Annotated in this window: 57 protein-coding genes, 13 tRNA genes and 7 pseudogenes (1 of these 77 running past the window's edge); 36 read left to right on the top strand and 41 right to left on the bottom strand. The window is 56.6% G+C overall.

What is annotated here, in order from left to right; all coding sequences use genetic code 11:
* A protein-coding gene (locus EXE47_RS13560) for an orc1/cdc6 family replication initiation protein (protein ID WP_137708427.1) crosses the window boundary here: on the top strand, window positions 1-545 show its end. The gene continues 667 nt to the left of window position 1, outside the view; the window shows 545 of its 1,212 coding nt (coding positions 668-1,212); its start codon lies beyond the left edge, outside the window; it ends in the stop codon at window positions 543-545.
* Between the two features lie 247 nt (window positions 546-792).
* On the opposite strand, the gene EXE47_RS13555 is transcribed toward EXE47_RS13560, so the two are convergent.
* Window positions 793-2,034: an RNA-guided endonuclease TnpB family protein gene (locus EXE47_RS13555; protein ID WP_137708426.1), complete on the bottom strand. Its 1,242-nt coding sequence runs from the start codon at window positions 2,032-2,034 to the stop codon at window positions 793-795.
* 345 nt (window positions 2,035-2,379) lie between these two features.
* Between EXE47_RS13555 and EXE47_RS18860 the strand changes: the two genes are divergently transcribed.
* From EXE47_RS18860 to EXE47_RS13535, 5 genes and pseudogenes are all read left to right on the top strand, one after another.
* Window positions 2,380-2,523, top strand: a complete 144-nt coding sequence (locus EXE47_RS18860) for a hypothetical protein (RefSeq protein WP_206750874.1) — start codon at window positions 2,380-2,382, stop codon at window positions 2,521-2,523.
* 270 nt (window positions 2,524-2,793) lie between these two features.
* Entirely contained in the window at window positions 2,794-3,132 is a 339-nt protein-coding gene (locus tag EXE47_RS13550) for a hypothetical protein (RefSeq protein WP_199237902.1), read from the top strand.
* Between the two features lie 51 nt (window positions 3,133-3,183).
* Window positions 3,184-4,068 (top strand): annotated as a pseudogene (locus EXE47_RS13545) (cell division control protein Cdc6); the annotation flags it as partial.
* Between the two features lie 228 nt (window positions 4,069-4,296).
* A complete protein-coding gene (locus tag EXE47_RS13540; protein ID WP_137708425.1) occupies window positions 4,297-6,105 on the top strand; it encodes an ABC transporter ATP-binding protein in 1,809 nt (602 codons plus the stop codon).
* Window positions 6,106-6,154: 49 nt separating this feature from the next.
* Window positions 6,155-7,327: a DUF563 domain-containing protein gene (locus EXE47_RS13535; RefSeq protein ID WP_137708424.1), complete on the top strand. Its 1,173-nt coding sequence runs from the start codon at window positions 6,155-6,157 to the stop codon at window positions 7,325-7,327.
* Window positions 7,328-7,372: 45 nt separating this feature from the next.
* Here EXE47_RS13535 and EXE47_RS13530 read toward each other — a convergent pair whose 3' ends face one another.
* Window positions 7,373-8,416, bottom strand: coding sequence for a polysaccharide pyruvyl transferase family protein (locus EXE47_RS13530; RefSeq protein WP_137708423.1), 1,044 nt, complete (start codon window positions 8,414-8,416; stop codon window positions 7,373-7,375).
* 196 nt (window positions 8,417-8,612) lie between these two features.
* Here EXE47_RS13530 and EXE47_RS13525 point away from each other — a divergent pair, with 196 nt between their 5' ends.
* Window positions 8,613-9,725, top strand: a complete 1,113-nt coding sequence (locus EXE47_RS13525; protein WP_137708422.1) for a polysaccharide pyruvyl transferase family protein — start codon at window positions 8,613-8,615, stop codon at window positions 9,723-9,725.
* Between the two features lie 177 nt (window positions 9,726-9,902).
* On the top strand, window positions 9,903-10,901 hold the full coding sequence (locus tag EXE47_RS13520) for a hypothetical protein (protein ID WP_137708421.1): 999 nt from the start codon (window positions 9,903-9,905) through the stop codon (window positions 10,899-10,901).
* A 92-nt stretch (window positions 10,902-10,993) separates the two neighbouring features.
* On the opposite strand, the gene EXE47_RS13515 is transcribed toward EXE47_RS13520, so the two are convergent.
* Together EXE47_RS13515 and EXE47_RS13510 are read right to left on the bottom strand one after the other, a co-directional pair.
* The gene (locus EXE47_RS13515) at window positions 10,994-11,818 is read right to left on the bottom strand and encodes a transposase (protein WP_137708420.1); all 825 of its coding nucleotides are present in this window, start codon (window positions 11,816-11,818) and stop codon (window positions 10,994-10,996) included.
* Between the two features lie 190 nt (window positions 11,819-12,008).
* Window positions 12,009-13,223 (bottom strand): glycosyltransferase family 4 protein, encoded by a 1,215-nt coding sequence (locus EXE47_RS13510; protein WP_137708419.1) that lies wholly within the window; start codon window positions 13,221-13,223, stop codon window positions 12,009-12,011.
* Window positions 13,224-13,317: 94 nt separating this feature from the next.
* Between EXE47_RS13510 and EXE47_RS13505 the strand changes: the two genes are divergently transcribed.
* Window positions 13,318-14,259: a hypothetical protein gene (locus EXE47_RS13505; RefSeq protein WP_137708418.1), complete on the top strand. Its 942-nt coding sequence runs from the start codon at window positions 13,318-13,320 to the stop codon at window positions 14,257-14,259.
* A 60-nt stretch (window positions 14,260-14,319) separates the two neighbouring features.
* Here EXE47_RS13505 and EXE47_RS13500 read toward each other — a convergent pair whose 3' ends face one another.
* Complete coding sequence (locus EXE47_RS13500; RefSeq protein ID WP_137708417.1) at window positions 14,320-15,495, bottom strand: O-antigen ligase; 1,176 nt, start codon at window positions 15,493-15,495, stop codon at window positions 14,320-14,322.
* A gap of 122 nt (window positions 15,496-15,617) precedes the next feature.
* Between EXE47_RS13500 and EXE47_RS13495 the strand changes: the two genes are divergently transcribed.
* From EXE47_RS13495 to EXE47_RS13485, 3 genes are all read left to right on the top strand, one after another.
* Window positions 15,618-16,721: a glycosyltransferase family 4 protein gene (locus tag EXE47_RS13495; RefSeq protein WP_137708416.1), complete on the top strand. Its 1,104-nt coding sequence runs from the start codon at window positions 15,618-15,620 to the stop codon at window positions 16,719-16,721.
* A 73-nt stretch (window positions 16,722-16,794) separates the two neighbouring features.
* Complete coding sequence (locus EXE47_RS13490; RefSeq protein ID WP_137708415.1) at window positions 16,795-18,396, top strand: alkaline phosphatase family protein; 1,602 nt, start codon at window positions 16,795-16,797, stop codon at window positions 18,394-18,396.
* 39 nt (window positions 18,397-18,435) lie between these two features.
* The gene (locus EXE47_RS13485) at window positions 18,436-19,893 is read left to right on the top strand and encodes a sulfatase (protein WP_199237900.1); all 1,458 of its coding nucleotides are present in this window, start codon (window positions 18,436-18,438) and stop codon (window positions 19,891-19,893) included.
* Here the strand turns inward: EXE47_RS13485 and EXE47_RS13480 are convergent.
* The gene (locus EXE47_RS13480; RefSeq protein WP_137708413.1) at window positions 19,887-20,987 is read right to left on the bottom strand and encodes a glycosyltransferase family 4 protein; all 1,101 of its coding nucleotides are present in this window, start codon (window positions 20,985-20,987) and stop codon (window positions 19,887-19,889) included. The two genes, EXE47_RS13485 and EXE47_RS13480, sit on opposite strands and share 7 nt — an antisense overlap.
* Window positions 20,988-21,139: 152 nt before the next feature.
* Window positions 21,140-21,457: a MarR family transcriptional regulator gene (locus EXE47_RS13475; protein ID WP_137708432.1), complete on the bottom strand. Its 318-nt coding sequence runs from the start codon at window positions 21,455-21,457 to the stop codon at window positions 21,140-21,142.
* 406 nt (window positions 21,458-21,863) lie between these two features.
* Here EXE47_RS13475 and EXE47_RS13470 point away from each other — a divergent pair, with 406 nt between their 5' ends.
* The 12 genes from EXE47_RS13470 to EXE47_RS13420 all read left to right on the top strand — a co-directional run bounded on the left by EXE47_RS13470 (window position 21,864) and on the right by EXE47_RS13420 (window position 30,040).
* Window positions 21,864-22,184: a PadR family transcriptional regulator gene (locus tag EXE47_RS13470; RefSeq protein WP_137708412.1), complete on the top strand. Its 321-nt coding sequence runs from the start codon at window positions 21,864-21,866 to the stop codon at window positions 22,182-22,184.
* Window positions 22,181-22,657 (top strand): hypothetical protein, encoded by a 477-nt coding sequence (locus EXE47_RS13465; RefSeq protein ID WP_137708411.1) that lies wholly within the window; start codon window positions 22,181-22,183, stop codon window positions 22,655-22,657. The genes EXE47_RS13470 and EXE47_RS13465 overlap by 4 nt, the downstream gene beginning before the upstream one ends.
* Window positions 22,658-22,704: 47 nt before the next feature.
* A complete protein-coding gene (locus tag EXE47_RS13460) occupies window positions 22,705-25,557 on the top strand; it encodes a plasmid replication protein RepH (RefSeq protein WP_137708410.1) in 2,853 nt (950 codons plus the stop codon).
* On the top strand, window positions 25,557-25,814 hold the full coding sequence (locus EXE47_RS13455; RefSeq protein WP_137708409.1) for a hypothetical protein: 258 nt from the start codon (window positions 25,557-25,559) through the stop codon (window positions 25,812-25,814). The genes EXE47_RS13460 and EXE47_RS13455 overlap by 1 nt, the downstream gene beginning before the upstream one ends.
* On the top strand, window positions 25,807-26,457 hold the full coding sequence (locus tag EXE47_RS18510; RefSeq protein WP_158293616.1) for a restriction endonuclease: 651 nt from the start codon (window positions 25,807-25,809) through the stop codon (window positions 26,455-26,457). The genes EXE47_RS13455 and EXE47_RS18510 overlap by 8 nt, the downstream gene beginning before the upstream one ends.
* A gap of 128 nt (window positions 26,458-26,585) precedes the next feature.
* On the top strand, window positions 26,586-27,086 hold the full coding sequence (locus tag EXE47_RS13445; RefSeq protein ID WP_137703450.1) for a BlaI/MecI/CopY family transcriptional regulator: 501 nt from the start codon (window positions 26,586-26,588) through the stop codon (window positions 27,084-27,086).
* A 30-nt stretch (window positions 27,087-27,116) separates the two neighbouring features.
* A complete protein-coding gene (locus EXE47_RS19370; RefSeq protein ID WP_158293615.1) occupies window positions 27,117-27,464 on the top strand; it encodes a type II toxin-antitoxin system PemK/MazF family toxin in 348 nt (115 codons plus the stop codon).
* Window positions 27,465-27,502: 38 nt separating this feature from the next.
* Window positions 27,503-28,111: a restriction endonuclease gene (locus tag EXE47_RS18500; RefSeq protein WP_158293614.1), complete on the top strand. Its 609-nt coding sequence runs from the start codon at window positions 27,503-27,505 to the stop codon at window positions 28,109-28,111.
* 71 nt (window positions 28,112-28,182) lie between these two features.
* Window positions 28,183-28,515, top strand: coding sequence for a ribbon-helix-helix domain-containing protein (locus EXE47_RS13430; protein ID WP_089309126.1), 333 nt, complete (start codon window positions 28,183-28,185; stop codon window positions 28,513-28,515).
* Window positions 28,512-28,979, top strand: coding sequence for a hypothetical protein (locus EXE47_RS13425; RefSeq protein ID WP_089309125.1), 468 nt, complete (start codon window positions 28,512-28,514; stop codon window positions 28,977-28,979). The genes EXE47_RS13430 and EXE47_RS13425 overlap by 4 nt, the downstream gene beginning before the upstream one ends.
* A 137-nt stretch (window positions 28,980-29,116) precedes the next feature.
* A complete protein-coding gene (locus EXE47_RS18495) occupies window positions 29,117-29,284 on the top strand; it encodes a hypothetical protein (RefSeq protein WP_158228702.1) in 168 nt (55 codons plus the stop codon).
* 324 nt (window positions 29,285-29,608) lie between these two features.
* Complete coding sequence (locus EXE47_RS13420; protein WP_158228701.1) at window positions 29,609-30,040, top strand: nucleotidyltransferase domain-containing protein; 432 nt, start codon at window positions 29,609-29,611, stop codon at window positions 30,038-30,040.
* Between the two features lie 143 nt (window positions 30,041-30,183).
* On the opposite strand, the gene EXE47_RS13415 is transcribed toward EXE47_RS13420, so the two are convergent.
* A complete protein-coding gene (locus EXE47_RS13415) occupies window positions 30,184-30,597 on the bottom strand; it encodes a PadR family transcriptional regulator (RefSeq protein WP_089309124.1) in 414 nt (137 codons plus the stop codon).
* 127 nt (window positions 30,598-30,724) lie between these two features.
* Here EXE47_RS13415 and EXE47_RS19255 point away from each other — a divergent pair.
* Window positions 30,725-30,970 (top strand): annotated as a pseudogene (locus tag EXE47_RS19255) (hypothetical protein); the annotation flags it as partial.
* Here EXE47_RS19255 and EXE47_RS13405 read toward each other — a convergent pair.
* Window positions 30,969-32,261: an RNA-guided endonuclease TnpB family protein gene (locus EXE47_RS13405; RefSeq protein WP_089309123.1), complete on the bottom strand. Its 1,293-nt coding sequence runs from the start codon at window positions 32,259-32,261 to the stop codon at window positions 30,969-30,971. The pseudogene EXE47_RS19255 and the gene EXE47_RS13405 overlap by 2 nt on opposite strands.
* A 112-nt stretch (window positions 32,262-32,373) precedes the next feature.
* On the opposite strand from EXE47_RS13405, the pseudogene EXE47_RS13400 reads away from it, so the two are divergent.
* A pseudogene (locus EXE47_RS13400) lies at window positions 32,374-32,721 on the top strand (hypothetical protein); the annotation flags it as partial.
* 48 nt (window positions 32,722-32,769) lie between these two features.
* Here the strand turns inward: EXE47_RS13400 and EXE47_RS13395 are convergent.
* The 3 genes from EXE47_RS13395 to EXE47_RS13385 all read right to left on the bottom strand — a co-directional run bounded on the left by EXE47_RS13395 (window position 32,770) and on the right by EXE47_RS13385 (window position 35,484).
* Window positions 32,770-33,033 carry a nucleotidyltransferase family protein gene (locus EXE47_RS13395; protein WP_089309122.1) on the bottom strand — a complete coding sequence of 88 codons (264 nt, stop codon included), beginning with the start codon at window positions 33,031-33,033 and terminating at the stop codon, window positions 32,770-32,772.
* 92 nt (window positions 33,034-33,125) lie between these two features.
* Window positions 33,126-34,319, bottom strand: a complete 1,194-nt coding sequence (locus tag EXE47_RS13390) for an RNA-guided endonuclease TnpB family protein (RefSeq protein WP_089309121.1) — start codon at window positions 34,317-34,319, stop codon at window positions 33,126-33,128.
* A gap of 220 nt (window positions 34,320-34,539) precedes the next feature.
* Entirely contained in the window at window positions 34,540-35,484 is a 945-nt protein-coding gene (locus tag EXE47_RS13385; protein ID WP_089309120.1) for a hypothetical protein, read from the bottom strand.
* A gap of 1,031 nt (window positions 35,485-36,515) precedes the next feature.
* Here EXE47_RS13385 and EXE47_RS13375 point away from each other — a divergent pair.
* From EXE47_RS13375 to EXE47_RS13365, 3 genes are read left to right on the top strand one after another with little or no spacing between them, the layout of a single operon-like run.
* A complete protein-coding gene (locus EXE47_RS13375; RefSeq protein WP_089309118.1) occupies window positions 36,516-36,914 on the top strand; it encodes a hypothetical protein in 399 nt (132 codons plus the stop codon).
* 22 nt (window positions 36,915-36,936) lie between these two features.
* Window positions 36,937-37,539, top strand: a complete 603-nt coding sequence (locus EXE47_RS13370; RefSeq protein ID WP_089309117.1) for a hypothetical protein — start codon at window positions 36,937-36,939, stop codon at window positions 37,537-37,539.
* Complete coding sequence (locus EXE47_RS13365; protein ID WP_089309116.1) at window positions 37,517-37,798, top strand: hypothetical protein; 282 nt, start codon at window positions 37,517-37,519, stop codon at window positions 37,796-37,798. The genes EXE47_RS13370 and EXE47_RS13365 overlap by 23 nt, the downstream gene beginning before the upstream one ends.
* A 101-nt stretch (window positions 37,799-37,899) precedes the next feature.
* Here the strand turns inward: EXE47_RS13365 and EXE47_RS13360 are convergent, their stop codons facing one another.
* From EXE47_RS13360 to EXE47_RS13265, 21 genes and pseudogenes are all read right to left on the bottom strand, one after another.
* On the bottom strand, window positions 37,900-38,211 hold the full coding sequence (locus EXE47_RS13360; RefSeq protein WP_137708407.1) for a hypothetical protein: 312 nt from the start codon (window positions 38,209-38,211) through the stop codon (window positions 37,900-37,902).
* Window positions 38,212-38,270: 59 nt separating this feature from the next.
* Window positions 38,271-38,343 (bottom strand) — tRNA-Gly (locus EXE47_RS13355).
* 24 nt (window positions 38,344-38,367) lie between these two features.
* The gene (locus EXE47_RS13350; protein WP_137703449.1) at window positions 38,368-39,897 is read right to left on the bottom strand and encodes a TROVE domain-containing protein; all 1,530 of its coding nucleotides are present in this window, start codon (window positions 39,895-39,897) and stop codon (window positions 38,368-38,370) included.
* Between the two features lie 68 nt (window positions 39,898-39,965).
* A tRNA-Arg gene (locus EXE47_RS13345) sits at window positions 39,966-40,040 on the bottom strand.
* Between the two features lie 480 nt (window positions 40,041-40,520).
* A tRNA-Glu gene (locus EXE47_RS13340) sits at window positions 40,521-40,596 on the bottom strand.
* Between the two features lie 47 nt (window positions 40,597-40,643).
* The gene (locus tag EXE47_RS13335; RefSeq protein ID WP_137703448.1) at window positions 40,644-41,048 is read right to left on the bottom strand and encodes a hypothetical protein; all 405 of its coding nucleotides are present in this window, start codon (window positions 41,046-41,048) and stop codon (window positions 40,644-40,646) included.
* A gap of 12 nt (window positions 41,049-41,060) precedes the next feature.
* Window positions 41,061-41,131, bottom strand: a tRNA-Met gene (locus EXE47_RS13330).
* Window positions 41,132-41,235: 104 nt separating this feature from the next.
* Window positions 41,236-41,308: transfer RNA gene (locus tag EXE47_RS13325), tRNA-Glu, on the bottom strand.
* Window positions 41,309-41,342: 34 nt separating this feature from the next.
* Window positions 41,343-41,469: transfer RNA gene (locus EXE47_RS18490), tRNA-Thr, on the bottom strand.
* Window positions 41,470-41,549: 80 nt separating this feature from the next.
* Window positions 41,550-41,632: transfer RNA gene (locus EXE47_RS13315), tRNA-Leu, on the bottom strand.
* Between the two features lie 42 nt (window positions 41,633-41,674).
* A tRNA-Leu gene (locus EXE47_RS13310) sits at window positions 41,675-41,756 on the bottom strand.
* Window positions 41,757-41,803: 47 nt separating this feature from the next.
* A tRNA-Ser gene (locus EXE47_RS13305) sits at window positions 41,804-41,889 on the bottom strand.
* Window positions 41,890-42,258: 369 nt separating this feature from the next.
* Window positions 42,259-42,341, bottom strand: a tRNA-Ser gene (locus EXE47_RS18485).
* Between the two features lie 4 nt (window positions 42,342-42,345).
* Window positions 42,346-42,418 (bottom strand) — tRNA-Pro (locus EXE47_RS13300).
* Between the two features lie 252 nt (window positions 42,419-42,670).
* Window positions 42,671-42,744: transfer RNA gene (locus EXE47_RS13295), tRNA-Asp, on the bottom strand.
* A gap of 3 nt (window positions 42,745-42,747) precedes the next feature.
* A tRNA-Gln gene (locus EXE47_RS13290) sits at window positions 42,748-42,823 on the bottom strand.
* 627 nt (window positions 42,824-43,450) lie between these two features.
* A pseudogene (locus EXE47_RS13285) lies at window positions 43,451-43,894 on the bottom strand (zinc ribbon domain-containing protein); the annotation flags it as partial.
* A gap of 64 nt (window positions 43,895-43,958) precedes the next feature.
* A complete protein-coding gene (locus EXE47_RS13280) occupies window positions 43,959-44,519 on the bottom strand; it encodes a hypothetical protein (protein WP_137703447.1) in 561 nt (186 codons plus the stop codon).
* 2 nt (window positions 44,520-44,521) lie between these two features.
* A complete protein-coding gene (locus EXE47_RS13275) occupies window positions 44,522-44,914 on the bottom strand; it encodes a hypothetical protein (RefSeq protein WP_089309112.1) in 393 nt (130 codons plus the stop codon).
* Window positions 44,915-44,957: 43 nt separating this feature from the next.
* Window positions 44,958-45,230, bottom strand: a complete 273-nt coding sequence (locus EXE47_RS13270) for a hypothetical protein (protein ID WP_129452297.1) — start codon at window positions 45,228-45,230, stop codon at window positions 44,958-44,960.
* A gap of 15 nt (window positions 45,231-45,245) precedes the next feature.
* Window positions 45,246-45,497 carry a hypothetical protein gene (locus EXE47_RS13265; RefSeq protein ID WP_137703446.1) on the bottom strand — a complete coding sequence of 84 codons (252 nt, stop codon included), beginning with the start codon at window positions 45,495-45,497 and terminating at the stop codon, window positions 45,246-45,248.
* Between the two features lie 273 nt (window positions 45,498-45,770).
* Here EXE47_RS13265 and aglF point away from each other — a divergent pair, with 273 nt between their 5' ends.
* Complete coding sequence (gene aglF / locus EXE47_RS13260) at window positions 45,771-46,541, top strand: UTP--glucose-1-phosphate uridylyltransferase AglF (protein ID WP_049931913.1); 771 nt, start codon at window positions 45,771-45,773, stop codon at window positions 46,539-46,541.
* Window positions 46,542-46,645: 104 nt separating this feature from the next.
* Here aglF and EXE47_RS13255 read toward each other — a convergent pair whose 3' ends face one another.
* Together EXE47_RS13255 and EXE47_RS13250 are read right to left on the bottom strand one after the other, a co-directional pair.
* Window positions 46,646-47,086: a hypothetical protein gene (locus EXE47_RS13255; RefSeq protein ID WP_049931912.1), complete on the bottom strand. Its 441-nt coding sequence runs from the start codon at window positions 47,084-47,086 to the stop codon at window positions 46,646-46,648.
* The gene (locus tag EXE47_RS13250) at window positions 47,083-47,601 is read right to left on the bottom strand and encodes a hypothetical protein (RefSeq protein WP_049931910.1); all 519 of its coding nucleotides are present in this window, start codon (window positions 47,599-47,601) and stop codon (window positions 47,083-47,085) included. The genes EXE47_RS13255 and EXE47_RS13250 overlap by 4 nt, the downstream gene beginning before the upstream one ends.
* Before the next feature lie 90 nt (window positions 47,602-47,691).
* On the opposite strand from EXE47_RS13250, the pseudogene EXE47_RS13245 reads away from it, so the two are divergent.
* Window positions 47,692-47,901, top strand: a pseudogene (locus EXE47_RS13245) (UTP--glucose-1-phosphate uridylyltransferase); the annotation flags it as partial.
* Window positions 47,902-47,949: 48 nt separating this feature from the next.
* Here the strand turns inward: EXE47_RS13245 and EXE47_RS13240 are convergent.
* From EXE47_RS13240 to EXE47_RS19015, 3 genes are all read right to left on the bottom strand, one after another.
* Window positions 47,950-48,354: a hypothetical protein gene (locus tag EXE47_RS13240; RefSeq protein ID WP_049931933.1), complete on the bottom strand. Its 405-nt coding sequence runs from the start codon at window positions 48,352-48,354 to the stop codon at window positions 47,950-47,952.
* Between the two features lie 23 nt (window positions 48,355-48,377).
* Window positions 48,378-48,683 carry a DUF6516 family protein gene (locus tag EXE47_RS13235; protein ID WP_049931908.1) on the bottom strand — a complete coding sequence of 102 codons (306 nt, stop codon included), beginning with the start codon at window positions 48,681-48,683 and terminating at the stop codon, window positions 48,378-48,380.
* 123 nt (window positions 48,684-48,806) lie between these two features.
* Window positions 48,807-49,142, bottom strand: a complete 336-nt coding sequence (locus EXE47_RS19015; protein WP_085682621.1) for a hypothetical protein — start codon at window positions 49,140-49,142, stop codon at window positions 48,807-48,809.
* Between EXE47_RS19015 and EXE47_RS19225 the strand changes: the two are divergent.
* Both EXE47_RS19225 and EXE47_RS19000 read left to right on the top strand, forming a co-directional pair.
* Window positions 49,129-51,342 (top strand): annotated as a pseudogene (locus EXE47_RS19225) (nucleotide sugar dehydrogenase); the annotation flags it as partial. The gene EXE47_RS19015 and the pseudogene EXE47_RS19225 sit on opposite strands and share 14 nt — an antisense overlap.
* Window positions 51,343-51,345: 3 nt before the next feature.
* Window positions 51,346-51,840, top strand: a pseudogene (locus EXE47_RS19000) (UDP binding domain-containing protein); the annotation flags it as partial.
* Window positions 51,841-51,843: 3 nt separating this feature from the next.
* On the opposite strand, the gene EXE47_RS13220 reads toward EXE47_RS19000, so the two are convergent.
* Complete coding sequence (locus tag EXE47_RS13220) at window positions 51,844-52,317, bottom strand: hypothetical protein (RefSeq protein ID WP_199237899.1); 474 nt, start codon at window positions 52,315-52,317, stop codon at window positions 51,844-51,846.
* Entirely contained in the window at window positions 52,314-52,760 is a 447-nt protein-coding gene (locus EXE47_RS13215; RefSeq protein WP_049931902.1) for a VanZ family protein, read from the bottom strand. The genes EXE47_RS13220 and EXE47_RS13215 overlap by 4 nt, the downstream gene beginning before the upstream one ends.
* Before the next feature lie 128 nt (window positions 52,761-52,888).
* Here EXE47_RS13215 and EXE47_RS13210 point away from each other — a divergent pair, with 128 nt between their 5' ends.
* From EXE47_RS13210 to EXE47_RS13200, 3 genes are read left to right on the top strand one after another with little or no spacing between them, the layout of a single operon-like run.
* Entirely contained in the window at window positions 52,889-53,989 is a 1,101-nt protein-coding gene (locus tag EXE47_RS13210; RefSeq protein ID WP_137703444.1) for a DUF4330 family protein, read from the top strand.
* A gap of 60 nt (window positions 53,990-54,049) precedes the next feature.
* The gene (locus EXE47_RS13205; protein ID WP_094520790.1) at window positions 54,050-54,712 is read left to right on the top strand and encodes a hypothetical protein; all 663 of its coding nucleotides are present in this window, start codon (window positions 54,050-54,052) and stop codon (window positions 54,710-54,712) included.
* Window positions 54,713-54,757: 45 nt separating this feature from the next.
* Window positions 54,758-55,585: an undecaprenyl-diphosphate phosphatase gene (locus tag EXE47_RS13200; RefSeq protein WP_049931899.1), complete on the top strand. Its 828-nt coding sequence runs from the start codon at window positions 54,758-54,760 to the stop codon at window positions 55,583-55,585.
* 59 nt (window positions 55,586-55,644) lie between these two features.
* Here EXE47_RS13200 and EXE47_RS18995 read toward each other — a convergent pair.
* The coding region (locus tag EXE47_RS18995; protein ID WP_241997586.1) for a transposase at window positions 55,645-55,859 on the bottom strand (215 nt) is incomplete at its 5' end.

Genomic DNA, 55,859 nt, shown 5'->3' with positions numbered 1-55,859 from the left:
GGGCGATGTACGACGACGCGGTGGACGACGCCGTGATCGCGCTGTGTGCCGCTATCGCGGCGCAGGACACGGGAAGTGCCCGGCAGGCGTTGGATATCTTGTATAAATCCGGTGAGATTGCGCGGACGAACAGCGAGAAGCGACTAACAGAGGAGCATGTCCATCAGGCTCGCGAGAAACTCGAGCAGAGTCAGGTCGAACACGGGATGCGCGAGCTGACGAAACACGGGCATCTCGCGCTCGTGGCCATGCTACAGCTCGCGTTCGAGCAGGAGACTCCAGCACGGATCCGCGACGTGTACCCACTATATCGACGTATTGCGGAGGGCTCCAACGTCGACCCGCTCGTCCGTCGGCGAATGCACGACCACCTCGCGGATCTGGCGATGCTCGGCATCCTCGATCGCCAGATGAAAAACGAGGGACGGGCAGGTGGGCACTACTACCAGTACGAGTTCGATGTCGACCTCAATATCGTCGGCGATGTTGTTCGGGATTTTGACTCTATCGCGCTCCCAAAGGGCGTGACAGCGCGGATCGGGTGAGTTCGATCGGTTTCGTTCGGGTGACCCTGGCTGGAGTCGTACGAACACTGGATGTGAGGGTCTCAGCGGTTCCGTTCCGTCTCAGGAAGAACACTTGAAATGGTGAGGTGGGGATGCCGATGAACTAAGGATGCGGTAAATACTTCGGCTCATGAAATGCCACCGACCTTGTACCGAGTGAGATACGCAACAAATGAATTCTGCCCCTTCTAGACCGGGTTTGGACAGTGAGTGAATCGCCTCGGGGTCAAGCCCCGAGGCTTCCCGTTTCCACGACATGACTTACAGACACGGACTCGAAGTGAGTCGTGTCCGTAGCGGTCACAGTCTCCACGGGCGTGTCTTCGGGCCATCCCAGCCCTAATTCAGCAAAGCCTCTCTGCAAGACGTTCATCGCCGCATTCGCGTCCCTGTCCGTCTCAAATCCACACGACGGACAGGAGTGTTCCCTGACCCAGATGGGTTTCGCTGTCTCCACACCGCACGACGCGCATTCTTTGCTCGTACCTCGGGCTTCGACCTGCACGACGTGACTGCCGTACAATTCTGCTTTGTATTCGAGCAGGGTGATGAACTGTCGCCACGCCGCATCCTGCTTGTTTCGAGTGTTGTGCGACTGTTCAAGCATCCCCTTCACGTTCAGGTCTTCGACGAATACGGCGTCGTACTCCCGGACGAGCCATGTCGTTATCTTGTGCTGGTAGTCCAGAACCTTCCGGCGAATCCGACGCTTGAGTTTGGCAACTTCGACTCGTTGTTTCTCGTAGTTGTTCGACCCCTTCTCCTTCCGAGATAACTTACGCTGTTCGCGTCCGAGTCGCTCGTAGTCGTTTTCGAGGTCGAGCCAATCCACGGTTTTGCCGTCGCTAGTGTGGATGTAGTTGAGTATTCCGAGGTCGATGCCGACGCTGTTGCTTGCGTCCAGCGATTCCACGTCGGGTTTCTCGGGGAGATCGGCGTCGTCGGTTTCGAGGCCGAAGGAGACGAACCACTCGCCAGTCGTCTCCTTCTTGAACGTGACTTCTTTGATCGTGGCGTGGCCAGGAACCGGGCGGTGGTAACGAATCTTCACCCAACCGATTTTGCTGAAGCGGACGTACGCGAACCTGTCTTGGCCCCTCTTTTCATCGAGGTCGAAACCAGACTGGTTGTAGGTGACGCTTCGATAATCGGTGGGTGCTTGCCGTTTGAGCCGACCAACGTTGTATCCCTTCTCTTTCTTCTTGCGAAGATTCGAGAGGTTACGGTGGAAGCGAGCGACGGTGGCTTGGGCGGCCTTCGAGTGTAGTTTACTGAAGACGGGCCACTCTCGCTTCCAGTCGGGAAGTTTGTTGTTCTGGTCGTACTCACTCGGCTTATTGTCTTCCGGGGCTTGTTCGTAGTCCCAGCGGACGTGGTTGTAGAGCTGGCGATGAACATCCAGATGGTGTTCCAGTCCAGCCGCTACCTCTTGTGTCGGGTAAGCGTGGTAGCGGTGACTGTATTCCATCGCTGTCTATTGATTAGTGAGGTGTTCATTTAGTGGTTTGTATCACGAGTTGTCGGCTTCATCCCCGAGGTCAAGCCTCGGGGTATTCGCCTTGTCCGCCGATAAATAAGCCGAGTAATTTGGGCCTTGGTGGTGAGACGATGGCCGTCTGCGGTCTGCTCAGTTTCGTGGGAGCTCACTCGGTCGAAGGTGTGTCTGCGAGCCTGAATTCTGGTTGGGGGCTGGTTCTAACCGGAGCGGGTCATGTTGACTGCGTTTTACTGTTTCGGCAGGTGTCACTCGGCACGACGTGTGTGACGACGATTTTATCGGGGTTTCATCTCTCGGTTTCACTCGGTGTACGGTGTGTCCCTCCTACTGCCCGCCCGGAGGGGCCGACGTTGTCAGTACCAGTTCGACGTCGACCTCGGTATCGTCAGCGACGTGGTTCGGGATTTCGACTCCATCCCGCTCCCGACGGGTGGCGACACGGATCACGTGACCCGGTGAGTTCGGTTGGCGTTCGTTCGGACGGTCCCGGGTGGTTCTGCTCGAACACTCGACACGGTGGGGTCTCAGCGGAAAGCGTCCCACCCTGTCTCGGGAAGAACACTTGACACGGTGGGGTGGGGGTGGCGATGAACGCGACGGGAGCACGGTCAGTGTTCAGTATATGGAGTTACTCCCGATCGTGTTCTTCGGTGCTCTTCTTACAGAGAGACTGTTAGTAGCTGTTAACGCTGGTGAGAACGCTTATACACACAGATAGTGTCTCCCTGTATGAGTAGTATGGAGCACGCGGACGACCGCGGGGCGAAGAAGGAACTTCGGAAGGAGCACCCGAGCGGGTGGCTCTACCTCACGCAGTACGATTCGATCCCGATTCTCGTCGACGCGTTGCTCGATCTCCCGCCGAATCGTGAGTTCAACAAAACCGAACTCGCAGAGCACGCCGGCGTCACGCGCCAGACCGTTGGCAACTACACCGACCTCTTGTGTGAGGTCGAACTCATCGAGGACGTTCCGACCACGTCACCGCGACGGTATCGAGTCGCGGACAGCGATGTCGTCCGCGAGCCCTTCGAGTTGAACAGCGCGCTCAACAGCGTCGGGGAGTAGTCGCTGCCCACGAGGCCTTCTTCGGTACTCCCGTCGGTGTTTGGAACCAGGGTTCGCAGCCTCGTCAACGGGCGGCTTTTCGTGCGCGCCAGCCGGTTCCCCGGGCGGGGACTCGGGACCAGAGACGCGTTCGACGAACTGTACCGACAGTTCGATCGTATCGGCGGGACGCACCTCGGCGTGTTCGACGAGATCGACCATCTGGAGGACGCGAACACGCTGCTGTACGAACTACCACGCGCGCGAGCAAACGGTCACATCACGGGCGCGACGGTCGGCGTGATCGGGATCAGCAACGACTACACGTTCCGACGGACGCTCTCGCCGAAGGTGAAGGATACGCCCATGGAGACCGAGATCTCCGTCAGTCTGTACGACGCCGCGGCACTGCGAACGATTCTGGAACACCGGGCGGACCGCGCCGTCGTCGACGAGGCGTGTGACACGTCGGCGATCGCGAAGGCCGCGGCGTTGGCCGCGCAGGAGGTGGGGAACGCGCGGCAGGCGCTCGATCTGCTCCGCGTTGGCGCGGAGCTGGCCGAGCAGCACGGCGAGGGGCCGGTCACGGACGCGCACATCGAAACCGCACGGGAACGAGTCCAGCGCGGTCGGGTCGCGACGGTGATCCGAGACCAGACCGAACACGCGCAGTACATCCTCGAAGCGATCGCGACCCTCCAGACGGGTGGCGAGGTCCCGGCGCGATCGAAGGCAATCCAGCGAACGTATGAGCGGGTGGCGGAGTCGCACGCCGCCTCGCCACTGTCGACGCTGAAGCGTATCCAAGACCAGCTTTCGGACCTTTACATGCTGGGGTTCCTTCGGCGCCACGAGCAGAACAAGGGACTGAGCGGCGGGCAGTACTACGAGTATGAGTTGGATCTCGATCCGGCGATCGTCTTAGAGACGCGGACGGAGGTCGCCGAGCACGCGTAGTGAAAGCACACGAAATATACTCCCTCTAACTGTGACTCCCGGTGGGACGAGAGCGGGAAAGCATACGAAATGTACTCTCCCTCTCTCGAAGTTGTGATCGGAAGGAGCTGAAGAAGATCCGGACGAGTGTAGCGAACGACTGTCGTGAACGCGGGGCGGACACGGCGCACGGAACGAGACCGACGACATTATTCGGGTCGCCGACGGAAATCGGCGTAACTCACTGCTATGTCATCGTCAGATCCCGAACCGGTCTCCAGACGCGAGAAACTCGACGCCCTCCGCGACGTCGCGCGGTACAATCCGAAGTACACGGCGGCGGTCGTCGTGCTCGGGATCGTCGCCGCGGTGCTGGAGGGCGTGGGACTGAGCTTCATCCTCCCGATCGTCGAACTCGTCCAGCTCCAGGATCCCGCCGCGGAGGCGGACGGACTGCTCGCGGTGTTCGTGACCGCCTATCAGACGCTCGGGATTCCGTTCACGCTGGGCTACGTCGTGGTCGGCGTGTCTAGCGTGATGGTCGCGCGGTACACGACCAGTTTCTCGGTGGCGTGGTTCCGGGAGGCGCTGCGGACCTACTACATTCGAGATCTCCAGACGCGAGCGTTCCGGAACGCGCTGAACGCGCGTGTGGAGTACTTCGATAAGGAGGGATCTGATGATATTCTGAACGCGATTGTGACGCAGACGAATTATGCGGGCCGAGTGATCGCCCAAGGGGTTAATTTTACTCAGCAGGTCTTTCTGGCGGGGGTGTATTTCGTTGTAGCACTGGTGATTGCGCCGGTACTGACAGTTATCACAGGAGTCGTTCTTGGCGGGTTCTCGATCTTCTTCAGACAGGTGCTTGAATCGGGGTACGACGTGGGAGAGAGGGTCGCCGAGGCGAACGAGATGCGGCAGGAGGCCGCACAGGCCGGGACACAGGGAATTCGTGACGTTCGGATCTTCGGACTCGCCGAAGAACTCTTCGAGGATTTTACGGAGGCAATCGAGCAATTCACCAAGTCTCGGATTGTTCTCCGGCGCAACGAGGCTGCGATCAACAACTTCTACAACCTCGTTGTCGCGGTGTCAGTGTTTGTGCTCATCTACCTCGCATTAACGTTCGCGAACCTTTCGGTCGGTGAACTGGGCGTTTTCCTCTTCGCGATGTTCCGGCTTGGTCCCAAGGCTAGCCAAGTGAACACTCTGTACTATAAGATCGAAAACAACCTGCCACATCTAGTCCGCACTATCCAGTTCACCGACGAGTTGGCAACGTACAACGAACCAACCAGTTCGAGCCGGAAGGTCCCCGAAGAGATCCATGAGGTAGAGTTCGACGATGTCCACTTCTCGTATGACAACAAAGAAAAAGTACTTCGCGGGATCGACTTCACCGTCGAGAAAGGCGAGTTCGTTGGGTTCGTCGGACAGTCGGGTGCGGGCAAATCCACGATCGTCTCGCTTCTCGCTCGTCTGTATCCGGTTGATGAAGGTGAAATCAGAGCGAACGGGATCCCGATTGACGAGATGGATATCGCGGAGTGGCGGGATCGGCTTTCGATGGTCAGACAGGACCCGTTTATTTTCAACGACACGCTCCGGTACAACCTGACTTTAGGGAATCGAGAGGTGTCGGACGAAGACCTTGATCGCGTGTGTTCGATCGCAAAAGTCGATGAATTCATCGACGAACTTCCGGACGGGTACGATTCGTTATTGGGAGACGACGGGGTTCGGCTGTCAGGCGGACAGCAACAGCGCGTTGCGTTGGCTCGGGCGTTGTTAGAGGATGCAAATATGCTAATCTTGGACGAGGCAACGAGCGATCTCGACTCGAATCTCGAAAATCAAGTACAACAGGCTATTGAAAAGATGGATCGAGACTACGCGATTGTCACGATCGCTCACCGACTCTCAACAGTAAAAAATGCAGATCGTATCTACACCGTTGAGCAGGGACAAGTTACAGAAATCGGAACACACGACGAACTGGTTAAAGAGGGTGGGAAATACTCAGAGCTGTACGAGATCCAGTCAAGTGGCACATGAGTCATCAAAACATTACGAGGATTGTGGTAGTGTTCAAAGGTTTTGAATTATGAGTAGAATAAAAATGAACCCCCTTAAATCGATCAAAAAAAGAATAACGAGAGCAGCCTGGGAATCTTATATCAATATGTATTCTATAACGATAGGGAAGTGTAATGAAAAAGAGAAGCGTGATATCTGTGAATATACAACGTATGAGAAAGATGAACCGGGATATTATTGTAATATTCCCAATTCAAAATATTTTCCCGAAGATTTCATGCGATTTGCCGGTTATCACAAACCTGAACCAAGATACATGTGTTGTATTTCACCGTGCCAGATAGTAGGGGCTTTGGCAACACCGATAGTTCAAAATAAGATTGTACTGGATTCGTTTGGGGGAACGGCAACCAAATTCACATCTATCAAAACCACTACTCAAAAAAAGGAATATTTTGAAAATAATTACACCGTACTAGACTATATCTTTAACCGTTTAGAAGTAGATCGACCAGTTCATCCCTCCAATCAAATATTTCCCCTAGTACATTATTATAAATCATACTTTCACTGGATAACCGAATATTTGCCTAAATTACGTGTATTAGATAAATATGAAAGACAGACTGGTAACAAGCCAGATATACTGATAAGATCCAATCCTGAGTCATTTCGTCTAGAAACGCTAGAGATGCTCGGGTACAGCAAAGACAGGCTAGTAACGTGGGATAATACCGACTATAATGTTGATAATCTTATTATTACAAACCACCGCGCACAACCGACGAATCAATCCCTCAGAGACTATTTATGGCTACAGAGAGAAGTATCTCAAAGCATTTCAGACCGTCCAAACATAGAAACCCATAATAGAATATTTGTATCGAGGCAGAAAACAAATAGGCGCATAGAAAACTACGGAGAGTTCACGAGTTTATTAGACAGATATGATTTTGAGCCCCATGTATTGGAGGATTTAAAATTCGAAGAGCAAGTACAATTATTTGACAATGTGGATATAGTTCTTGGACCACATGGAGCGGGACTAACAAATCTGATTTTTTCTGACGATCCCTGTGTTATAGAACTGATCCCTGATAATCATGTTGACCCGGGGTTTTACCTGCTAACTGAATGTTTGGATTTAGACTATTATCCATATATGACAAGCACAAACAAGAACGGGAACCTTATAATAGATATAGAAGCACTCAGTGATTACTTAGATAACATCATGTGACACATTATATTCAAAAATTCTTTGCGATACAAGTAGCAAATTCTTTTAATTTACTACGCTTCTCGGAAACATTTTCTTTAATATCTTCAATGAGAGTATCGTCATGTAAGGCTGAATCCACTTTTCAGTGAGATTAGCAGATGTTACTTGATCTGTCCGAATATTGTACTCTTCCATGCCAACAGATCTTGCAAAATCTAGATTTTTCGGCCTGTATTCGAGAGATACAAAAGGCGTGTATGTACAAGCTGCTAAGACATTTGAATGTAACTTGTCTCCGATGACAAGGTCACATTTAGATATTTCATTGATAGCTCCTCTTACATTCATAAATGAGCAGAAATCTATAAACGATGCATTCTCAACCCGTGCCGCTGCTTTTTTATTCAGTGATATATCTGGAGGATAGAATGGCATGAAAATAAATTTATATGTATCTGAATATGAATTACAGAGATCAACAACAGTACTTATATAATTATCATTTTTAGACCACTGATATTTACCGTCTCGAAGCACAATACAAATACGATTCTGTTTATTTGTATAATATTTATCTGGTGTGAGAATTAAAGCTGTGTCGCCCACTATCTTAGAATCAATATTGTATTTTGAAAGAAGGGACTGTGTTTCCGGTCCCCTAACACCTAAATAGTCTAGCTGATATTCTCTTAGACAGCGGAAATCGCTTTCTGACAAGTAGTGATTCGATGATGTGACGGTATTGCTCAATTCTTTAATTGGTCGCAATAAATATTGGACGTATCTACTATCTAATACCGATCCGTGTCCACGTTTTCCCAGATAGTATCCAAGATCTACCTGACTGAATCGCTGATTCCAGAACTCCGGGCTACTCGCTCCCACACCAATGGCTGCTACGAACTCAGCATCTTGCTTTTGAGAGTCAATAGGGTTCGTTTTTGGAAGGACAGTTCCACCACCTATAAGAACATTATCTCTCTCGTTCAAATAGTCAATATTACTAAATTGATAATTCTGAAATAGCTTGGTATTTGCCAGATATATTGCCTCATCGCCGATATTATTTTCTCCAATCCATCCAGAATATGCGATAGTATCTGTCATGATCTGAACAATCCAAATACAAGTATAAAATTCTGACTGTGCTGGCGGCTTAGTTAGATAAGACGATTCTATAAAATATATAAGTTGTCGATTGAATTATTTCAGTAGTTTTTCTAATATATTTATGATAGATTATCTTCAATCTGGGTATCCGCAGAACACAATCTGCTTATGTCACTAAGCAGTACCGCATTCCATGGAAACTCTCGCATACTGTGGATCAATATGGTCAAGAAATGTTGGAGATGAATCCATCTATCTCGCCAATCATAAACTATTCTCAGATTACCAGATCATTCCCAGCCGGCACGACGATCACAGTAATACACTCATACTTGGTGGTGGCACAATTCTTCCCCGAGCACTCAAGTCTGAGTGGGAGATATACGACGCGACACCTCGTGCGCACAATTACTGTGTCGGGATTGGTGTACGGGATCCCGATTACTGGAATCAAGCAAAAGGAGCGTTTGATTTGCGTCAATCACTTGGGAAGCGTGGTATCAATATCAGTAGACGTATCAAAGGTAATAGGCTGCTAAGTTATGTGACCGATCGTTTCACTCCCGACTCACTCATCTTGACTGAAGAATATTGTTTTGAGGAGGATTTCGAGGCAATCTCTCAGTTCGGGTTTGACCGTATCTCTGTTCGCGGCCCACAATCACAGGAGATACTAAGACAATACGATATTGAGTCGACAGTGGTCGGAGATCCCGCACTGTATCTGGAACCCCCAGAATACCACAGCGAACAAACCAACGAGATCGTGGTATGTCTCATGAAGCCATACGTTGGCAAATGGAGCGAGAATACGGATTACATCGATGTTCTCATTTCGAGTCTCAATGAGAAGTATGCCGAAAGTAAAGTCACATATATGCCCTTCAACCACTCGGATATCCCGGTGAACCTCGCCGCAGCCCAGAAGACCAAAAACGCGGATCTATACGTTACTAACCATCTTCAGTTCAACGAGATACTTTCGAAGATCTCACAAGCTGATTTCGTTATCGGGGAACGACTTCACTCGGTCATTCTTTCGGCTGCGTGTCATACACCGTTTGCTGCACTTTCCTATCGTCCGAAGCATCATGACTTTGCGGCCTCAATCGACATGAGTGAGTACGTCCTCAAAACGATTGATGTAACCCCTGATCGTCTACACGCGCTACTTGATACCATTCAGTCAGACTATATTTCAATTCTCAAATCACTTGAGCAAGAAGTATCCATCAAACGTAAGAGGTTAGAAAGCTTTGCGAACGAAGTCACATCCGATCTAATATCATCTTCATATAACAGGTGACTCCGTTTATTATGAATTGATCACAATATGCCGCAAATAAGCTAATTAAGTTCTTTCTTATTAAGACATATGAATATTGTATATTAATTTGTTGTTATAATTTGAATGTAGTGAGGAGGTTGCTCCTCCTTAGTGAATAATACTCAATAGCTCCTGAAAACGTCTGCGATATCCTTGTTGGCAGTCGATATCCGTGTTAACAGCAGCGATTCTATCGGTTATCATAGTCCAGTTGTCACTGACAACTGCCTGGGAAAGGATTCGAGACGTAGATCAAGTTGGCTGGTGATTAATGAGGCACTGATATTTGATGTCGCTCGTTTGATTGAGGAACAATTAATATACGCTATGGAGAGTGTGATGATTATGTCCAAAGGAGTAGTGTATGTTGCCACTGGTGAGCAATTTGTAAAAGAGGCCGAGCTTGCGGTCGATAGTTTATCGAATGAGATGCCAGACCTACCAACAACAATTGTTACTGGTCAAACAACCAGTCCATCTGGATTTGACAACGTTTTACGACTCGCTGAACCATCATATAGTTTCAAAGACAAAATATTGGGACTACAAATGTCTCCCTATGAGAAATGCGTTTTTTTGGATACAGATACATATGTAGCTAAACCATTTCCCGAACTCTTTGAATTACTAAATCAGTTCGATATTGCTGTAACTCACAACCAGAACAGGGACATCCACACCTCTAATCTAGGAGTTCCAAAATCTTTTCCAGAATACAGTACCGGTGTTATTGCGTTTGATAAATCAGAAACGTCAAATTTATTTGAAAGTTGGCTTAAATTATATGAGAATAAACATAACGGAGACCAACCGGCTTTTCGAAAATGTTTGTATGAAAATGACATTCAAGTTACAACTCTTCCAAGAGAATACAATTATTCAGTTAGAATCCCAGCACATCTTGTGAAGACTGTTACTATTTTTCACGGAAGGTTACTTGATATTGATTCTCCAGGTGCACCACTATATTACGATATACCCGACAGTGTTTCTCGGATAAATGGTGAAGAAGGTCACCGATTGTTAACTACAGGCGGTTATTTCCGGAGTACAGACCCACCAATAACTCATCGTATTTGTGATTCTATAAATAACCGGGGTCTAGTTGGTAGTATATCACGAGTGTTTGAAAAGTACACGCCACCGTATAATTGAGTCAATTAGATTGACTTAATTTCCAATCAGCCAGCATACGACAATCAGAGCACTTTCTTGTGCTCTATTGAAAATGCGGTACGGGAGCGGGATCATAGTGTTTTGGTGAGCTTCTTGAGATTGTTGAGGGCGAACGAGAGGATGATCTCACGGAACTGTCGGTACCAGAATTGCGAACGCAGGGCGGAGTCCTGCGTTCGCTTGACCGTTGAGTAGGATGTTTCCGACATCCACCGCTGTGTATAGCCTTTTGCCCGGATCAGCGCGTTGTTTGCTGCTGCCTTCGGGGTCGATCCACGGTACTGAATGAGGTAGTTCACATCTAATGCTGCGATCTCGTATTCGGTGTGCCAATCTTGAAATCCGTTATCGGCAGCGACGGCCCGCAGGTCGTCCGCGTTCCGGCGGACGACCCGCGGGCCAGCCTTCGTATCGTGCTCATGCTTGATACAGCAGTGAACGTCCAACACCGCCAGCGACTCTGTATCGGTCAATGTCGTCGCCTTGACCGTCTTTACTCTCCGTCCTTTCCGCTGACAATAATACTGGGAAGCGTTAGATCGCTCGAAGAACGTGCTGTCGAGGGCAACGTGGCCGGATTGCGGGTGTTGCTGCGCTGAAACGCGCAGCAACGCCCGCCAGACATACATCGCATATCGATCAAACGAGTGGTAGAACGTGGTTGGATCGGGTGGAGCATCCGAGCTGATCCCGAGACGCTCGCACACGTCCGGCATGAGACTGAGCCGATCTACGAGTTCGGCGTAGCTGTGGCCTTCTTCCTTCCGAATACAGTGTGCGACGATGTGAGCCTCGCGGGCAAGCCCGCCCGAGACGGGCTTGCCCGCTCGCTTCCCCAACGCTTGTTTAGCTACACGTAGTGCTGTCTCAACGAGGTCGAGCAAGGCGACTCCCATTACCGCTTTCTCGACCTCGTTTTCCTAAACTCATTACGGCGTGATCCCGTTGCTGTCTTCCACTTTCAATAGAGCAATTCTTACTATTATTGGATCAATAGATAGTTTATACACGCCAATAGGCTAATATATCAAATCCTTTCTGACGATTAATTGAGATAGTAATATAACAGTACGTTAGATAGTGTTACTAACTAAAATCTACAACATCGGTGTAAAGTTTCTCAATGTCTTCAATAACTTGTGAACGGTCAAAATTCGTTACCTGCTCATTCGCAGCTTCAGACTTAGCGTTTAGTGTTTCTGAGTCAGCGATTTCAAGAATCGCATCTCGAAACCCGTCAACAGAACCATCCGTAAGTTGGCCAGCGTCTCCGACGATCTCGCCGATTGTTCCATACTCACTCGTAACGATTGGTGTACCAGCCGCAAGCGACTCAAGATATACGCGCGCGAGTGGTTCTTCCCAAATACCGGGATAAACGAAGCAATCGTGTGAGGCATAGACTTTGGGGAGCGCCTTATTTGGAACAAAACCACGGAAATTGATAAGGTTCGCCACGTTTTCTGCTTGTGCCTGCTTTCGGATTTTTTCCTCCAGTGACCCGGTTCCAACGACAGTAAGAGTGAATTTTACATCAGTGTGAGCTAATGAAGAGAGGATAGGAATTAATTTATCAGCGCCTTTGTGTTTCTCTAGGCCACCAACATAGAGGAGCTTGTACGGTTCAGAGAAATTGCTCTCATGTGGAATGATAAAGTCCTCATCAACAGGGTGTGGAATAACCGCTATTTTGTCTGCGTCATATCCGAATTGGACATAGTTATCACGGACGTGTGCTGATGGAGCTCGAAAACCGTCGATATGCTCTAATCGACGCTCACCAGAGTTTATGAGCCGAAGATTTAACAGTTCACTCGCAGTCTCGTACAGGTAACCACTCTCGCTGTCAAATCCGGTACGGGAGATACAGTTCATACATTTGAGTGTAGACTTGCTCTGACACTGTTTCTGATCCCGGTACAGAAGGTCGTTCTTGGCGCACGTGCCGCCGTAAGCGTTCAGAGTGACGAACGTCTTAACACTTGAACTCTCTCCGATCTGAGCAATAGAGGGAATAAGCGGTGTTAAATAACTATGGACGATATCGAACCCCCGAAGTTCGGCAAGGCGAGAAGAGACTTCTTTGTTGAGTCGTGTATTTGTATGGGGATGGCTACTGTTTCCGGTTAAATGTCGCAGTTGTATGTTAGATCGATCCGACCTCGACTCTGGTGAATCAGGACAGTAGACGCAAATATCATGACCGGCATTGGCCAGCCCATCGACGATCTGAGTCGCAGAGTGAGTTGCACCAGTACCTTCAGCGGAGGGAAAACGTGGGTGAATGAAAGCGATCCGCATTAGCGGACTGTTACAACGAGTTGGCGAATAGTTTTCGATACAGTGTCTGAACGGATCCGAAGACCTATCTCGGTGATTCGATAGAGAACCGCATATGAACACGATTGGTCGATTAAAGCGAGCGATCAAAAGTCCACGGTTATTCCTTCGAGGAGTTAACCGAGCCTATCATCGTCGTGGTGGTCTTCGAACGGAGAACACTACTGGCATAGACGTATTCGACGAGGACTGGGACACACTGGTAGTTCTCGATGCGTGTCGGTACGACATGTTCAAAGAGGTGAATCATATCGAAGGAAGTCTAACTGCGAAGGAATCTAAAGCATCGTCGACACCAGAGTGGCTCCGCGCGAATGTCCACGGTCGCAATCTGCGCGATACAGTATATCTTACGGCGAATCCTCAGCTCGAACGCAACCGTGAGAACTGGGATGTCGATTTTTACGAGGTGATCAACGTCTGGCTCGACGAGGGTTGGGACGAAGAAACTGGAACCGTACTCGCCGATACGATGACTGAGGCCGCGATAACGGCACACAAGCAGTTCCCGCAAAAGCGTATAGTGGTCCACTACATGCAACCACACTATCCGTTCGTTCAGTCCGATACGGCGTTCGATAAGGAGCACTTGGCATCTATCGAAAGCGGTGAGGACGAAGCAACCGGACAAAACGTCTGGGCACAGAAGTTCACAGGTGAGCTCGACCAGACTCGATCAGAGCTGTGGGACGTATACACAGCAAATCTCGAGTACGTATTGAAACACGTTGAGGACCTGCTTACCGAGATACCGGGAAAAACGGTTATTACCTCTGATCACGGGAACTACGTCGGTGAACACGCGTCACCGATACCTATCCGAGAGTACGGTCATCCTAGAGGATTATATGACGAACCAGTTACGCGTATTCCCTGGTTGGAGGTTATTCAGGGGGGACGCCGAGAAATTCAAACAGGAGTGACCAGCGAGATGAATGAAGAAGTTGACACAGACAGAGTTACGGAGAGACTCAAAGACCTCGGATATCGGGATTAACATAACGGATGGGCTAATTTAGTCATATTCAAAAATTAAATGGAATATTATCCTAAGTTATTAATTTAGATAGGTGGCTGTAATGAAGTATCCCATTAGTAAGGCGATGATCGAAGAGCGCATTGCTACTCCTACGAATGAAAGAGAATTAAATATTTGAACAAATACAAATGAAACTAGTAACATCGCAAGTATAACTTGCGAATCGGTGGTAGTCTGTCGAGTAGCACTGATGGGAATTCCGAGTGACAGTATGGAATAAAGGCACCCACCAAAGAGACCAAACGCGGAGAACATCCGTAAATATGAATTGTGGGGATTACCCACGATGTCAACTACTCCTGTGAAATTATATCCGAAGAGTGGCCGCTCCTGTAGTGATAAAATACTTGTTGTCCAAAGTTCCCGACGATTATTAAGAGAAACTTCTGTGAGGAATTCCGGACCAGGGAATACGTTAAACATCATTAAAAAGGCAATGAGTAGACTGGAAAAGCCACTGATTACTGCGAGGGTCATAAACTCTCTACCTAGTTTTGTGTGTACAACATAGATAGCTAGTGCCGCCAATAACGCAATCCATCCTGTCCTATAATTTGAGAACGCTAGTCCCAAAAGATTCAGGACCAATATAACGGTTATGAGCGAACTGCGATCAGTCTTCCATTCGTATAGTGAAGCGATAGTACCAAAGAGGGCAAAAGAACCGAGCTGGTTCGGATTCACAAACACACTCATCATAGGTTGTAAACTCGGATACCAATACAATTGACTGCCCCATAGAGAGATATTCACAAATCCAATACTGACAGTATATCCAAAATACGGAAGGGACCCAATTACAACCAGAAAGGCACCGAGTCGGCTACCAACAAAACAGAATTGGCGGAAAGTGAAGACTTGAGGAAAAATAATCAGGTTCGCAGTCGTAAAAGTGAGCAAAGCTAAAAGGCGAACTACATCACCAAGAACAGGATCAAGTAGTGTCCGGAACAATACGAATGACGAAAATAATAAAAACAAAGCAATATAACTTCTATTTGTTACATCTATCTGAGTAACATATACTAGGAAGTACAACGATATGACGGTATATACGGTTGCTATAACTATGTACGCAGACGCACTGGATATCGTTGTATTTTGTAATATGAGTGAACAAAATAAGAATAATAATAGTACCAGTGGGAAAATTGTTTCAATCTGTTGTCGTCGAGATCGCTCGGTAACTTCCACAGGCCCATCAAGAAAGTGTTAAATTATAAGTACTGTGTTTCAATTTGATCCCTACATGCAGATAGTCATGACCGAACTGCAGAGTGAGAATTTTTATTAACCTACTAGAATACATTAAGTAAATGACTGATGTTCTATATCTAGTCAACTCGATCTCATCAACGTCAATTCCAGTTGAAATTGCCTCTGCGATTAACGAGCATACTTGTTCAAACGTTACAGTCGGCGTCCTTATGGAGGGTTCTGACGATATCCTTGATCCAGATGTCCAGGAGATGGAGCTACCGATAGTATGCTTCGGAGGAACTGGCAATTTCGACCCCGTTCCATACCAACGGTTACGGGATCATATACACGATCAGAAGTATGATATAATACATCCACATCACAATTTTACTGGATCAATTGGAAGAATTATTGGGCGGTCACATCAAATTCCCGTAGTCAATACAGAACACAATGATGTTCAATATTTTTCTCTGGCACAACGCCTTGTGAATGCGGCCACCTTCTGGCTACCACAAGTGAACGTTTACAACTCGGAGAGTACTCTGTCATCACTGGGGCCAGTTGAACGATGGCTCTCAAATCGAAATAAAGTCATTTACAATGGAATAAATATCGAACGTATTAGCGAAAGTAGATATCATGAGCTTCCAGTTGATCTCCCAGACAAACTCTTAATCACGAACGTAGGGGTGATGACTGAGCAAAAGAACCAGAGAAACATCTTGAGAGCTGCTCGACAAATGAAACAACGGTCAGCAGTGGATAACGTTCATTTCGTCATCTCAAGTAGCGGGCCACTTGAAAAGGAATTAAGAGATCTTGCTTCTCAACTCAAAATATCAGATATTATAACATTTACGGGCTATCTTCCAGAACGGGAGCAAATATACAGTCTACTTCACCAGTCAGATATATTTCTCACACCTTCAGTATATGAAGGATTCTGTGTAGCGGCTGTGGAAGCGATGGGTTGTGGTTTGCCTGTAATTGCGAGTGACATAGATGTCTTCCACGAAGTTATTGGGGAACATGGGATTTTTGTTCCACATGATGACCCGGACGCGATCGCGACTCAACTAATTGAGACCAGTTCTGAGATCGATAGTAAACAGATTCAGACAAAGCGAGAGAAGTTACGCCAAAGGGCTGTATCAAAGTATTCTTTAACACAAACGGCAATCAAGTATCACGAACTCTATCAAGAAGTGAGTACCTGACAGATGGTTCAGTTCAATTCGACAGAGCCAACGTGCTAGGCACAAAAATAACTAAGGACCAAGATACTTACTCATGACAGATACGATCGTTCTCGGCCTCGACGGAGCTACATGGGACATATTAGATCCCTTGATTAACCAAGGGAGACTCCCGAATATAGAGCAACTGATCTCTTCTGGTTATTCAGGCACATTAGAAAGCACGTTCCCCCCGATTACTGCCCCGGCATGGCTCTCGATGGCGACGGGACAGAATCCAGGGAAAACGGGCGTGTTCTATTTCTTAAACCGTGAATCTCCGGATTCTTTCGAGTTCAAAACGCTCGGCTCAGAGAAGTTCGAACAGAGCAGCTACTGGGATGTGCTCTCGGCCTCGAACCGGTCCGTCGGCGTGTTCAACTTCCCGATGCTCTACCCGCCGTACGAGGTCGACGGCTTCATGGTTAGCGGGTTAGGATCGCCTGAGGACGACACGATAACCTACCCGAACGATCTCGCTAGAGAACTGAACGACGTGACGGATGGATACCAAATCAAAGTTCCGTATGCCGACCCAAAATACGACGATCGGCCCGCTGCTCTCGAAGCCGATCTTCTCAAAATCGCTGGCAAACGCGAGACGGCGATGACATATCTCCTTGATGAGAAGGGTCCCGACGCGTTCTTCGGCGTCATCAGCGCGACCGACTGGGCACAACACTACTTCTGGCGGTACCACGATGAGGACCACGTACTTCACGAGCCCGGAACGGAGTTCGAAGAGACACTCACCCGAGTGTGGAAGCGCGTCGACGAGACAGTCGGAAAGATCGTCGAGAGAGCGGAGGCGGAAGACGCCCAACTGTTCCTCGTTTCCGACCACGGGTTCGGACCCGTGAACCGGACGTTCCACTCGAACAACTGGCTGAGACGCGAGGAGTTCACTCAAGAGTCGGACGAATCGTGGCTAACGAAGGCCCGAACCGAGTACTTCCCGTATCTCCGACAGATCGGAGAAGGGGTCGTCAGCGTCGTCCCACAACTCAACGACTTTGCGAAATCGGTCGGAAAGTCGATACGGAAGGACCCCGGAGAAAACGTTGACTTCGATACGAGCATCGCGTTCGCCCCGCGACAGAACCTCACGTGCGGTATGATCTACATGCTCTCGGATCGGGAAGAGGACAAACAGGAGGTAATCTCGAAACTCGAGGAGGCTGTCGAAACGGATCCCATAGCAAAAGAGGTCGAGATCTACGAGCCCGAGGACCTCTATGAGGGTCCAAAGACTGATCTCGCCCCGGACCTGTTGTTCGAGATCGACGACTTCGAGTGTGCGATCGACCCGCGCTCGACGACCGGAGACGACCTGTTCTCCACGGGACCGCCATCGAAGGCGCGAAACGGCGGGCACAACCGAGACGGGATCTTCATCGCGTCCGGACCCGGGATCGATTCGGGGTCAGGTCTCGACGCGAGGATCTACGACATCGCACCGACGCTGCTCTACATTCACGACCAGCCGATCCCTGAGGAGATGGACGGAAACGTGTTGTTCGACGTATTCGGATCCAGAGATCCCGACGAGGAACCAGAAAGAGCCCCGATCGAGACCCTGGTCGAGCAAGGGGAGAACGTCGAACGAAGCGACGATGAAGAGGTACAACAGCGACTCGAAGACCTCGGGTATATCTAATCACACTATGAACCCGAGACAGAGAGAATCATCCGATCCATGACTAACGTCGTCCTCCTCGTGATGGATACCGCCCGATACGATTCGGTACTCGGTACTCAAACCAATCTCCCGACTTTCGATACCCTCCAAAATCAAGGGGTCACGTACACGTCCGCCTTCGCAAACGCTCCCTGGACCCTCCCGTCACACGGCGGGCTCTTTTCTGGACAGTACTCCTCAAAACACGGTGCAAGTGCGGCCGCTAAGCGGTTCCCAGAGCACACGCCCACTATCGTCGAGGCGTTCAAAAACGCGTCCTACGAGACGGTCGCCATCTCGAATAACACCTGGATCAGCGACGAGTTCGGGTTCGCTCGCGGGTTTGACACCTTCCGGAAGAACTGGCAGTACATCCAGTCGGACGTCGACCTCGGAAAGATCGCTCGAGAAGAGGAAGGATTCGATAAGATCCGAGGCGTCGCAAAACAGCTGTTCGACGGAAACCCGATCGTCAACGCCGCCAACGCGGTGTACGGACAGTTCGTCAGGAAGCGCGCCGACGATGACGGAGCAAAGAGTACCAACCGATGGATTTCCGACTGGCTCGACGATCGAGACGACTCGGACCCGTTCTTCCTGTTCATTAACTACCTCGAACCACATCTCGAATATCGACCACCTCGGGAGTTCGCCGAAGAGTACCTTCCCGAAGGCGTGAGCTACGCAGAGGCGATGGAGGTTAATCAGGACGCCTGGAGCTACATCGCGAACGACGTCGAGATGACCGATCGGGACTTCGAGATCCTCGAAGCGCTCTACCACGCGGAGATCGCCTACCTCGACGAGCGGATCGGCGAACTCCGCCGCCTCTTAGAAGAGGCCGGCGAGTGGGAGGACACGATCTTCGTCGTCACGGGAGACCACGGCGAGAACATCGGCGATCACGGACTGATGGACCACCAGTACAGCCTCCACGACACGCTGATCCACGTTCCATTGGTGATCCATGGTGGTGCGTTCACTGGTGGAAAAACGGTGGACGACATCGTTCAACTGACCGACATCGCACCAACGCTTCTCGACGCGGCTGGAATCGATACGGACGAGTTCGTGGAGGAGTCACAGGGTCGATCGTTCCATCCCGACGCCGAGACCGAACCGCGAGAGTACGCATTCGCTGAGTATCTGGCACCGCAACCCTCGATGGAAGCACTTGCGAAACGTGTCAGCGATCTGCCCGAGGAGGTGTACGAATACGACCGATCCCTTCGAGCGATCCGAAGCAAAAACTGGAAGCTTATCCGCGGTTCCGATGGCTCCATCGAACTCTACCACGTCGCCGACGATCCCGGCGAACTCGAGAATCTCGCATCGGAGCGTTCGGAGAAGGTCTCGGAACTCGAAAGCGAACTCGACGCGTGGCTCGGCTCCTTCGAACACGCTGACGCCACGGGAGACGCGGACATGAGCGACTCGACGAAGGATCGATTAGAAGATCTCGGCTATCTTCAGTGACTGATCGATTCCAAGTGCGCCGTTGTGTTTTCGACCGTCGATCGCCACTGGTGGTTCGCGACCGCTTGTTCCTCGCTCTCGCCGTCCGCCCCAAGTAGGTCCAAAAGCGAGTTGGAAAGGGATTCTGCCGACATGTCCTCAACAGTCCGACCGGCGGAATTCACGATGTCCTCTATCTGTTCGAGCTGACTCGTGATGGTAGCAGTCCCGCTCGCCATCGCTTCCAACACCGTCCGTGGAACCCCCTCCGCTCGACTCGGCAACACCAAGACGTCCCCGCTGCGGTACACCTTCGGCATCTCATCGTAGGGCACGTGCCCGAGGAACGTCACCGCCTCCCCGATCCCCAGCTCCGCCACCTGCGCCTCCAAGTCCTCGCGTAACGCGCCGTCGCCACACAGATACAGCTCCGCGTCCGGATACTCCTCTAACACTTCTGCGAACGCCTCGACCGCCAGCCACGGCCGCTTTCCCTCCGCGAACCGCCCGACGAACAACACCACCGGCCCCTCCGCGTCGATCAGGTCACTCTCCGGCCCCTCGGGCGTGAACCGCTCCGTGTCGATGCCGTTCGAGACCACCTCGATCCGCGAGGTTACACCCAACTCCCGCACGCGCTCCTTGTCCACGTCGGTGTAACAGAACACCACGTCCGCCTGATTGAACGTCCACCGCCCGAGCGTCTTCAGGTACAGCGAGAACAGTCGCTCCGGCGCGTTCTGACTGTACAGCCCGTGGTTCGTGATCGCCAGCGGAACCTCGCCGAGCCGCCGCTTCAGCGCCGCGAGGTTCGTCACGAAGTAGCAGTGCGAGTGCGCGTGTATCACGTCGAAGCTGTCGCCGTCCGCATGCCAGAGGTACCGCGCTACCGGGGGCGAAACGTCGTTCCCGAGCAGCGTCACGCCCGGAGAGACGCGCAGGATGGTGTACCCGTGCGTCTCCTCAACGCGCGGCAGCGACCCGTCCTCTCGCGTCGTGAGAACCGTCACGTCGTGGCCCATCGCGGCCTGGTCTCGCGACATCGCGTGCACGTGGTAGTCGCCGCCCCCCTTCGTGTCGGGATATATCCACGGCGCGACACGGAGAATTCGCATTGCCAGCTCGTACCCGATGCCCGCGTACAAACGTACCGGTTCGGGTTAGTCACGCATCTTGTTAACCAACAACTGCTCTCAGATTGGTCCGATGTTGGTTAAGCGTGATCTGCCAATTCAGAGTAATCCACACAGATTCAGAAAACTACCGTTCAGCTGTCTGTGCCAGTATCTTCAGCTAAAGCGTCATGTGCGTCCTCACCATCTTCATCAATATACTTCCAATGTTCAGTGTCCAGATGTCCTTTGAGATATGCCTCACCGTCTTCAGAGATCATATAGACACCATTACCTAAGCTTTCAAGGAGGCCCTCTTCATCCAGTTTCTTACACCTCCGATCAACATGCTGTCTAGAGTAAGGTAGAGATGCCTCTGTAGTCATCTTCGTAGGTGTTGTCGGCTTATTCTCATGAAGGAACTCCAAAATCCGATCGTCAAGAGAAGTCATCCACTTGCCTGAGTGCCTCATAGAGCACATATCCAATATCACAGTCTATAGTACGGACGAATAGCACTTATAGACTATACAAAGCACATTTCAAACCATACCGTCAAATATATGTTACCAGAGCGTAACCGTTATTATACGGAACCCGAGTGACGAACCCTCGGCTCGTGAGAAAGTGTAGAAACCCCGGCCGCGGTGTTGTAGCACCCGGTCGGGACGGGTTCTGTGCCCAATCACAGAACCATGCTAATGCTGGCAACTGTGGGGCTTAAGCCCTGCGAGACGACTGACGGGTCGAACAGTAACAACCCCGGCTGTAGCTTGTGTCCCAACACAGCCGACGGCTACGACGCTGCCTTCGACGGCCCACTCTGTACACCATGTGCTGCGACACGCAGCGGCGACGAGGACACCGTGGAGGGCTACGATGTCTAGTCCCCACAACGAGAGAGACACCATCTCGCTTGCTGATCTCTCAGCCACCCACCGTGACCTACTCTGGGTACTCTCGCAGACTGGCCCCAGCGAGAGCGGCCCACTCCACCACGTGCTCACCGACTACTACACCGACGGTATCGACCAAACCCGAGTCTGCGACACTCTCGATGAACTCATCAAACGCGACCTCGTTACCAAACAAACCCACGACCCGACCGAATACCGACTGACAGAGTCGGCCCGCCGCGCACTCTCCGCGCGACAAACGTGGCAAGCTGGCACTCGCAACGCTGCGGGAGGGCACGAATGACGCGCCCCGAGGACCCACAAGCCGCGGATCTCGCCCAACTCACTCGCATCACACTTGACACCAACAACCCGATCTGTCAAGTCTGCGGGCAACCCCTCCACGAAGGCGACGACATCACCGCCTACGCCTACCGCGCAGCCGGCGAACCCGCGTACGCGATCGGCTACATCATGTGCGGATCAGATAGCCACGAACACCCGACCGTCTTCACCCGCGGTGTTCGCGAGTACGTCCTCACGGGCCACATCGGAACGTGTTCAAACACCCAAACACAATCCACAACGTTCGTCCTCCTTGATCCGACCCCGGTCGTCACGAGTCCCACGACGACCGCTGAACCACACGTCCACGCAGACGCCCCAACACCACGAGATCCAACCCAGCCAACACGGCAGGAGCCAACCCCACTTCTCACGGCTATTCGAGAACACGCCCGCTCCGATGGTGGCTCCTCACACGAGGGGTCTGAGTAATGCTGGCCGATCTGACCCACCAACCCACCACCAACAGGTGATCGGCTGTGGGAACACGCCAGCCCGCGGCCCGCAAGCGAGGGATCCGGCTCGTCAACCACAGCACGGACAGCTCCACCGAGGGGATCACCTGTCCAGCGGTCTCACCCCGGCTGACCGAGTGGGTGCCAGCGCTCCTCACCGAACTCCGACCCCACACAGAGCAAATCATCCGCGAGTACGCCACCACCGATCCGTGGCGGACGAGCTCCTGGCTCCTCGACGAAATCTTGCCGGCGTGGCAAGACACGGACACTCTCTGGACCGACGACGTCGCTGAAGCCGTCGCGTACACCCGCGCGATCACGACCCTCGCGCTCACCTACGGAGACGAACCCACCAGTACACACAGTCCGTACCACCGACAGCGACATGCTGACCTCACCGATACAGTCACCAGCATCGGCACGGGCCGCGGTCCAGTCAACGCCGACCTCGGGGCACTCGCGAAAGGACCAGTCGCACTCCATCGGGAACTCGACGATCAACCACGTGCTCTCACACTCTTGTTGGACGGCGACGCGTGGACCAGCCTCACAGACCGCCGCACGGGCGTCCGCGCACTCGCGGCGATCGCCGTGCTCGCTGATGGGTTCGACGTTAGACTCGTCGCCTCCCCCAGAGTCCGCCGACACCTCTCGAAGCGGTATCCCAACTGGACCGAGTGTCACCTCGATCTTACTGCCAGCCGGGATCGGTCCTCCCACACCGACCACGCCCAGACTGTCGAAGCCGCGTGGGCCACCATCCGTGATCTCGACACCGAACCTGGGAAACGCCGGCTCCTCGGGAACCTCACCCACGAGTACGCCCGGAGCTACCGCGATCTCGCCACCGACCACGCGGTCGATGTCGCCGAAGGCACCATTAGCAGATACGTTCTCGATCTCGAGGACCGCAAGTTGGTCACTGTCGACCGCCGTGGGAAGCACAACACGGTCCAGCTCACCAACCTCGGAAATCTGGCTGTCCAGCAGTGTCTCGACGACAGTTATGAACTCGTCCACCCGAATCAGCGCCGACTCGATGGGCGTCTTACTGCGACCCCTCAGCAATCCACAAGTACAGTGTCGCCCCGCCGAGAAGGAGAAGAGACACCCACCCCCGACGAGTGGGTGGCGGCAACCGGCAACCCCGACACAGACGCTGACTACGTCCAGTGGCTCACTGGTCCTGAAAACGCCTCCCTCCACGAGCGATTCAGCACCGTCGCCCATGACGACGCCATCACGCTCGTCGACAACCACCCACACTCGTTCGACGACGGCCGTGTCGCGTACCTGAGCCACACCAGCCATGAAACCCTCGTCGTCCTCCAGTGGGGTGGTCCCCTCGCTACCCTGGGACGTCTCGCGGGAGCCTTACTCAGCGAGAAAGCCCTCTCGAAAATCCTCACTCCATCACGACTCGGTCACGAATTCGAAGCGATCGACGACGACACCCAAGCGTATCCCGTTGAGCGTACCCTCCGCAGTGGCCACCAAGTCGGCTGGTACAGCGACGTCGAAACCACCTACGGAGCGTGGCGTGAGCGAATAACCACAGTTCGAGATCGGCTCCTCGCGAAAGTCGCTAAACTCACAGACAGCGACGACACCGCTGCCCGCACCAACCTGTTCAAAGATCTCCACGGGGTGATCGCGTCGGCGACCCAGCTGTATCACGCGGCCGGCATCGATCTCACGACCACCCTTAGAGTGCCCGATACGGACGCCCTCGCACGCAACACTACCCACCTCCAGGATCTCTGTGAGTTCCTCGCCAAAACTGCCCCCAAACAGTCTGTCTACGGAATTCACTCGGGCTACCGCATGCTGTTCGAAGACCGGCCCGCAAAGCTGTGCCGGCGACTCCCCGCCAAAGCGGACCACGACGCGACCATGGATCTCACCATGTCGTGGGTGGTTGCCGGCCCGACGATCACGGAACTCTACGACGACATCACTGCCGTCCTCGCGAGAGAACTCACGACGGTCCGAGAAACAATTGCCGACGGTACCGAAGCCGCACCGACGCTCGAGATCCCGGTCGTCGACGGGACGACCTACCCCGCCATCCGGCGGGTGATCGACGAGGTCGCGATGACCCACGACGCCCAGTGGACACCCCGCGAGCGCCAGCGGCTCGTGCGGCGCTGTCTGCGCTCGTTCGGCCCGGCGGACACCTCAAGGGCGTGTCCGTACGACGTCGTGGCGAGCCTCCTGCGGGCGCTGAACGAGTCTCGAACGCCGACGCTGGCCGCGGTCGAGCGCGCAGCGGCCACCATCTCACCGGAGCGCTTCCGGCCTGAGCTCACGCCGACAGCAACGAAGCTGTACGCCACCCTACTGTGTGCCGACGACCCACTCGGCCGCTCGGAGCTCATCGAGCAAGCAGGTATCTCCGCGAGCAGCTATGACCGTCGCCTGAGCGATGTCCGCGATCTCGATCGCGTCACGCCCGTCCAAGAAGGGGGCCACCGCCGGTGGACCACGACGACTCCGACACCACGCTCGAAGACACCCCCTGTGACGGCGTGGGTCCCGGCGACCAGCGATCGGCCCGCATCGCCGCTGGTGACGTACCGACAGTTAACCACACCCGCCGGGCCGAACAGTCCTCCCCCAGACCGCATTGGGGGAGACGATCGGGGTGGATGGGACAGACAGCCACCGATTGCGATCCCCGCCGAACCCGGCTGCGACGCCGAGTACACCATACATCCAATGACGACCACCAACCAGAGCCGACAGCTGAACAGCCACGCCCACCAGCTCCCAGCCACCCGAGACCACCCACACGACACCATGACACCGACACCACATCCGACGACAGCAGTCGCAACGCCACAAACAGAACTCCCGAATGGGGGTGACCAATAGTGAGCGACCAAACACTCGATCTCGAAACCACGATCAGACGCGATCGCCCGACAGCGACGGACGGAAGTATCCAGGTCAGCACCGACAGCACCGACATCACGGAGGGATCGCGTGTCCTCCTCGGCTTCGGCGATGACCGCGAGGTCACCTTCGCCGTACTCACACCGACAGAAGCCCAAACGATCGCCACAGCTCTCGAACAGGCAGCCCAGCAGGCAGTCGCCGCAGACACGCTCGAGGACCCAACCGATGAGTGACAACAGCCCTGATTTCACGGACGAAATTGACACCGTGGGCACCCCCGACGGCGAGGATCCGGACCACGATCCAACCAACGGTCGCTGGCTCGAGACTCGGGTCGCCAAGACACTCGAACAGTGGGGGTACAGGACAGCCCGCAACGAGTGCTGCTTCGGGCTCGAAACCGACGTAATTGCCCGACGGGACGACCTCCGTGGTGATCCTGACGATTTCCTCGTCATCGAGTGTAAAGACTGGCACCAAGTCCCGGTCCAGCGGGACGCCGTCGAAGCAGTCGCGCTGCGGGCCGCGCTCATGCGGGCAATGCCCGTCCTCACTGTCTCCCGCCGCGTAACTGCGAGTGCGTGGCGGTTAGCCCAACTCCTCGACGTGCGGATTATGACCGAACAGGATCTCGACAAAGGCCAACTCCCGCCGCTGACCGAACGCCGGCCGCCGAGTGGAACGCTCAACGTACGACGGGAACCGTTCATCCACGACTTGCGTGACCGGCTCCCGCTTCTGGTTCACCGTCGAAGCAGCCTCGATATCGAAGCCCCTGTCTTCCACATCGCGGATCACGGTCCGTGTTACGTGCCGGACCGGACGGGCAACGACGAGTACGTCAAGGCCGCCGACAGCGACTACGAGTTCGGGTAGGTACGGTGGTAGAGGGGGTACACGACCGTTCGTAGGGTATCCTGAATATGCCTCCTTACGGTCACACAAATCTGACCACCATGATACTTATATATTACAAACGCATACAAACACATACAGTTGGACTCATGCCCATCGATCTTCGAAGACACGACCCGGACGACGCGATCAATATCCGCCCGGGCACAAACAAAGCCGCAATCGTCAAACTCCTCTATCGGAATACGAACCTTGCGTACACGCCGGCAGAGATACAAAACGCACTTGATCTGCCGCGCGGCACCACGTCGACGACGCTATCTCGCCTCCATGATGACGGACTGATCGGCAAAACGAATGATGGTCTCTACCACGGACTTGAGCGACGGGATGACGTGAGGCGGTTCGCACGGAGCCTCGTTCAACTTGACGAGATGGCGGATCGGTACCCAGAACCGGGCCTCACTCCAGATGACGTTAAACAAACTGGTGCGGGCGCACGAAGATCGATTCCACGTGATCGCGCTGACACCGAAGAGGATCAGTCCGGGGAGGAACCAGCACCCGCGGACTGGGTCAACAGCACCGCTGCTCCTTCAACAACGGAGAGTAACACTGACGCTGACTCAGCGTCCGGTGACAGAGAGTAACACGGTGGGATTAGACCGCATACCCCTCACATGACGTACTACTACCCGCAGGGCAGTCTCGTGTTTGCTGCGGATCCAACCGGGGCACATAGCAATCCGCGCCCAGTAATCGTGATATCCGATGCTGATCGGCCGTACGTTGAGCAAGAAGCCACGGTTGTATGCCTGACCACACAGGCCGAGTACTCATACGAGGTTACACGGTTGCCCGACGGCGTACTTGAAGGGGTGGAGCTGCGGAAGACGAGTTATGTGATGCCGTGGGCGATTTATACGATTCCACTATCGTCGATCCGAGATAATCTCCCGTCTGGGACCCTCACTGATGAGGGAATACAGCTTATTGCGGATGTGATTGATCAGATGGTCCGACCATAGGTAACGACAGCCCTGATTTCACGGACGAAATTGACACCGTGGGAACCCCCGACGGCGAGGATCCGGACCACGATCCAACCAACGGTCGCTGGCTCGAGACTCGGGTCGCCGAGACACTCGAACAGTGGGGGTACAGGACGGCCCGCAACGAGTACTGTTTCGGGCTCGAAACCGACGTAATTGCCCGACGGGACGACCTCCGTGGTGACCCTGATGATTTCCTCGTCGTCGAGTGTAAAGACTGGCACCAAGTCCCGGTCCAGCGGGACGCCGTCGAAGCAGTCGCGCTGCGGGCCGCGCTCATGCGGGCAATGCCCGTCCTCGCTGTCTCCCGCCGTGTCAGTGCGAGTGCGTGGCGGTTAGCCCAACTACTCGACGTGCGGATCGTCACCGAACAGGATCTCGACAAAGGCCAACTCCCGCCGCTGACCGAACGCCAGCCGCCGAGTGGAACGCTCCACGTACGGCGGGAACCGTTCATCCACGACGTGCGTGACCGGCTCCCGCTTCTGGTTCACCGTCGAAGCAGCCTCGATATCGAAGCCCCTGTCTTCCACATCGCGGATCACGGTCCGTGTTACGTGCCGGACCGGACGGGCAACGACGAGTACGTCAAGGCCGCCGACAGCGACTACGACTTTGGGTAAGAGCGGACGCTGGGGAGGTCACACCTCATCGGTGCCATAGACTTATTTAATTGTAATACCATCGTACTACCATGAAGTACGCGAGTGTCAGTGTCAAATTCCCGGTTGAATTAGATACCGAGATCGAGCGGTTCCTTGATGAGACAGGTATTTACACCAATAAAAGCGAGTTCATCAAGGAAGCCTGCCGGTCGCATCTTCGCGAACTTAATGACGACACAGCAATCACTGCGCTTCGCCTAGAGCAACTACTCGCGCAGGCTGAGCAGAGCCACCAATCAGATGCCGATATCGATGACGAGCTCACGGCACTCGGCGAGAAAGTCGATGCAGACGATCTTGAACGGGCCATCGAAGAGGCCCGTGAGGAAACGGCCACACAAGTGTACGGATCTGATTCGTGAAGATCCTTGACACGAATCTGTGGGTATTCGGTACACTGCGAACCAACGAACAGGCAACCGAATTGCTGACAGCAATCGATCGCGGTGAGACAACATCGGCGATTAGTGCGTATATGCTCCAAGAGGCGTTCGCCGCATTCGATCGCACGAAGGGCCTCTCTGCGGCAGAACGAGACGCTGTCAAAACCAATTTTGTGACACGCCTCACCCGGATGACGGGCCTTATCGAAGCGCCATCAAGTCGTGATGCGAGCGATGCGCTTCTTCGAGAACAGCGGTCGGCGCCCACAGTGCGAACACTGGCCCGCGTCTGTGGCATCCAGCCAAAAGACGTTCCAATCCTTGTGTTGGCGTTTGAGCACCGTGACCGCAAACCGACTATTCTCACGAATGATCAGTCCTTCGCAGAATTTGAGCCGGCAGCACACTCACTTCCTGAGATAACTATTACCCACATTTCCTGACCACACCAGCATGGTCTCTCACCCAACTACTTGATGTCCGAATCCTTACTATCGACGACCTCACCAAGGAGTCGCTCCCTCCACTGACCGAACATCGACCGCCGAGAGGAACGTTCCGCACCCGCCGAGAGCCGCACGTGAGCGAACTTCGAGATCGTGTGCCGCCGCTGTTTATCCGACAGAGTGATCTCAACATCGAGGCGTTGGTGTTCTTCGCTGGTGGGCAGGGCCCGGGTTACGCGCCGGATCGGTCGGGTAACGACGAGTATGTTGACGCCCACGACAGCGACTACGACTTCGGGTGAGAGCGGGCGCTTCCGGTCACATTACCACCAGTACCATTCGTCTTTAGTTAAGCTTGATAGTAATACAATTCCGAAAAGTATGCTTGTCAGTATTAGATGTAGGAGAAGCCACAGATGAGACACCAGTACCGGCGAGATCGAGCGATAAGCAACCATCACAAACGGCGTTTTCTTGCCGTATCTGGTGTGGCTGGGCCGTATTTGAGCGAAAACCACAGCTATCGAGTATTACTGAAGATATTAACTAAAGACGAATGCCACCAGTACCGTGTTGGAATGTGACTTGGCGGAATTCTTTTGTGATGATACGATGAGGATCCTCGTATGGAACCGAATGCTGATCAGTCACAGATACGCTCCGCTCTCAAGGATGTGGTCTGTGCTGATCCGGACATCGTCTTCGCCGTTGTATTCGGATCACAGCTTTCGGGAACAGTAACGCACTCATCAGATTTTGATATCGCGGTCAAGTTCACAGCAGACTGTTCTGAACGGGACCGGTTCAAAAAGCGGTGTGTACTGTCTGGTGAGCTCCAAGGAGAGGATCGCCCGTTCATCGACGTGTCCGATATTGACTCGCTCCCGCTGGATGTCGCACACGACGTGGTAAATGGCGAGCTACTCTGTGGCGATAAACAGGCCTTCGAGCAGTTCAAAACAGACATTGAGGCGGAATTTGACGAGCAACGTGAGACGCTTCGCCGGCACCAGCGTACGGTCATCGATCGGATAGCGGAGGATGGATTGCGTGGTTGACGAACGCGTCGTTGCGGTCAAGCTCGAACAGATCGAACAGTACTACGCCAACCTCAACGCGAAACTTTCCCGTCGAGAGTTCCTCTCGAGTGAATCGCCTCGGAGTCAAGCCCCGAGACAGTCGCCTCGAACCGCCTGTACAGCTACGACTCGGTGGGGCGTGGTGCGTTCTCGTACTTGACCATCTTCTCAGACTTGTCTGTGATTGTCTCGTAGATTTGTTGGAGCGTCTCTTCGGCTGCAAGGAGGTTGTGACCGTCGAGGAACTCCCGCCCTTCCGTAGTGAGGCCGTAGAATTTCCACGGGTACCCTTGTCGACGTTCGTCGGCGTCGAGGGCGACTTCGTTGACCATACCAGCGTCGATCAGTTTCTGGATGTGTTTGTAGACGGTGGCGTCGCTGACGCTGGGATTGAGCTCCTCAAGTTCGTACATCGATGGAAGCTGATCGGGATGTTGGAGGATGTTGTTGATGAGGGAAAATCGCGTCTGCTGGGTGACGAAGTGGACGAGTTCACGCGACTCCATCTCTTCAGCAGTCCCAAGTTCGGTGCTCATACCGTACAGTACACGACGTGGCGACAAGTAGTTTACTCTCGAGTAAATCACGCTACGACAACCCAAAGTACTTGAAAAGGTAATTTACGACATAAACTATATCTCTCTACTATGAAAACCTCACAGTATGCCTGATGAGGAGTCGCCGGTTCCTGGTGACGTTCTCAAAAGTGCCAAAGACCAGCTTGATCAGGAGGAGATATCGCTAGCTGACAATGAGGAAGTTCTCCACGCCTTGAGCGAGTTGACGCCGGCCTACGAGAACGATCGGTCGTACTTCGTCCTTGGGAACTATGATCGAGATCCGATCCGACGGCTGAACTTAGTGGTGAACTGCCTCGGGGTCAAGCCCCGAGGCTTCTTCCTGCGGCTTAGCGTAACACTCCCGCGCCACTCTCGGTCTGGTGACCTCCAACGAGTGACGGGGTCGCAGTCGGGCGGTCCACACGCCCCGATGCCTCTCGTCGCACCTGCTGGAATCCCGGCAGGATCTTGAGAAGAGGCACATTTCTCTCTTCTTTCGACATCCACTTTTTCGCGATACTGATGCCAGCACCACGATCTGCGTGGTCCTGGCACCCGCACACAACACACTTGAATCGCTTCCCACGCCGATTCGCTCGGACTCGGTGTTCGCACTCCGTTCTCGGACACTCTTGGGACGTGTACTCTGGATCAACCGCATCTGACGGGATGCCCTCCCATGCCGCTTTGTACGTGATGTACGACCGAAGCTTGGCGAACGGAAGCGAGTGTAGCCGCCGGTTCATTCGAGTCCCATACTCGATGTCTTCACGCATGTCGGTCAAGTCCTCAAAGACCATGATCGGATTTTCGAACTGACTGACCCACTCCACAACGCCGTGTGATATTTTGTGGAGTTGGTCGTGAACGTACCGCTTTTCACGGTCTTGAAGAACTGTCTCGAACGCGGTTTGTCCGTTCTGTTGCATTCGCTTCCGTATCGTGAAGAACTCGTGACGGCGTTCCTTGATCCGTGTGTAGTCGATGATCACGGAGGCAATGATATCGTCTTCGTCCAATACGGCGAGCGCAACACAGTCCTCGTTGATGTCCACGCCAACAACGGTCTGAGCGTCCTCTTTGGGAGCTACGTCAGCAGTTGTCCGCGTGACGTTCACGTGTAGTTCGTGGCCGCCGTCTACGGGAACGACTTCTGCGGTACCGACACGCCATTCGTCATCTTCATCTTGAAGTGCGGTTTGGAGTTGTTCCACGTGATCGGGACTGCCCGTGAGAACGCCGCGAACGTGGTTGTGTTTGAGTGCACTAACTCTGAAGTGGATGTCGTTGGTGTCCCCGTCAAGAGATAGGTCGTATCCCTCTCCGTGATTCATCCGAATGGGGAATGGTTCGCGAACGTTGTTGTTGGGGCGTCCGTAGTTGTGATCCTCGTCGCCGTAGTATTCTCGGAGTGCGGTGGTCGCTTTGGCGACGAGTCGTTGAGTGGTGTTTTGGACGTGGTCGCTGCGGTCAACGACGGCGTCTTCGATGTCGTCCCAATCCCAGCCTTCCTTGTCGAGACGGAAGATCTCGTTGACGACTCGTCGGGATTCGAGTGTGCCGTCTGTTAGGAGGGATGGATCGCCCTCTCGAATGTCGAGCTGGAAATCGAGAGTGTGGGTGAGTCCATCCGCTTCCATGGTCAATTATACGAGATGTTGTCTTCTAAAGCTACCGGCTTCTGTTGTTTGTGTAGTGTTTGTCGGCATTCACCCTCGGGGTCAAGCCCCGAGGCACTCTGCCTCGAACTCTGTAGACCGTCTCAACCGTCGCACCGATGCGTACGCGTTCCGAATGGTCGATATCCGTGGAGAATGGGACAACAGCATCCAAAAATTCTGTCTGATTGCGGATATCGTGACGCATCTCGTCGGTGTCGCCGAGAAGGAGCCAAGTGACTTCCTCGTCGAACAGGGATTGCTCGTCGGGACGACTGAGTACTTCTCAAAAAGTCATGTTCTCAAGCGGACGTACGAGGATGAGGAGCATCCGTTTGGCTGGATGCAAGACGGTGTCTTCGAACTATTTGACCAGGAGGAACGGCTCTATTGCTGGCGGACCGAGGAGGATCTCGTTGAGGTGGCGAGCAAACTACCTTGATGTTCTCGACGCCGTCAAGGATGTCATCGAGATGATCCAAAGCCGCTGTCATACGGTGACGAGCTCGTCACGGACACGAGTCTCAATCCGTGGCTTCAACGAGTCTTTCGTCACGAGGTTGACCTCAATACCAAACTCCTCCGCCAGTTCGTTTTCCAATCGAACGAGATCGAATAACGTTACTGGCTTGTCGAACGCGACAAGTATATCGAGATCACTATCAGATTCTTGTTCACCACGGGCATACGATCCGAAGATACCCAACTCGCTGATCGGATACTCCTGCTCAAGTTTCGGCGTCAACGACCCCACCCTACTTCACTCGGTCTAGCGACCTCGTTCGTTGAGGGTGGGGCTTGTCAGTGATCTCGGCCTCTAACCCATAGAGGTGAGGGCTGTATGCCCTAACTCGGCGTCCGCGATCCTGACTTCAGAGCGTATTGACTGACACTCCTCCCACAGGGCGGCTGATGGCCCCGCCGGAGATACAGTTCTGCCACGTTCTTCGCTGCGTTGTAATCGGCGTGATTCTGTTTCCCGCAGTGACGGCACTCGAAGGCTTCGCTGTGGCGGTTCTTACCATGGACGAACCCGCACTCGTTGCACCGCTTGGATGTGTTTCGTGGGTCGATTGTATCCACGAACAACCCCTCGTACTCGGCTTTATACTCAACGAAATCCTTGAGCTTCCGGAAGGCCCACTCCGAGTGCCATTGCGCGAACGGCAAGTCGTCACGGATGTCACTGAGGTCTTCGAGGATGATCCCAGCGCAGTCGTGGGCGAGGGCTTCTTCGACAATCCCATTCGCTACACTGTGGAGGACGTGCTTTACGTACCGCTGTTCGCGGCCCGATAGCTGCTCAATCGTGCGATGGGCCGACTGCGTGCCTGTCCCCTGTAGTTCACCACGGACACGCTCACACTCGCGGCGATAGTGGTTCAGCTCACCAGCACCGAAGAATCGTGCCGTACTGGTGACGGCGATCTGGTTGACGCCAAAGTCAACACCCAGTACCGCTCCGTACTCCGTCGTTGACTCATCAGCGTCTTGTTTTGGCGTTCGATACCCGAGGTGGATGTACCACTCACCGTTACGGTAATGTAGCGTGGACTCAGTGTACTCCCACTCATCATCGGTGAGATAGTCGTACTGGTATCCATCCGGGTTCTCCGGTAGTGCGAGATCCGCGTGGACCCTGGAGTGGTCGCCTAGCGTCGTGAGCGTAATCTTCCCTTGGTCGGGAAAGACGGTGAGTGTTCGCCGGTCAAAGACCATCGACCGGCTGGTGAACTGCGGTTGTGTGGCCGTCTTATCCTGTTTTCGGCGTTCGATGCAGGACTTAATCACCCCAGCAACCTCATGACAGGCGAGCGTAGCGTGTTGGTCGCCCAGCTCGGTTTCCTTCTTGATCGTTTCCTTAGCGTGATTTCTGACATCGGACTTGGTGTGGCAGGTTTCCCATGCGAGGTCGCTGCCAATATTGCAGCCGTCGCGCCACTCGTCAATGGTATCGAGTAGCAGTTGCGCATCCTCGGCTGAACGAAGCTCAAGCCGGGTAATGAGCGTGCGACGGTGGTACTTGTCGTCCGACGCCATATATTCAATAAAGTGCTAACAGTATCTATATTCTGTGGTGTCGGCTCCTCCCCTCCCTACTCGCTCCCCTTCGGTCGCTCCTTGAGGAAGGGGACTCCGCCTTGTGATTAGTTGATCACGACGATGTATACGCCGCACTACAAGACCTCGAACGCTATCGGGACTTCCTACACGACGTACAGGCGTATCTCAACGAGATCGATGCGCTGTAGCTGATGAGCTATTTTGCGACCCAATTGGCGAGTTCGGGAAAACACTCGAGACAGTATTCCACCACCATCCCACGCTCGATTACGTCCGAGACAGTCTGGGCATCACGCTGTAGTTGGTCTCGCGGATCCTCGTCGGTCTCGTCGAACACATCGAATCCCAACTCACGCTCGTAGCCACAGGGAGGATTTTCGGCTCGGTGGACGATCGACGGTCCTGACTTTTGTGCCGCAGTATACTGACTATCGATCTCTACCGGTGTCGAAAGGATTTCTTCACCAACAGAGTCACGTATGGCCGGTAGTTGGTCGGGCTGAATTTCACGAAGCTCCGAGACGTGATCCATCGCGGGCTCGAACCCCATCGCGTCATCGAACGATCCATAGTCACACCGCCGCACGGGCATATACGAGAGCCGAAGACGATCCGCCGCAGATCCGACTTGTTGGCGAATGGCGCGTGCCCGATACAGCATCGACGTGTACGTCTCGTGGACAGAGTCGACATTCCAGGACGCGCTCATATCGCGCCGTATCTGGACGAGAAACACCGCACCTTCGACACCGGACTCGGTCAACAGCCCACCGTCCCCTCGTTCTTTCGACAGGCGCATTTCTGTCGCGTACGCTGGGAAACACTCAGAACACGGAGACAGGTCTCGGTTAAGCGCTTCCTCGTGTGTTAGATAGAGGTATCGTGACTCCGTCGAGACATCAGAGTGCTGTGCTGTCGTCACTCGTACCCCGGATTCGGTGACGAGTTCGCCCGTCTCCACGGCTGGCGGATCCCCGTCTGTTATCCGAGTAGCATTGTGGAACCCATGGAACGTGTCCAACTTAGGAGATCCATCGTCATCGTACCTGTGCCACCACTCAACGGCTACAGGGTCATCCGGTGCGGGCGTGTCCTCATTTAATGGGGGTAATTCAGCCGGTTCAGGGGTGTTGTATGTCATTATTGTGGGCCTCGTTCGCGGGAATTGTAAACCAGCGCGGATCGATGATTCGCAGCTGTTCGCGCTCCCCAGCTAGGTGGCATACGCTCGGTCTACTTGTTGCGTGAGATCTCGACGAGCTGGCCGTCAGTGAATTTCGCGTCGAGACTGACGTAGTCACCATCGATAGATCGGTGGAATTCGAATGTGCCGTGATATGCCGTATCCGACCACCCGTGGTGGATCTTCCGCATACTTCCCCGGCCCGTTCGATCTCGGTGTCAAATCCATCTGTCTCCTCGTTGTACCCGGGACGTTCTTCCTCAGGGACGTGCTCATACTCGGTGTCCTGCTTCAACAACCGCCCCGCTGACGTGACCTTGTAGTTCTCCAGCATCGGCTGGTGACGTGTGAGCGATTTCGTCTGCCACGTGATCTCGAATGGATCGGCACCGATATCTGGGAATGCTACATCCAGGCCGTCTTCGAACGTTAATCGATCGAATAATCCCATTAGCACACTTCAGAGAACCTAGCGGTCAGTTCCACATTCAACCTGTACTCTGCGATGCGAAATTGTCGAAGCGACATGGTGTACCCGACGGGGATGTCCCACTTTGTTGTACCCGCTACAAATAAACAAGACGAATGCCCCGGGGCGCGATCTCAAGACGATTCACAGCGCTGTCGGATTCGGTGCTCCAGTTCAGTTTGTATCTCCCGATTGGGATGTAGGAGTTGGCAGTTCAGGCTCCTGTGAGATATGACGAGACGACGAGACACATCCACACGGAGTGTGGATCTCGATAGGCTGTACCATGCGGATTCAACTAGACAGGACGGAGACTCCCCCGAGTACGTTTTCGGGTTTGAGGTTCGGTTCACGATCCAGCGAGGGCCACGCCGTCGCTTCCGGTTCGAACCCAGACAGAGCGGGCCTGGTTGGTGGCGCTTCGAAAACGAGTGGGTCGGCTGTCGCTGGCGGCCAGTCGGCCGTGAAGTCGTTGATCACGTCGATCTCCGAGTCACACTAGCCGATCAGAGAGGTCCCCATGAGCGGTGACGGCCCATACGACGGGCCGGGCGAGGACGAAGACCTCCCGCTGTATCGCGAGACAGATCTGTTCTATCTGCTGAGCCACCACCGCAAGCGCACCGTCGTGCTCACGCTCGCCGTAGCGCCGTGGAGTCGCGTCCACCTGCGGCAACTCGCAGAGATGCTTACGCTCCTGGAAGCGGATGCGGAACACCAAACGCTCTCGACAGCGCAAGTACGGACGGTCAGAACGAACCTCAAGCGGTCACATCTCCCACCGCTCATCCGAACTAGCGTTATCGCCTGGGACGACGAGCAGGCGGACGTCATCGTCCCTGGTCCGGCGTTCGCGAGCGCCCTCCACACGCACACAACGGCTGGGCATTCGCTGGCACGCTCGCCAGACGATTTATGACCAATCCTGACAACCAACATGTATGAGTGGTATCGAGCTTCGAGATGAGACGCTCTCTGTCGACCGTGCACTGAACCAACTTGATGAGCTGGCTATCGCGTTTTCAGATATCCTTGATCAGGTCGGAATTGAGCACGTCTACATTGCGGGATACGTCTCGATTCTTGCTGGCCGAGCACGCTCAACCGAAGATGTCGATGTACTGATCGAGCCGATTGATGAGGCGACAGCAGACACTCTCACAACACATCTTGAGGCGGAGAACTTCTGGGGACCAGCAATGCCGCTGTCATCACTGTACAGTATGCTTGAGAACGGCGATCCAGTCTGGGTTGCGCCAACGGATCAAATCACCCCGCATCTCGAAGTGAAAACGGTCCGCGATGAGTTCGATCAGGCATCGCTTTCGCAGGCGATCACCGCACAGATCGGGTCCACATCGATTCCAATCGGGCCACTCGAACTCCAAATCGCGTACAAACTACATCTCGGCGCACAGAAAGACATTGAAGACGCCGTCCACCTGTATACCCTCTTCGAGGAAACACTTAGTGCGGCCCGCCTCGAACGATGGGCACAGCGACTCGACGTTGAGGCCGAATATGAGCGACTCACTCAAGCCTGACACTCTCGACGCGAAACACGATGGTGACTGGCAGCAGCGCATCACCGCGATCAAACGCTGGGTGGCGTATATCAACGCAGAGCCACCGGAAACGTGGGGGCCACAGCAGAACGCAGTGGTCAATGGACAGCTCACTGCTGCCCAACACGTCGCAACCTCAGCAGCCCATCAACAACACGTGACAGCAGTTGCCCAAGAGATTCGTGATCTTCAGGAGAGCGACACCGAGACATCGACCGTACGAGACGATCACGACTGATCAAGCGACCGATCAGGTGACACGAGTCGCTCGTGACGACCAACGTTATCCTCCCCGGCCGGAATAACGTCCTCTCAAGAACGATGTGGTAGCCTGCGTCATCAAGGCAGACCCTGATCCCATCCGATTCGTTGGATCGACTCAAGACCCGGAACCTCGGCAAGTCGGTCTCTGATCTCCGCTTGAGTCATTGTCGTCGTCCAACGAACTGCGACTCCAACGGTAATGACCGTGGCCGACAGTTTTGGCTCGATACTGTGGAGTTCGTCTATCAGTACGTCATCGACAGCTGCCGTCTGTGAGAGACGGTCTTCGGCGTCGGTAACGAGATCACCGTCTGCGCCACAGGGGATACGGATCGTCACGACGGCAGTTGTCGTCGAAGCTGTGTCGTTGGTATTGGTTACAGCCATTCTATCATCTCCGTAGAGGAGCACCGCATGGGCTAATTGGTCCAGAGCTGTGCTCCGAGTGCGCGAGGGACGATTCGAACGCCCGTCTCGGTCGTGGCAGGACCGCGTGGTACCGAACGCCACCACTCGCGCATGGTGAAAAATGAGAGAACCAGACTATACAGGCTCGAACGCACCGATGCCGCCGAGAACCTGCGCCGGCTTCTCGGCGTGCTTGATGAACGTGAGCACATTTTCCGTCCAGCCAGAGATATTGTAGACGTTCTCGTAGCCTTCCGGTGTTACCAGATCACCGTAGGCGGCAAGATCGACGAGATACAACGCCGTGTCTGTAGCGACCTCCGCTCGGTAGGCATTGAACGCCGACTTGACGGTCTGGGCATCGCGCGCCGTGAACGGCGTGCTGTCCCAGATCTGCATGTCGGTAAAGACGACGATGCGCTCAACGGGCTCACCTCGCTCGCGGAGGTAATCGATTGCCTTCCAGCCGTTCGTCGAGTTCCCGACATCCTCGTCGATGGCCAGCACAGCATCTTGGCGCTGCAGTACTGGCGTGTCGACGTGCATCGGAACGGTCTGGAAATCGTCGCCGAACCCGCCGACCTCGGCACCTTGATCGGCCAGGATCGCCCCGAATAACGCGCCGATCTCTTTCAGGCGGAGCGTGCTGTTCGTGGATAGCGCCATGTCCATCGACCCTGAGAGGTCCACGGCGACGAATGTATCTCCGAGTCCATCGGGCACCGTCTCGACAGCGACGTCGATCGCCTTTTCCAGCCACCGCTCGACCGCTGGTGCTTGGACGTCAGCATTCTGGAGCGCGGTGTACGCCTGGTAGTACCGGAACGGGTACAGCGGCGCGTACCGGACTGCGTCCAAGTCAAGGTGGTCCACGATGGTGTCCTCGTCGACGCCGGCTTCGAGCATGTTCCGGAGGTTCCGGATCGACGCGAAGATCGGCAGCGTGTACTCGTCGTCCTCGATGAGCAGTTCCCAGGCGGCTTGGGTGTTGCCGCGCTCGGAGATAACCGTCTCCCAGGTGTTCGGCGACGGCAACGGGTCGACGCCGGGATAGTCGTCGAGATCGCCGCGCATGAATCGCTCGAACAGCACCTCTTGGTCGGTGTCGACGGGCGTGGGGTGGACGCGGTTGAACACGTCGTGTAGCGTCACCTCACGCCGCGACAGTTCGTACTTGCCCAGCGTGTAGGCGTCGGCCATCGAGACGAGCGCGTCTTCGATCCCGCGTCGAAGTGGCCACGGGGCAGTCCCGCCAAAGAGTTGGTCGTGGATAGCGAGGCTGGTCGCCGTCTCGTCCATCCGCTGGATGATCGCCGGGGCCCACTCTCGGGTGAGTGATTCGGGGGAGTCGTCCTTGAATCGGTCGTCGTTGGCTGCCAGCACGAGCAAGACCTGTGGGATGTCCCGCAGGGAGAGTTCTTGGCGCGCGTACGCGGCGAGCTTCAGGACGAACTCCGGATCCTCGTCTGCCGCGGCGTCGAACCGCCGGACGACAGCAGCGAGCTGCTCGTCATCGGTTTCGTAGAACGAGCCCTCCAGCAGTTGGTTGATCGTGCGCTTGTACAGTGCGAGTCGTGGGTCGGCAGGCTCGAACGCTTCTCCACCCTCGTAGTTGGTGGTTCGCGTCGCCTCCGCGACCGTTTGTTTTGGCGTGTTGAATTCCATCCTATCACTCGGAGCCGCAACAGGCGACTCCGATACCGGTGCTGCTCACACGTGCTGCGAGCAGCGAACGTCTCCGGCACGATTCGAACGTGCGACACTCGGCTTCGAAAGCCGGTGCTCTGTCCTGGCTGAGCTACGGAGACAAAGACGTGGCCGGGAAACTGCTGGAGCCGGAACAGCGTGCTACCTTTACACCACGGTGGAACAGTGGGATTCCACCGCCGGGATTCGAACCCGGACTTCCGGCTCCTGAGGCGAAGGATGACTCCAACTCGACGGCCACGAGATGAGTGATGGCGACCGGAACACTGTCGGGGCGGGACCGGTGTCAAGAACACTCTTGTGCTCTCTTTGTCCGGGATGTTATCGATGGACGGCGCCACCGACAGGATTTGAACCTGCGAGTTCCTAGCGAAGCAACGCCCCGACTCGACGGTCGCCACGTGCAGTCGGGCAACCGGTGGTGCGACGGGCTATGACTCCCGTTGGATGTGCTTTGCGGGCGAAGAAACGCACCACCTCGACGACCACACGCTTGGGGAAAGCCGGCCGTGACAGCGTCACGGATCCGTGGCTGCCCGCTATGTCAGACACGGAAAACGCTGTCAGGGCCAGCCCCCGAGTGCTCCCGAGGGGAATCGAACCCCTGGCCTCCAGTTTGAAAAACTGGCGTCTCTCGCCAACGGAGACTCCGGGAGCGCGGTAGGGACGATATCAAGCGCTGAGGTGCGGCGGACACGCACGGATTATCGCCGGCGTTCGAAGCCCTCGAGTTGCCCGTGCGTGAACGTCACTTGATACGCGACGAGTGTCTCGAGATCCTCGAAGGAGTGTGTGAGCTTGAAGCGTCCGTGGTAGTCGTCTCGTTCGATCCAGCCGTCGTGGACTCGATTCAGACTGCCGGCCATGTAGCGGATATCTTCCTCGTCGACGTCGTCTCGGCTCGCGTATGGCCGGTCCTCGGGCGGCACGTCTTCGGTGTGCCACTCCTCTTCTAAGAGATGACCGTCCGCCGTAATCCGAAATGTGGTCATAGTCGGTCGGTCGATACCTTTCGTCTGCCAGTCGACGTCCTCGGCAGGAGTCATCCCTTTGGGGTACTCCGGTAGGTGGACGTCGTCGTAGAGTTCGACTGTATCGAATAGTCCCATCGTTGTCCTCCATTGCGGGACCAGGAGTCGAACCTGGACCTCGGGGATATGAGCCCCGTGGACTACCATTATCCTATCCCGCAGCACCACAATTCGGAACTCACTCATGGGTATCTCTCAGTTCTCCACAGCTGTCCGTCCCTCAGTCTCGTCGGCTGGAAGTGAGAGGTCTCGGACTGTTGGAGAATGCTCCAGCCCGGATTTGAACCGGGGGCTCGGCCGTGAGAGGGCCGTGAGTTTGGCCGCTACTCCACTGGAGCGGGTGGGCCTCTCCTGGAACGGGTCATCGGTCAGTGGGACGGGCAGGATTCGAACCTGCGTGTTCTCGTTACAAGTGAGATGAAGGAACTCTCACCGTCGCACCGGATCTCCGGTGAAAATTCGGCGAGAGTGTGTGAATGCCAGGCTCTTCCATCGTCCCGTAGTCTCCCCGGCACGACTCGAACGTGCGTCTCCTCCTCTACAGGGAGGCATCGTAGCCGTTAGACCACAGGGAGAAAATGTCGCCGCGAGGATTCGAACCTCGGAAGGACCTACGCCAGCGGGTCTGAGCCGCTTCTCGTTGACCACTTGAGTACGGCGACGTAACGGTGAAGCGAGAATTGTCTCCAGGCACGATGGCCGGATGCCGCCACCAGGATTCGAACCTGGGAAGGACTAACCACACGGGTCTCGACCGTGTCCGTTTGACCACTCTGGCATGGCGGCGCAATTCGAGAATCGCCGGCGACTCTGCGAATCACTTTGGCACGCAGCGGCGGGAGAGCGATTTGAACACTCGTGTCCTTGCGGACGCTGCGGTTCCAACGCAGTCCCTTGACCAAGCTAGGGAAACCCCGCCAACGGTGAGACGGAGAGTCGAACTCCGAAGCCTCCTGGCTCTCGGTTTCAAACCGAGCGCGGTCGCCTATCCGCATGTCTCACCATCTCCGTCAGAACTTGCTCCGATGAGCCCGCCTCGCGTTTCTCACCAGGACACCGGAAGACGCGCATTACTCAGCTTCTGAGCTTTACTACCGAGGCGAATGTGTTCATCAGCACCCAGTCACAGCAGGGATGGATGACGGTTACCTCGTTCCGTGGAAGTACGCGCCGTCCTCGGTGACGCAGATTCTCACACTTCCAATCGTGTCGATGGACGTTGTCTCACCGAGTGGAACGTGGCGGAACGCTTCTTCTTCGCAGTCAGGGCAGACATTCGTTGGCATCACGCCGTGTCCCGGATTCGAACCGGGAACCCGTCGCCGGGGCTGGCGTAGCAGGCCAGTGGGGTCACCATTCCCCAGTCACGGCACACTGAGCCGACGAGGATTCGAACCTCGGTCCTGTGCGCCCAAGGCACAGTTCGTCGTCCGCTGGACCATCGGCTCACGGGACTGCCGAGCGTTCGGCAGTTAGTTATCTATCTGTAGGACTGTTTCCAACTGCGCAACCGCGACCGAGTAGTCGTGGTTGCGCGTCTCATCGCGGGGGCGTACTTCGGGAGGTTCCCGGGAATACCACACCGGCTCATGTAGGTTGCAGACCCTGCTGGGCCCAGCATCGTCGGAACGATCCAGCTGATCGCACCAACGGGCTGCCTACCTCGATGGGTATCCCCACGTGGTTTGTCCACGCGTCCACGCCGACGCCGGGATTTGAACCCGGATCACGGCCGTGACAGGACCGTATGATCGCCGGATTACACCACGCCGGCATGTCGCCCCGGCCGGAATCGAACCGGCGACTTCCGGATTCAAAGTCCGGCGTCCCTCGCCAGCGGAGACTCCGGGGCTTGACGTAGCCGCAGCTAACGCTGCGGGGGGTGTGTGCTAGCGACTCCTCGTACGCTCAGCGCGTACGGAATCGCTCGTTCGTTCCATTGTCAGGAACGAACGCAGACCAAACTGCCACGAGCTTCAGTCGCCGTACTCGCGTGACGCTGTGAGCTAAGCGAGTACGAGGCGAAAGCAGGCGGCACTCCCGTGTTCCCCAGCCCCTGACGGGTAGTCCGCGTGGGAGCCAGGTTATGCGGGTGAGAGTGTCCGGAGATCGCCGGAGTGCGTCGCGCTCTCGTGTTCGATGGTGACGCAGGCTCGACGATTCTCGTCCGGTCTCTCCGCACGCTGGTCTTGTAGGTACTCGCTGAACACGCGACCCGCGGCTAAACAAGAGCAAGCACGCCGCGGTTTGAAGCGAGTATCGACCATGTTGCGGGATTCTCCGTTTACGAGGTTTGTTTTGGACGTCTGTCACAGATTATTGTGGGAACTGTATTAAAATTAGTCAGGGTGTGGTAACTATAGGCACTATTTTGACGAATCTAGTTCGCGGTCCGATCAGTCAACTACCCCACCCTACTTCGCTCACTCTGACGGGTTCGCTCGTGGAGGGTGTCGTCAGAACTCTTCGAGTTCTGGCTGCTAACCAGAAGTCTGTGACTTCTGGTGATGGGGCTTGTCCGTGAACTCGGCCTCGAACCCGTCCGGGTGGGCGGTGAATCCGTCACTCGGCGTCACTGTTCCAGACTTGAGGGCAAGCTGACTGTTTCCCGTCCGTCGAGACGACTGTTGGCCTCGACGGACGTACCGCATCCCAATGTTCTTCGCCGCATTGTAGTCCGCGTTGGCTTCCGACTCACACTTCACGCACCGGAAGCCGATCCGAGTCGTGCGATTCTCCTCAGCTGTGAATCCACACTCGGCACACCGCTGTGACGTGTACGCCGACCCGACTTGCTTCACCGAGATGCCGACCGCTTCGGCTTTGTATTCTACCTGCTCGTACAGGGTTCGGAACGCCCACTTGTGACCCCACGACGCACCCGTTCGGTTGCGGATGTCTGTCAAGTCCTCAAACGCAGTCACGAACCCGCTATCGACGGTGGGGCTGTTGTGGCTCAGCCCGAAACACAGGTCGTACTCGAAGAAATCAACCGTGGAGATACTCTTGGCGCAATTGCGCCACATATTGTGTATCCCAGCCTTTGGTTTCGACGTAGTAGCTGAGCACAGCGTCGACGTATTCTATGGGCAGGATCTTGTGAGTTGCGAGGATACAGAGCATGTGTGGTGTCGTGAAGAGTGTGTTCCGGTCGTCAAGTGCGAGATTAATGAAAAGGTAGTTGGTAGTGTTGAATTCGTCCGTGATGAAGAGTTCTGCCTCCAACTCGTTGGCCAGCCAGACACCTTCGGCCTCCTCCTGATCAAGCCCATAGTCGATCGGCTCGTCGGCCCGGTTGTCGACATCGTGTGTTGTTATATGATGGGCAGCTTGGAGGATGAGATCCGCGGCAGCAGCTAGGAGGTCATCATCTCCCGTGGCATGGGTGACCTCGCCGAGAACACTCGCTGGTACGTGGACGTCGTACCCGGTGAGGAGTGTTTTGAGTGGGTCCCCGCCAGAGGGAGCCTTCGGCCGCCCGTCAACGACCGGCGTGGCGAGATTCAACAGTACATTCGTATCGACGACGGCAACGGCGTGCTCCGACATTATCAGGCACGCGACTCGTCATCAGAATCAGCCGAATTTGAATCCGTCCATTCGGAAATCTCGCCGTCGTAGAAGGCATCGTCACTCGGGAGCCCATCCTCGAGTGTGGGTATAGCGGGCGTCCGATCGATCGACTCTCGGAGGAGTTTCAATCGCAGTGCCTCCTCACGGCCCAGAATTGCTTCGACGGTGTCGTAATCGACCCGGCCGTCGTAGTAGGCGTCGCTCAGCCGTCGCTGGAACTCCTCGTCGTTTACAAGCTCTTCGAGTTCGTCTTCAAGTGCGTCGATGATGAGACGGGTACGAGAGATGTCGAGGATTTCAATCGCGCTATCGGCGCGCTCAACGAGGGACTTCGGGGCGTTAAAATCGACGCGTGTTTTTTCCTCAGCCATCACACTATGTGTAGAATCTACACACACATAGTTTCTTTGCCGTTCAATCGAGTGGATCATTCGTTGACCACTCAACGCCCTCCCACGTTCGAACGGTGTCGCCAACGACCGTCCGAAACTCATCGACCGGCGTGGTACGGACACTGGAGGGCATCGGACCATAATCGTCCCACTCCGCAGTGTAGCGGACGACTCTCGATCGAAGACGGCCGTCCGCCGAGTCCGGATCGTACGTTTCGAAGATGTGGTGGACACCGAGCACGAGTACTTCTCCGAGTTCGTCGTGGCGGTAGATTGTATTTTCAGTGAGATTCATACGCGTTCGACGTGCTTATTCAATCTCTGCGTCCGGGCGATCGATACCGGCTTCCAAGTCGGCGAGATCGCGTTCGAGCCGATCGATGTGCGTTTCGAGGTCTTCGACGCTCATCAGAGCGAGACGGAGGAACGCGTCGTCCCGCTCCGGCATCAACGGAAGCTGACTCGTCGATGCCGGCAGGTCGTCCGACTGTCGTGCGCGTTTGCGGACAAGTTTTTCACGAGCGCTGCGCAGTTCTCGACGGATGAGTTCATCGTCGTCCATGGGTTGGCACACACCGGAGTACAGCCCGCTACGGCCCCGGAAGGGCGGTCGCACGGACCGTCTCACCGAGTGTGTGGCTTTCCGACCAACGTTCGGAGATTCATGATAGCGTGTGCCGAGACCTATGACAAATACTTTTTGTAGAGTACATAAGTTCCAGTACAGCATCAACTCCATCGGCGCCAGTCACACACTACAAGTCGTGTGGACAGTGCGACCAGCCGACTCGGAAAGGCAGAATCCTTATGATTGCCTGACCAGAATCCTCGAATCATGCAAGCAGTCGTACTCGCGGCCGGCAAGGGCACGCGCCTCCGCCCGCTCACGGACGACAAACCGAAGGGGATGGTCGAGGTCGACGGCAAACCCCTCATCACCCACTGCTTCGATCAGCTGATCGAGCTCGGCGCCGACGAGCTCATCGTCGTCGTCGGCTACATGAAGGAGGTAATCATCGACCACTACGGCGACGCCTACGAGGGCGTCCCGATCACCTACACGCACCAGCGCGAGCAGAAGGGACTCGCCCACGCGCTCCTCACGGTCGAGGAACACGTCGACGACGACTTCATGCTCATCCTCGGCGACAACATCTTCCAGGCGAACCTCAAGGACGTCGTCCGTCGCCAGCGCGAGGAGCGCGCGGACGCCGCCTTCCTCGTCGAGGAGGTCCCCTGGAAGGAGGCCTCCCGCTACGGCGTCTGCGACACCAACCAGTACGGCGAGATCACGGACGTCGTCGAGAAGCCCGAGGACCCGCCGAGCAACCTCGTGATGACCGGCTTCTACACGTTCACGCCCGCGATCTTCCACGCCTGCCACCTCGTCCAGCCCTCGAACCGCGACGAGTACGAGATCAGCGACGCCGTGGATCTGCTCATCCAGTCGGGCCGCACCATCGACGCCATCGGCCTCGACGGCTGGCGCATCGACGTGGGCTACCCCGAGGACCGCGACGAGGCCGAGCGCCGGCTCCAGGGCGACGACGCCGACGCGGACGGTGACGAGGCGGACGCGGACGCAGTCGTCGAGTCCGACGCGTAGGGCGACGAGAACGAGAGCTATCGCGACGCCATTAACGCGGTCTTTGTTGCCATCCGCTGGAGAATCTCACGGAGCATAGCCGTAGGATCGGGACAGTTCCCGTACTACAGTTCTCCCGTGTAGTCGGGAATGACGTTGTTGAAGAGGTCCTCACAGCACTCCCAGAGGAGTTTCGGAGGAGACGCCGCTTCGAACACGACCGCTTCATACGCCGGAGTTTCCATCGAAGCTGTCTGGTACTGGAAATGCGCTGCGCCGAGGTCGTCGTGGTCGTCGTCTTGATGCCAGCCGCAGTGGAACTCCGCGTTCGGATCGGCGTAGTCGATCCTGAACTCGTCATGGGGCGGCGTGAGCTTCCAGTGGACCTCGAGCTGCGGTGACTCGGAGCCGGTCGGCGGGACGACCCGCTGTGAGTCGATCGCAGCGGCGAGGTACCGCTTCTGGATCGCGTCCGGTTCGAAGCGGACGGAGGTGACCTCCGCTTGTCGCTCCAAGACGTCCTTGAGCGTCCGGTAGAGGGCCGGATTTTCCGCACCGCGGTTCATGCGGACGCGGAGCGGCGTTCACCGGGGAAGCGGTCGTAGAGGCGGAGTGCGTCTTCGACGAGACGCCGGCGCGTCTCGAGGTGATCCCACTCGCGGGCCGCTTGTCGACGATTGCGTTCGTCTGTGACGTCGTCTGTCCGGCCGAGGCTCGCACGGAGCTGATTGGCCGTTTCGACGTCGTATTTCGTCTTCCACGTGCGGATCTGCTCGTTTATGTCTTCGAGGCTCGCAGCGAGTTCGTCGGGCGAGTGTTCCTCGTAGAGTTCGCGCATCTCGGCGAGATACTGACCCACCGGATCCGGCTCGTACGTCGTCTGCTGACCGCGCGTGTCCGATCGCAGTGTACCGTCGTCGACCAGTCGTGTGAGGTACTTCGTCGCCGTCTCGTGGGCGACCTCGGCTTCTTCGGCTATCCAATTGGCTGTTCGGGGTTTCCCGACCGTGAGGGCGACCGCTTCGACGCGATCGGCCGCCGACAGACCGTTAGTCCAGCTCCGGTCCGGTTCGTCGCTCATGACCGCTGATATAGTCCCTACGTAGAAATAATTTGAGGTAGTTCAAATTAAATGTGATACACGGCGGCTCTCGGTCCACCGCGTCTGTCCTCGAACCGCGACGAGTACGAGGTCGGCGACGCCGTGAATCTGCTCATCCAGTCGGGTCACATCATCGACGCCGTCGGCCTCAACGGCTGGCGCGTCGACGTCGGCTACCCCGAGGACCGCGACGAGGCCGAGCGCCGGCTCCGGGGCGACGACGCCGACGCGGACGGTGACGACGCTGACGCCGACGCGGTCGTCGAGTCCGACGCGTAGGGCGCCGAGGACGAGCGGTATCGTGAAAGCGCTACGAAAGTCTCTCGTTCACGGTGCTGCTGTGCCGACGTTCCCGTTCGAACTCGCGAAGGGGATATCTATCTCGAGACCGTCGTAAGCCAGCAGCGGCTTCTTCGCTTGTCCTGTGCCGCCGCCTTCGAACTCGATGACGCCGATATCTTCGAGTTCGGAGAGATTGTGGTGTACTTGCTTGTAGTCTCGATCCACCAGGCCCGCAGTTTCACGAATGCTTTCGGGTTCGTGTTCGAAGATTGCCTCCAGTAGCTCCAAGTTCTTCGGACTAAGGAGGCGGTTGAGTTCAGCGTACGAGCCGAAGTTGAGTACTGGCTGAGCGTCGTCGAGGTCTTCATCCTCTTGGGCGGCCTTGATACGGCTGCGCGTACGCTGGTCGAGGCGATCGCGTTTGCCGACGGTGATTTTGAGCGTGGGCATGGTGTGTCTCTCTTGGAAGCGTCCTACTCCGGCCAGTCCCACGAAACGGGGGTCAGCTCTTCGACGTCCCGCTTGAAGCGGTCATACAGGGCCAGCATTCCCGGAAACGGAATGGTTTCGTCATCATCTCTTGTGTGGCGTTCGTGACCCTTCGTCCGTTCGTGGGCGTTATCGTAGCGAAGGATGGTGTCGCCGCCAACCTCTCCGAGGTGTAGGCCGTAGTCCCATCCACTCGGGTATTTTGCCGCCTCCGTCTGCCGGATGGTCACATCAACGACGTAGCCATCTTCGACATCCTTCCAATCTTCGATGGTGGTGTAGGACGCCATCCGTCACCCTATGTTGTCATCTCCATAGAAATAAAGGTGTGGACGAAAGAACATAGGTTTGGAGATAGAAGCCGAACATATCCGAGAGAGGTTCAAGAGAGGGCTGGGTTTCCGCTCCGATACTCATGCGGACGCGGAGCGTCGTTCGCCGGGGAAGCGGTCGTGGAGGCGGAGTACGTCTTCGACGAGGCGCCGGCGCGTCTCGAGGTGGTCCCACTCACGGGCCGCTTGTCGACGGTCGCGTTCATCTGTGAGGTCTTCTGTCCGGCTGAGGCTCGCACGGAGTTGGTTGGCTGTTTCGACGTCGACTACCCCGAGGACCGCGACAAAGCCAAGTGGAGCCTCGCCGGCGACGAGATCGCAGAATCCGACACCAGCATCGAGGATGTCGACGAGCCCGACGCGGTGCCAAACCCTAAAACGCCCGTCCCCGAACCCCCATCTAATGCGCGTGAGCATCGTCGGCAGCGGCTACGTGGGGACGACCGTCGCGGCCTGCTTCGCCGACATGGGCCACGAGGTGGTGAACGTCGACATCGACGAGGAGATCGTCGCGGCGATCAACGACGGCCGCGCGCCGATCCACGAACCGGGTCTCGACGACCTCCTCGCGGAACACGGCGGCGGCACGCTCACGGCGACGACCGACTACGCCGCCGTCCGCGACACCGACCTCACGTTCCTCGCGCTGCCGACCCCCGCGAACGACGACGGGAGCATCGACACGTCGATCATCGAGGCGGGCGCCGAGGCGCTCGGCGACGCCCTCCGGACGAAGGACGGCGACCACGTCGTCGTGACGAAAAGCACCGTCGTCCCGACGACCACCGGGGAGACACTCGCCCCGATCCTCGTCGAAGCCTCGGGGAAGGAGTTCGGCGACGACCTCCATGTGGCGATGAACCCAGAGTTCCTCCGCGAGGGGACGGCCGTCGCGGACTTCCAGTCGCCCGACAAGGTCGTGTTCGGCACGCGGCCCGACGACGCGGTCGCGCTCGACGCCCTTCGTGGGGTGTTCGAACCGCTCCTCGACGCCACCGACGCCGCGGTCGTCGAGACGGGGATCGCCGAGGCCGAGATGATCAAGTACGCCAACAACGCGTTCCTCGCGAGCAAGGTCAGCCTCATCAACGACATCGGGAACGTCTGCAAGCAGTTCGGCGTCGACGCCTACGAGGTGGCCGACGCGGTCGGCCTCGACGACCGCATCGGCGAGCGCTTCCTCCGCTCCGGCTTAGGGTGGGGGGGAAGTTGTCTGACGGGCGATCAGCGTGTTCTAGCGAAAGACGAGACAGGTACGAGACATCTCACGCTCGGCGAGTTCTTCGACGAGTACGTTTCCGACGGGACCGTCGACGACGTTTCGGTACTCAGTCGGTCGGAACAGGGCGAGTTCGCGTTCAAGCCCGTCAAGGTGGCGACGCGCCGCCGATACGACGGTCCGCTACACACGATCCGGACGAAAATGAACAAACGGGTGACCGTCACGCACGACCATCCGATGATTACGCTAAAGGGGAACGATACCGCGGTCAAGCCGGCTGCGGAGCTCGAAGCGGGAGATTCCGTGCCGGTGTTGGCCGATCTCCCGAGCGATCCCGTTTCGGAGTTTGACCTCATCGAGATCGTTGCCGAGTCGCCCGACTTCGAGAACGATCGGGTGTATCTGAAACCGTCGACGCCGTTGGAGGCGAACAAAGACGAGGTGTACGAGGTGCTTCGCGCGTACAACCGTCAGTTCGACTATCACAAGCTCTCCGATCTCGTTCGAGATAACTACCTGCCGCTCGACGTGTTCCTCACCTACGAGGAGGAGTTACCGGTCGACAGGGAAGACCTGTCTCTCTACACGACGCGGGACGGTGGGCAGACGTACGTGCCAGCCATACTCCGCGCAGACGAGCAGTTCTGGCGGTTCATCGGGTACTATCTCAGTGAGGGCCACATCAACGACGACACCTCTGGACACGGGTCGACCACCAGAAGACGGATTCAGTTGAGTTTCCATCCAAGCGATGAACCGGAGTACGTCAGCGATGTTGAGTCGTACTACGAGGATCTGGGGATTCGGTATCAAACAAGGCAACAGGAGACTACGACGGCGATCAGCGTCTCCAGCCGGGTTTTCGCCGCGTTCCTCGAGTGGCTCGGCTGTGGTACCGGCTCCTACTCCGCGGCGATCCCCGACGACGCGTTCCAAGCGACGGCCGACGAACGCGTGGCGTTGCTTTCGGGACTGTTCCGCGGTGACGGGCATATCGAGTACACCAATCACTCGAACGCCGTTGTCTACGACTATGGCTCCGTTAGCGAGGAGTTGATCGACGGGATGACTCTGCTACTCCACAGTCTCGGCATCGTCCCGAGCTACAAGACCTCGCAGTCGGAGAAGTCGACGCGGCCGGCCCACTTCCTGCGTGTGAGTTCGAAACGCCAGATCGCGGCGCTGAAGGAGCTGTTCCTGCCCGAAGAGCAAGACCGGATCGACGATCGGCTCGACGCGTATGATCGGGACATCGCACCGACGGGGCACACGGCGGACGGCGGATTTACCTCAGTTCCGGTTCGCGATGTCACCGTCGAGGAGACGACGACGGACGTTTACTCGCTGGAAGTCGCCGAGGACCATACGTTCGTGACGACCGACGGACTAGTCGTTCACAACTGCTTCCCGAAGGACACGAATGCTATAATTGCGGCCGCGAAGGATACCGGCTACGACCCCGAGTTGCTCGAGGCGGCCGTGCGCGTGAACGACGGGCAGCCGGATCGGCTGCTCGCGCTGCTCGACGACCACGTCGACGTGCGCGGCGAGCGCGTCGCCGTCCTCGGGCTCTCGTTTAAGTCGGGCACCGACGACGTCCGGAACTCCCGAGCGATCCCCGTCATCAAGGGGCTACAAGCGCGCGGTGCGACCGTGGTCGCGTACGATCCGGTGGCGACGGAGAACATGCGCGCGCACTTCCCGGACGTGGAGTACGCCGACTCGGCGGCGGCCGCGCTCGACGGCGCGAGCGCGTGCGTCGTCTGTACCGACTGGGACGAGTTCGCCGCGCTCGACGCGGAGTTCGACGCGATGGACGCCCCGATCGTCGTCGACGGCCGGCGGATCATCGAACGGCGCGACGGACTCACCTACGAGGGACTCACCTGGTAGCGATCACTCGGACCGACGACGCCATAGGCCGCTCGCGACGAGGAGCGCCCCGACGCCGCCAGCGGCGAGCGACCCGGCCAAGAGGGGATAGCCGATATCGATGACGACGCGGACGAGGTAGATCGACCCCTCGTACCCGACGAAGTAGTGGTTCGTCACGTCGTTGCGGTACGCGAACCGAGTACCCTCATCCGACGGCCCGCGGTCCGAGTAGATGCGGTCTGCCGAGTTGACCGCCCCCCTGACTGCGGCCTGTTCTTCCGGAGACAGGGCCGCGAACTCGATCGGCTCGATCTCGCTCGGCGAGTACGCGTCGAGCGACGCCGCCATCGCCTCCTCGGTGGGTGCCTGCGCATCGATCGACGTCTCGTAGGCGGGTAGCCCGAGGTACGCGCCGCCAAGACACGCGAGTAGGCAGCAACAGCCGAGCGCGACGCGGAGGGAGACTCGCGTTCGGTTGAACTGGACCATGCTCACTGGACCGGCGCCTCGATCTCGCCAACCCGCCGCATCCGATAGAACCGAACCCTGCGCGTCAGTACGCGCCAGCACACGGCCGCGACGGCGGCCCCGACCGCGTTGGTGAGCAGGTCGCCGAAGTCGGCCGTGCGCGCGTCGAGCGTCGACTGGAGCAGCTCGATACTCCCGCCGTAGCCGACGGCGAGCAGGAACACGACGCCCAACACGGTTCGGTCGCGCCACGGCGAGTCCTGAAACGCGTACGCGAGCGTCACCGCGAGTCCGGCGTACGCCAGCCCGTGGAGCCACGTGCCGTACGGGAACACGCCGAGGGGACCGGTCCGTATCACGCCGCTTCCTGGCGGCGTGAACACCGAGTAGTAGAGGATCGTCGACGCGACCGCGACGACGCCGGCGAGGCGGAGCCACCGCGGCACGAGCGGGAGTCGGAGCCGACTCATCGTACCACGCTCCTCTGTGGGCGCCGGCAAAAGGGTACGGATCCGCGCAGTTGAGCGCACGCCGAACGAATACGCTTTTTACGCGCGCGCCGGTCGTCGTTGGTAATGCCGCGCTCGGAGGGACCTCCATGGAGTTGATCGACGACGAGGGACGGCTGTTCGGCCGCGTTAACGTCATCGACGCGCTCGTCGTGCTGCTGATCGCCGCCGTCGTCGTCGCAGGCGCCGCGTTCGTGCTCACCGACGACCCAGCGCCGCCACCGGAGACGGACACCACGTACGCGACGCTCGACGTTGGCACCGTCTCGCCGTACGTTGTCGACGCTATCGAGGAGGGTGATGCCTACGACTCCGATAGCACATCAACACTCCGGATAACAGACGTTCATCTCACGCCACAGGACGGTCAGACTCGCGTCGTCCTCCGCGTAGCGCTTGAAGGCGAACGCAACGAGCAAGGAAGTCTCACGTACGCAGGGGCCCCACCACGACTCGGACGGACGCTCGATATCACGACCGACCGCTATCAGGTCAACGGCCAGATTCGTGACGTCGGCGACAGCGACGCATTGGCTACCGAACAACAGCGCGTGTTGCTCTCGAGTCAAGTCGATGCGGGCACCGCGCAGGCGGTGACCCCCGGTGACGAGATTCGCCTCAGCGACCGCACCGTGGCCCGCATCAACAACGTCACCACCTACACGACCAACCGATCGACCCAACGACAGCTGTTCGTTGAAGCGACGCTCGCCGGGCACCGCCAGCAGGACCGGCTCCGGTTCGGCGGCAGTCCAGTCAGGCGAGGACAGAGCGTAACACTTCCCACAAATAAGTACACACTCGACGCGCGAATCGAACAGGTCAGCCACGATATCGACATGGACGCGACAACGACCCGGACCGTGACGCTCCGGATGGAGGAGGTTCGCGAGGACTTCGCGGACGCCATCGAACCGGGGATGGTCGAGCGGACCGGCGACACCACCGTCGCTCGCGTCACCGGCGTGGAGACGGAGCCGTCGCTCATCATCACCACCGGCGAGAACGGCAGCGTCAACGTCGTGGACCACCCGGTGAACCGCGAGGTGACGATCACCGCGGACCTCCAGCTCCGAGAGATGCCGAGCGGCCTCGCGTTCAAGGGCGACCAGATCCGGCAGGGGTCGACCGTGGCGCTCGATCTCGGCACGGTTACTGTGGAGGCGACGGTCGTCACCGTGGGGCGGTAACCACGTCCAAGTCCGCCACAGTCGCAACACACATGAGCGCCCACCCGAAGATCGATTCAGATGAGTGACGAGACGGAGGCGGGTACGCTGGCCGGAGGCGTACGGCGGGCGGCCCGCGAGTCGCGTCTCGGTCGCCTATCGCGGCGCACCGCCGACGCCGTGCGCGACTCGTACCTGTACCGCTGGCTCACCGCGGAGCCGGACCCGGATGTGATCGTGATCGATCTCCGGGAGACGTGGACGGTCGGCCCGTTCATTCGCCTCCTCGATGCGGTCCTCGACCGGCTCCTCCCCGCGCTCGACGACTCTCGCCTGGCGGCCGCGGTCCGGGCCGGCGTGCGGCAGACGTTGGCGGCGCCGGCGGTCGCCGTCGGGCTGGCGCTCCTCGCGGCGGGCCTCGCCCTCGGACTGGCGAGCGTCGCGGCCGGAACGCTCGGGACGACTCGCCTCGTCGTTGCGGGCGGCCTCGTCGCCGCCGGCGTGCTCGCCACCCGCGAGCGCCGGAGCTGGGCGGCGCTGCGCGAGACGCGTCCGGTCGAGCTCCTCGTCGCCGCGCTCGAACCCCCGGAGCCGCCGGAGGGAGCGACCGCCGACGCGAACGCGACTGAGACCGGACGGGAGCACCGCTCGACGGACGAGGACGCGAACGCGGGCGACCCCGACGGGACGGAACCGTCCGAGCCGGACTCGTCGGTCGACGGGCGGACCCGCTCCGGCCGCTAGGCCAAACGGGGTCGCTTAAGTGACTGCCCGCGCCCGATTCGGGTAGTGACCACCACGGAGCTGCTCGTTGCGATACTCGCCGGGATCGTTCAGGGGGTCGTCGAGTGGCTCCCCGTCTCGAGTCAGGGGAACCTCTCGCTCGTGCTCACGCTCGTCGGCACCGACCCCGCGGTGGCCGTCCAGCTCGCCTTATTCCTCCAGCTGGGGACGACGCTGTCGGCCGCGACGTACTACCGCGCGGAGATCGCGACCATCCTCAGGGCGATCCCCGGGTGGCGCCCCGCGACGGCGTACGACGCGGACCACGCGATCGCGACGTACGTCGTCGTGGCGTCACTTTTCACCGGGCTCGTCGGGATTCCGTTATACGTCCTCGCCGTCGACCTCGTCAGCGAACTCACGGGCGGCGTCTTCGTCGCCGCGATCGGCGTCCTCCTCGTGGTCACCGGCCTGCTCCAGCGGGCCTCGGACACGGTGAGCATGGGCGGCCGCGAGACGCCCTCGCTCGTCGACTCGGTCCTCGTCGGCGCCGCGCAGGGGTTCGCCATCCTCCCCGGCATCTCCCGGTCGGGCGTGACCGCGAGCACGCTGCTGTTCCGCAGCTACGACCCCCCGACCGCGTTTCGGCTCTCCTTTCTGCTGTCGATTCCCGCAAGCGTCGGCGCGGCCGCGCTCACCGTCACGAGCGCGGGCGGCCTGCCGGGGATCGCGCCGGTGCCCGCGGCGGTCGCGCTCGGCGTGAGCGGCGTCGTCGGCTACCTGACGATCGACGCGCTCATGCGCGTCGTCGAGCGCGTCCCCTTCGCGACGGTGTGTTTCGCCCTCGGCGCGCTCGCGATCGTCGGCGGGGGCGGGATCGCGCTGCTCGTGTGAACTGAATCACGCGACGGCAACCCGTCTACGGGTTTCCCGGCTGCGTGAACTACCCTACCCTACTCGCTCACGGCTGACGCCGCTCGCTCCTTGAGGGTAGGGCTTCCTGCTTCTACGACGCGCTTTGCAGACACCGAATGGGTGTCCGCAGGGAGCGCAGTCTCCACAGGCGTATCTTCGGGCCATCCCAGCCCTAATTCAGCAAAGCCTCTCTGCAAGACGTTCATCGCCGCATTCGCGTCACGGTCACATTCAAACCCACACGAGGGACACG

Source organism: Halorubrum sp. GN12_10-3_MGM (assembly GCF_005435235.1).
GTDB classification, from domain to species: domain Archaea; phylum Halobacteriota; class Halobacteria; order Halobacteriales; family Haloferacaceae; genus Halorubrum; species Halorubrum ezzemoulense.
The sequence above is the reverse complement of the archived record's forward strand: the minus strand, read 5'-3'. Positions and strand labels throughout refer to the sequence as shown.

Coding starts and splice junctions, on each gene's coding strand:
- EXE47_RS13555 (WP_137708426.1), bottom strand. CDS start 2,034: ATGGAATACAGTCACCGCTACCACGCTTACCCGACACAAGAGGTAGCG.
- EXE47_RS13550 (WP_199237902.1), top strand. CDS start 2,794: ATGAGTAGTATGGAGCACGCGGACGACCGCGGGGCGAAGAAGGAACTT.
- EXE47_RS13540 (WP_137708425.1), top strand. CDS start 4,297: ATGTCATCGTCAGATCCCGAACCGGTCTCCAGACGCGAGAAACTCGAC.
- EXE47_RS13535 (WP_137708424.1), top strand. CDS start 6,155: ATGAGTAGAATAAAAATGAACCCCCTTAAATCGATCAAAAAAAGAATA.
- EXE47_RS13530 (WP_137708423.1), bottom strand. CDS start 8,416: ATGACAGATACTATCGCATATTCTGGATGGATTGGAGAAAATAATATC.
- EXE47_RS13525 (WP_137708422.1), top strand. CDS start 8,613: ATGGAAACTCTCGCATACTGTGGATCAATATGGTCAAGAAATGTTGGA.
- EXE47_RS13515 (WP_137708420.1), bottom strand. CDS start 11,818: ATGGGAGTCGCCTTGCTCGACCTCGTTGAGACAGCACTACGTGTAGCT.
- EXE47_RS13510 (WP_137708419.1), bottom strand. CDS start 13,223: ATGCGGATCGCTTTCATTCACCCACGTTTTCCCTCCGCTGAAGGTACT.
- EXE47_RS13505 (WP_137708418.1), top strand. CDS start 13,318: ATGAACACGATTGGTCGATTAAAGCGAGCGATCAAAAGTCCACGGTTA.
- EXE47_RS13495 (WP_137708416.1), top strand. CDS start 15,618: ATGACTGATGTTCTATATCTAGTCAACTCGATCTCATCAACGTCAATT.
- EXE47_RS13490 (WP_137708415.1), top strand. CDS start 16,795: ATGACAGATACGATCGTTCTCGGCCTCGACGGAGCTACATGGGACATA.
- EXE47_RS13485 (WP_199237900.1), top strand. CDS start 18,436: ATGACTAACGTCGTCCTCCTCGTGATGGATACCGCCCGATACGATTCG.
- EXE47_RS13480 (WP_137708413.1), bottom strand. CDS start 20,987: ATGCGAATTCTCCGTGTCGCGCCGTGGATATATCCCGACACGAAGGGG.
- EXE47_RS13475 (WP_137708432.1), bottom strand. CDS start 21,457: ATGAGGCACTCAGGCAAGTGGATGACTTCTCTTGACGATCGGATTTTG.
- EXE47_RS13470 (WP_137708412.1), top strand. CDS start 21,864: ATGTCTAGTCCCCACAACGAGAGAGACACCATCTCGCTTGCTGATCTC.
- EXE47_RS13465 (WP_137708411.1), top strand. CDS start 22,181: ATGACGCGCCCCGAGGACCCACAAGCCGCGGATCTCGCCCAACTCACT.
- EXE47_RS18510 (WP_158293616.1), top strand. CDS start 25,807: ATGAGTGACAACAGCCCTGATTTCACGGACGAAATTGACACCGTGGGC.
- EXE47_RS13445 (WP_137703450.1), top strand. CDS start 26,586: ATGCCCATCGATCTTCGAAGACACGACCCGGACGACGCGATCAATATC.
- EXE47_RS19370 (WP_158293615.1), top strand. CDS start 27,117: ATGACGTACTACTACCCGCAGGGCAGTCTCGTGTTTGCTGCGGATCCA.
- EXE47_RS13430 (WP_089309126.1), top strand. CDS start 28,183: ATGAAGTACGCGAGTGTCAGTGTCAAATTCCCGGTTGAATTAGATACC.
- EXE47_RS13420 (WP_158228701.1), top strand. CDS start 29,609: ATGGAACCGAATGCTGATCAGTCACAGATACGCTCCGCTCTCAAGGAT.
- EXE47_RS13415 (WP_089309124.1), bottom strand. CDS start 30,597: ATGAGCACCGAACTTGGGACTGCTGAAGAGATGGAGTCGCGTGAACTC.
- EXE47_RS13405 (WP_089309123.1), bottom strand. CDS start 32,261: ATGGAAGCGGATGGACTCACCCACACTCTCGATTTCCAGCTCGACATT.
- EXE47_RS13390 (WP_089309121.1), bottom strand. CDS start 34,319: ATGGCGTCGGACGACAAGTACCACCGTCGCACGCTCATTACCCGGCTT.
- EXE47_RS13385 (WP_089309120.1), bottom strand. CDS start 35,484: ATGACATACAACACCCCTGAACCGGCTGAATTACCCCCATTAAATGAG.
- EXE47_RS13375 (WP_089309118.1), top strand. CDS start 36,516: ATGAGCGGTGACGGCCCATACGACGGGCCGGGCGAGGACGAAGACCTC.
- EXE47_RS13370 (WP_089309117.1), top strand. CDS start 36,937: ATGAGTGGTATCGAGCTTCGAGATGAGACGCTCTCTGTCGACCGTGCA.
- EXE47_RS13365 (WP_089309116.1), top strand. CDS start 37,517: ATGAGCGACTCACTCAAGCCTGACACTCTCGACGCGAAACACGATGGT.
- EXE47_RS13360 (WP_137708407.1), bottom strand. CDS start 38,211: ATGGCTGTAACCAATACCAACGACACAGCTTCGACGACAACTGCCGTC.
- EXE47_RS13350 (WP_137703449.1), bottom strand. CDS start 39,897: ATGGAATTCAACACGCCAAAACAAACGGTCGCGGAGGCGACGCGAACC.
- EXE47_RS13335 (WP_137703448.1), bottom strand. CDS start 41,048: ATGGGACTATTCGATACAGTCGAACTCTACGACGACGTCCACCTACCG.
- EXE47_RS13280 (WP_137703447.1), bottom strand. CDS start 44,519: ATGTCGGAGCACGCCGTTGCCGTCGTCGATACGAATGTACTGTTGAAT.
- EXE47_RS13275 (WP_089309112.1), bottom strand. CDS start 44,914: ATGGCTGAGGAAAAAACACGCGTCGATTTTAACGCCCCGAAGTCCCTC.
- EXE47_RS13270 (WP_129452297.1), bottom strand. CDS start 45,230: ATGAATCTCACTGAAAATACAATCTACCGCCACGACGAACTCGGAGAA.
- EXE47_RS13265 (WP_137703446.1), bottom strand. CDS start 45,497: ATGGACGACGATGAACTCATCCGTCGAGAACTGCGCAGCGCTCGTGAA.
- aglF (WP_049931913.1), top strand. CDS start 45,771: ATGCAAGCAGTCGTACTCGCGGCCGGCAAGGGCACGCGCCTCCGCCCG.
- EXE47_RS13255 (WP_049931912.1), bottom strand. CDS start 47,086: ATGAACCGCGGTGCGGAAAATCCGGCCCTCTACCGGACGCTCAAGGAC.
- EXE47_RS13250 (WP_049931910.1), bottom strand. CDS start 47,601: ATGAGCGACGAACCGGACCGGAGCTGGACTAACGGTCTGTCGGCGGCC.
- EXE47_RS13240 (WP_049931933.1), bottom strand. CDS start 48,354: ATGCCCACGCTCAAAATCACCGTCGGCAAACGCGATCGCCTCGACCAG.
- EXE47_RS13235 (WP_049931908.1), bottom strand. CDS start 48,683: ATGGCGTCCTACACCACCATCGAAGATTGGAAGGATGTCGAAGATGGC.
- EXE47_RS19015 (WP_085682621.1), bottom strand. CDS start 49,142: ATGCTCACGCGCATTAGATGGGGGTTCGGGGACGGGCGTTTTAGGGTT.
- EXE47_RS13215 (WP_049931902.1), bottom strand. CDS start 52,760: ATGAGTCGGCTCCGACTCCCGCTCGTGCCGCGGTGGCTCCGCCTCGCC.
- EXE47_RS13210 (WP_137703444.1), top strand. CDS start 52,889: ATGGAGTTGATCGACGACGAGGGACGGCTGTTCGGCCGCGTTAACGTC.
- EXE47_RS13205 (WP_094520790.1), top strand. CDS start 54,050: ATGAGTGACGAGACGGAGGCGGGTACGCTGGCCGGAGGCGTACGGCGG.